Genomic DNA, 57,671 nt, shown 5'->3' on the forward strand with positions numbered 1-57,671 from the left:
TGAGAACTATAAAACTGGAGCGACACACGAGGTTCGAACTCGTGACCTCAACCTTGGCAAGGTTGCGCTCTACCAACTGAGCTAGTGTCGCATATCAACAGCAATCGCTATTGATAGAATTTGGTTGCGGGGGCCGGATTTGAACCGACGACCTTCGGGTTATGAGCCCGACGAGCTACCAAGCTGCTCCACCCCGCGTCCGTATTGTGTCACCGTTAAGTACCGTGAGAACTATAAAACTGGAGCGACACACGAGGTTCGAACTCGTGACCTCAACCTTGGCAAGGTTGCGCTCTACCAACTGAGCTAGTGTCGCATCAACAACGTTTCCGCTGTTTAGGGCTGCGAATTATAAGAGCATTTTTTTGTGATGCAAGTCCTTCCTTCAAAAAAACTTTATTTTTTTACTGAACGATGAAAAAGCAATCAAAAGCGATATAAATTACAACAATTTGGATCGCAACCTTAACAGTTAAATCTTGAAAATAGTACCACGATAGTACTTAAGTTCTGCAATCGACTCGCGAATGTCGTCCAAGGCCAAATGTGTTCCCTGTTTTGTGAACCCATTTAATACTTCAGGTTGCCAACGACGCGCCAATTCTTTAAGAGTGCTGACGTCAACATATCGGTAATGAAAGAACTCTTCTAATTCCGGCATGTGTTTGTACAAGAAGCGACGATCCTGCCCAATGCTGTTACCACATATTGGCGACGCCCCTTTCGGCACCCATTTTTCTAAGAATTCAATGGTTTGTGCGACCGCATCTTGTTCTGAGATTTTACTGTTGCGAACGCGTTCCACCAAGCCGCTTGCCGTATGCGTATTGGTGCACCAATCGTCCATTCTCGCTAGCTCTTCTTCCGGTTGATGAATCGCTAATACTGGACCTTCAGCCAAAATATTTAGCTCGCTATCCGTGACAATAGAAGCAATTTCAATGATTTTGTGCGTTTCAGGATCAAGCCCTGTCATCTCTAAATCAACCCAAATTAGGTTTTGATCGCTAAAGGACATGGTTACGCCGCCTATTTGTTTATCGATAAAAGAGGTACTATACCTCAAAATACGGGAAACACGATACTCACTCAGAGCCAAGATCACGGCTCAACCATTTGAGTAAATTCACATAAAGTACAGAATTGTGGCAAAGAAGAAAAAGTTAACCAAAGGTCAAGTGCGACGCGTACGCAGCAACCAACAAAAGCGTTTAAAAAAGCAAGAAGAGTCCATCCAGTGGGATGAAAACATGCTAGGCGCAAGCAAACAAGGTCTAGTGATCACTCGTTTTGGCCAGCACGCGGATATTGAAGACCTTGAAACAGGCGAGATTCAACGCTGTAACCTTCGCCGTGGTATCGAATCTTTAGTATCTGGCGATCGAGTTTTATGGCGCGAAGGCTTGGAGTCTATGGCTGGCATTTCTGGCGTTGTTGAAGCGGTAGAACCTCGTTCTTCAGTGCTCACTCGTCCAGATTACTACGATGGCCTAAAGCCCGTAGCTGCCAATATTGATCAAATGGTCATTGTCTCCTCGGTACTGCCCGAGCTATCACTGAATATTATTGACCGTTACCTCGTAGCATCAGAAACACTGAATATCGCACCATTGCTGGTCTTAAACAAAGTCGATCTTCTAGAAGCCGATGATCGTGCAATGTATGAAGAATGGCTCAAAGAATATGAACGCATTGGCTATAAAGTGCTTCTGGTAAGCAAGAAGTCTGGAGAAGGCATTGCTGAACTAGAAACTCTGCTGCGTGACCGAATTAATATCTTTGTTGGTCAATCAGGCGTAGGGAAATCCAGCTTAGTCAACGCGTTAATGCCGGAACTAGAGAGCGAAGTGGAAGAAGGCGAAGTTTCCGAGAACTCTGGCTTAGGCCAACACACCACGACAGCAGCGCGCTTGTATCATATTCCGACGGGTGGCGACTTGATCGACTCGCCTGGAGTGCGTGAATTTGGGCTTTGGCATTTGGAAGCAGAAGAAGTAACGAAAGCATTCGTTGAATTCCGACCATACTTAGGCGGTTGTAAGTTCCGAGATTGTAAGCACAATGACGACCCTGGCTGCCTTCTACGTGAAGCTGTTGAGAAAGGGGAAATCAACGAAACTCGCTTTGAAAACTACCATCGCATTTTGGAAAGCATGGTTGAAAACAAAGCAAACCGTCAGTATTCACGCAATAAGAAAGCCGATCTGTAATTAAGTTAAGACTGTAACTGTGTAAAAAGTCTTCACCTAATACTGACAAGCAAATTAAATTTCAGTAACATCACGCGCCCTAAAGCGCGAATCTAACAGAAGTATCGGAATTAAAGATGGACAAGTTTAAAGTTGGACTGCAGTACTGGATCCCACAACACGGCCTCACTCGCCTAATGGGTAAACTGGCTTCAGCAAAAGCTGGCGGTCTAACAACAGCAGTTATTCGTTGGTTTATCAAACAATACAATGTGAACATGGATGAGGCGAAGCACTCAGATCCTAAGCATTTTAAAACGTTCAACGAGTTTTTCGTTCGTGAGCTAAAAGAGGGCGCACGCCCAATTTCTGAAGGCGAAAACGTCATCACTCACCCAGCCGACGCTTGTGTTAGCCAATTTGGCCCTATTGAAGATGGTCAACTTATCCAAGCAAAAGGTCATCACTTCTCAGCGCAAGAACTGCTGGGCGGTGACGCGAATTTAGCAAACGAATTTAAAGATGGATCTTTTGCCACGCTGTACCTGTCTCCGCGCGATTACCATCGTGTACACATGCCGTGTGACGGCACACTGCGCCAAATGATTTACGTGCCTGGTGACCTGTTCTCGGTAAACCCACTTACGGCAGAAAACGTTCCAAATCTATTCGCACGTAACGAGCGTGTGGTGTGTATCTTTGACACTGAGTTTGGTCCTATGGCACAAGTGCTTGTTGGCGCAACCATCGTAGGTAGCATTGAGCAAGTATGGGCTGGCACGATCACTCCGCCTCGTGGCAATACTGTCTACAAATGGGATTACCCAGCTGAGGGTGACAAGGCCGTGATCTTGAAAAAAGGCGAAGAGATGGGCCGCTTCAAACTGGGCTCTACTGTTATTAACCTGTTTGCCAAAGACGCGATTGAGTTTGACGCAAGCATGGAAAACGGTAAGCCAACCGTAATGGGCACACCTTACGCCTTGAAAAAATAAACAAAACCCCGTTAAAAGAGCCCTTTCTCAAGGGCTCTTTTTATTGATAAAAAGCAAAATTCCGTTCAAAATTTAGCCTCTATTTTCTCAAACTCATACCTGCCTCTAAGACCTTCATTCCACAATCAATTATCCTGCGCTTAGGATGAATATTTAGAGGGGCAGCCAATGCCAAAGATGAGTGTAAACACGCTGGCGAAATTGCTGGTATGCTTTTTAATTCCGCTCGGTGTTTTGATGATGCCGATTGATGCTATTCCTATTGATGATCTTACTTTAATTCAGCATCGTCTGTTGGCTATTTTTCTTCTTGCTGCCCTACTTTGGGTTCTTGAGCCGGTACCCGTTTTTGCTACGTCCATTCTTATTATCGCTCTTGAACTGATCATGATATCGGATAAAGGTTTGCATCTATTTCGCAATCCACCAGCGGGGCATGATTTGGGAGAGTTAATTGCTTACACCGATATTTTCTCTGCCTTCTCTTCACCGATCATTATTCTTTTTATGGGTGGGTTTGCCCTCGCCATCGCGGCTTCCAAATACGAACTCGACAACAATCTCGCCCGAGTGCTACTAAAACCATTCGGCACACAACCTAAGTTCATCATGCTGGGTTTGATGCTCATTACCGCCGTTTTTTCAATGTTCATGTCCAACACTGCCACGACGGTCATGATGTTGGCGCTGCTCGGTCCAATCGTCGCTTCTGCACCTAAAGGGGATCTAGGGATTAAAGCGCTGGTGCTGTGCATTCCAATTGCCGCGAATACTGGCGGCATTGCAACTCCGATAGGTACGCCACCTAACGCAATAGCGCTCCAATACCTCACCGGAGAAAACGCCATAGACTTCTTATCCTGGATGACAATGGGCCTACCATTTGTGCTGATACAACTCACTGTTGCTTGGTTTTTGTTGCAGAAGCTGTTTCCGTCCAGCGAACCAGAAATGAAACTAAAGCTGGATGGTACGTTCAAAAAGAGCTGGCGCGCGATCGTCGTCTACATCACTTTTGCACTAACCATTGTGCTTTGGATGACGACAAAAGTGCACGGCATGAACACGTATGTTGTTGCGATTATCCCGCTTGCGGTGTTCACCTTAACGGGCATTATGGGAAAAGAAGAACTCAAGCTGATTAACTGGGACGTGCTATGGCTGGTTGCCGGTGGTATCGCAATTGGTATTGCCTTAGACAAAACGGGTTTAGCCGAAGCATTGGCACACGCCATTGATTACAGCTTACTATCACCATTTGCCGTTGTCTTTGCCCTATCGGTCGTATGTTGGTTAATGGCGAACTTTATGTCTAATACCGCAACGGCAAACTTATTAATGCCTATTGCTGCCGCTATTGGTACATCCATGCCAAGCCTTATTGCGGTTGGTGGCCTACAAGGTTTACTGGTTGTCGTCGCATTCTCCGCATCACTTGGCATGATCTTACCGGTTTCCACGCCACCAAACTCTTTGGCTTATTCAACAGGCCTAATCGAGAGCAAAGACATGGCGAAAGTGGGGCTGATTCTTGGTTTGATTGGTCTATTTATCGTGTATGGCGCAGTTCTGGTGCTGTTTTAATCGAAAAGCTCCGTGACAGAGCTTGTTGTCATGGAGCTGTTCGCCAACTATTGCCCTCGCAGAGCAGCTTTTACATCCATTAAATTTCGTGCATATTAAGACTCCTCTACTCTACAAGGACGTCGACACATCATGGGTTACGAATGGCTTGCTTTATGTGCCGCTTTTCTGTGGGCAGTTTCTAGCCTTATTTCTGTCATTCCTGCACAACACCTAGGCGCTTTTTCTTACAGCCGCTGGCGCATGGGCTGTACGGCCGTGATCTTATCAACAATGGCCTGGATAACTGGCGGCTGGTTAACGGTTTCTTGGGAACATGTAACGCCCATGATGGCGTCGGGTCTGATTGGAATTTTCATCGGTGATACCGCTCTGTTTGCGTGCTTGAATCGTATGGGACCAAGACAAGCCGGACTACTGTTTTCCTGCCATGCGGTATTCTCGGCCATTTTGGGCTACTTCTTATTTAGTGAAGTCATGACCACAATAGAACTACTGGGCGCATCATTGGTATTTAGCGGCGTGGTGATGGCGATATTCTTTGGTCGAAGAGGCCAAGTGAATAACGTCTTGGAAGACATTAAAGGTAACATCTGGGTGGGCATTGGACTTGGCTTAACCGCAGCAATGTGCCAAGCATTGGGCGGCATCATCGCCAAGCCAGTAATGCAAACCAGCATTGACCCCGTTGCGGCTTCTGCTATTCGAATGATCAGTGCATTTTTCGCCCACAGCATGTTGTTAGTTCTGGGGGTCAAAATCGCTCGCTCGACACAACACATTACTTGGCGAATATTTGGTATTACTGCGCTTAACGGTTTCTTGGCGATGGCCGTCGGCATGACGCTGATCTTATACGCACTGCAAGAAGGAAATGTAGGTATGGTTGCACTGCTATCTTCAACCACGCCAATTATGTTGCTACCGCTACTCTGGATTTACACTAAACGCCGACCAAACCGATTTGCATGGTTGGGCGCAGCCCTAGCTGTGATTGGTGCTGGCATTTTGGTTCAATAACCTTACAGACCAGCCCTTGTTGCCAGATACAAAAAAGCCCGAGTTTAAACTCGGGCTTTTGTCATTCTGAGCAGTTAGTTAATTATTTAACTAGCACTTCACCCGTCATTTCTGCTGGGATTTCTAGACCTGCTAGAGAAAGCATGGTTGGTGCAAGGTCAGACAGTTTGCCGCCTTCTTTGAACTCAACCGCTTTATCACCTACGTAAATAAGAGGAACCGGTAGGTTAGTGTGCGCTGTGTGAGTACCACCCGTTTCTGGGTCAACCATCATTTCTGCGTTACCGTGGTCCGCAGTGATCAGTAGCTGACCGCCAACTTCTTTGATTGCTTCAACTACTTTGCCAACACTTTCATCTAGCGCTTCGATTGCTTTCTCAGCTGCTTCGTAAACGCCAGTGTGACCAACCATATCTGCGTTCGGGTAGTTACAGATGATAGTGTCGAACTTACCAGACTTGATCGCCGCAACCAGTTTCTCTGTAAGCTCAGGGGAGCTCATTTCTGGCTGAAGGTCGTAAGTGGCTACTTTTGGAGAAGCAACAAGCTGGCGCTCTTCGCCTTCAAATTCGTTTTCAACACCGCCGTTGAAGAAAAACGTTACGTGCGCGTATTTCTCTGTTTCAGAGATACGTAGCTGAGTTTGACCTTGCTTAGACAGCCACTCACCGTACGTGTTTTCTAGAGACGCTGGTGGGAATGCGATTGCTAGAGGGATATCTGCCGCGTATTGAGTCAACATAACGAAGTTAACTGCCGGGAATACCGCACGCTCAAAACCATCAAAGTCAGGCACGAATGCGCGAGTGATTTGACGAGCTCGGTCAGCACGGTAGTTCATGAAGATAACCGCATCACCGTCTTGCATGATTGCGTCTTCTTCGCCTGCCGCTTTGATGGCTGTCGCTTTCACAAACTCATCGTTCTCTTCACGAGCGTAAGCGGCTTCTAGACCAGCAACGGCGGTTTCTGCTGTGAACTCAGCTTTCGCTTGAGTCAGAAGATCGTAAGCCACTTGAACGCGATCCCAGTTGTTGTCACGGTCCATAGCGTAGTAGCGACCTACTAGAGAAGCAACACGACCTTTACCTAGTTTCGCGAATAGATCTTGGAAACGTTGTAGCGAGTTTTCTGCACTACGTGGTGGCGTGTCACGACCGTCTAGGAAACAGTGTAGGTAGATTTTCTCAGCGCCACGAGCCGCTGCCATTTCAACCGCTGCGTAGATATGGTCTTCATGAGAGTGTACGCCACCTGGAGACATCAGACCCATGATGTGTACCGCTTTCTCTGCTTTAACAGCAGCATCAACTGCTTCAACAAGCGCTGGTGTTTCAGCGAACTCACCGTCAGCGATCGATTTAGTGATACGAGTTAGATCTTGGTATACAACGCGACCTGCGCCAATGTTAGTGTGACCAACTTCTGAGTTACCCATTTGACCATCAGGAAGGCCAACATCCATGCCTGAAGCAGAGATTAGAGTGTGTGGGTTATTCGCAATCAGAGCATCCATTACTGGTGTTTTCGCATTCGCAATTGCGTTACTTGCTGTGTCTTCACGGTAACCGTAACCGTCAAGGATAACTAGAGCCAGTGGCTTCTTAGCTGACATAGTGATGACCTCATCAAATTTAAGTAACTTTTGGCGTAGGGCCTCGCTGCCCTATCTAACCTTGAAACAAAACTAGCGTAATTTTACTACACTTTTTAACCAAAACTGTAGGTTAAGATCAAATAATGTTTGCGATTTATTGTTGCTATCTTACAAGTTAAGCGAACAACGAGTCAGTGCCGACAAACGTGTTCCACAAGCATAGTCATTCCTAATACGCTTTGTACACCCCAGTCTAGGTTCGGTTTTCTTACGCTTCTGATTCTTGTTTTTGCACCCGAAACAGCGCTTATTTAAAGCATTATCGAACAAGATTGGTTAGTACCTATTGTTCGCTTTTTTCGGTAAAACAAAAGTCACTTAAGTCGATAAATCCAATAGGCAAAAACAATCAAGCTACCATAGTCCAATGCACGGATGGCAATAACATAAAGGGTTTATAGAGATCTCAATTATTCGTTAGAAAATTTTAACCCTCTCGCCTAAGAGGCTTAACCCCGCTATACTCCTGCTTTATTTTTCCGCCAACAGCGTAAGAGCTCAAGACATGCAAGAGTACATTGAATTTTTCCAACAGAACATGATTCTATCTTTGGTTTGGGTAGGTCTTCTTGTCGCCTTTATCATGAACATCGTGAAGTCAGCGACGGCCGCATACAAAGAAATCAACGTAAACCAACTGACTCATCTTATGAACCGTGAAAACGGCGTTGTAGTGGATATCCGCACAAAGGACGAGTTCAAAAAAGGTCATATCACCGACTCACTTCACATTTTACCGTCAGATATCAAAGCGGGTAACTTTGGTAGCCTTGAAAACCACAAATCAGACCCAATCATTGTGGTATGCAAGACAGGGCAAAACGCTCAAGAAAGCGCGAACCTATTAGTAAAAGCAGGCTTTGAAAAAGTAAGCCTACTGAAGAACGGCTTGATTGCATGGAACGAAGCGAACCTGCCTTTAGTTCGTGGTAAAAAGTAATACCCGGCAGCTTCGATAACGGGGCAGAGGCAAAAGATAAGGTACGCATTCCAGCGTGTTTTTGCCAAGCTTCGTGGATAATAAACTGAGCAAATTGAAAGCAGTTGAAGCATTAAGTTGTGACGCTTTGCACGTAATACACGCTTCATCTAGTCAAGGTAGATTGGCTCAGTTAGTCTCGGGACATACCAGTTTTCTGAGTTTAGACGTTTCTAGGCTCTACAAATATTTATTTAAGGATTAAAAAATGGCTGAAGCAGCACCTCAAGAAGCACAACAAAACTTCGCAATTCAACGCATCTTCCTAAAAGACGTTTCTTTCGAAGCGCCAAACTCTCCAGTAATCTTCCAAAAAGAATGGAACCCAGACGTTAAACTAGACCTAGACACTCAAAGCCGTGAGCTTGGTGAAGGCGTTTACGAAGTGGTTCTACGTCTAACTGTAACTGTGAAGAACGAAGAAGAAACAGCGTTCCTATGTGAAGTTCAACAAGGTGGTATCTTCACTGCTGAGCAAATGGAAGCAGGCCAACTTGCACATTGCCTAGGCGCATTCTGCCCGAACATCCTATTCCCATACGCTCGTGAAACTATCTCAAGCCTAGTGGTTAAAGGTACGTTCCCTCAACTGAACCTAGCGCCAGTTAACTTCGACGCGCTATTCATGAACTACCTACAACAGCAAGCTCAACAAGGCGAAGCTGAAGCGTAATTCACGTTTTGTAAGTGACGAATAGCCTGAGTGCTGACGTCACCGACTCTAATAAAATGCACAGAGCGTCTACCATCCGATGCAATGTGCATTTTTTATTTCTGACAAAAGTTCCTAGTTCCTAATCGCCAGAAGGCGTAAAATTTGACGATTAGGAACTAGATTCTACTAGTAGAAAGACAATTAGGCGGTAGCATGACACAAGCAAATACAAACAATGCTTACGGTAAAGACATCGCAATGACGGTGATTGGCGCAGGTTCATACGGTACCTCTCTGGCGATCTCACTCGCTCGTAACGGCGCGAACGTAGTCCTTTGGGGACACGAGCCTGAGCACATGGCACGTTTAGAAGCGGATCGCGCGAACCACGCTTTCTTACCTGGTGTTGATTTCCCTGAAAGCTTGATCGTTGAATCGGATTTAGAAAAAGCCGTACAAGCAAGCCGAGATTTATTGGTTGTGGTTCCAAGCCATGTTTTTGGCATCGTGCTGAACAGCTGTAAGCCTTTCTTACGTGAAGACTCTCGTATCTGCTGGGCAACCAAAGGTCTTGAGCCAGAAACGGGGCGTCTGCTGAAAGACGTCGCTTATGACATTATCGGTGAAAACTACTCACTGGCTGTATTGTCTGGCCCAACATTCGCCAAAGAGCTCGCGATGGGCATGCCTACTGCAATTTCAGTTGCGTCTCCAGATGCTGAATTTGTCGCTGACCTACAAGAAAAAATCCACTGCAGCAAAACCTTCCGCGTGTACGCCAATAGTGACTTTATCGGCATGCAATTGGGCGGTGCGGTGAAAAACGTTATCGCAATTGGTGCGGGTATGTCTGACGGTATCGGTTTTGGAGCCAACGCGCGTACTGCATTGATTACTCGTGGCTTGGCCGAAATGAGCCGTCTTGGTGCCGCGCTGGGTGCAAAACCAGAAACCTTCATGGGTATGGCTGGTTTAGGCGACCTTGTCCTAACGTGTACCGACAACCAATCACGTAACCGCCGCTTTGGTTTAGCGCTAGGTCAAGGTAAAGACGTCGACACGGCACAAGAAGAAATTGGCCAAGTCGTAGAAGGCTACCGCAACACGAAAGAAGTATGGATGCTCTCTCAACGCATGGGTGTTGAGATGCCAATTGTTGATCAAATTTATCAAGTATTGTATCAAGGGAAGGATGCACGCCTGGCAGCGCAAGATTTACTTGCTCGTGACAAAAAAGCCGAAGGAAAGTAGCACTCTACGCCCCTTCGCACCTCATCTGAGAAGAATAGAAGTTGTCGGGTCACGGAAGAACCACTCAGGATATTGAGAATGAAACACTGCGAAAAACAAAAAGTCTGGAACAGAATTGTCTCAGAAGCCCGCGAAATGTCAGAGCAAGAGCCAATGCTGGCCAGCTTTTACCATGCCACCATCATCAAGCATGAAAGTTTCTGTGCCGCGCTCAGCTACATTTTGGCAAACAAGTTAAACACAGCATCGATGCCAGCAATGGCAGTACGTGAAGTGGTAGAAGAAGCGTTCTCTGCCGACCCAACCATTACCGATTGTGCCGCTTGTGACATTTGTGCCACGGTTAATCGCGACCCTGCAGTTTCGATGTACTCTATGCCGCTGCTGTACTTAAAGGGCTACCACGCTCTGCAAGGCTACCGCGTGGCAAACTGGCTATGGAAACAAGGGCGCCATGCACTGGCCACCTACCTGCAAAACCAAATTTCGGTTGCGTGTCAGGTAGACATTCACCCGGCAGCACGCATTGGTAGCGGCATCATGCTCGACCACGCAACGGGAATCGTCATCGGTGAAACTGCAGTTATCGATAATGACGTCTCAATTCTACAAGACGTTACCTTAGGCGGTACGGGTAAAGAGTGCGGCGATCGTCACCCGAAAATCCGTGAAGGTGTGATGATTGGTGCAGGTGCAAAAATTCTTGGCAATATCGAAGTGGGCGAAGGCGCGAAAATCGGCTCTTGCTCTGTGGTATTGCAAGCAGTGCCACCACACACAACTGTGGCGGGGGTTCCTGCGAAAATCGTCGGTCGTCCAAAAACGGACAAACCTTCTCTCGATATGGATCAAGGCTTTAATGGTAAATCACAAAGCTTTATCCATGGAGATGGTATTTAATCGTCAACAAACCTTTTGACAACAACGTGGTAGGTAAATCTCAAGTGCGAAAACAAAATCACCCTGTTCTACGCTCGGCTATTTTATTAACTTGTGCTTTATCTGCCACATATCCCCTTGCATCTTCTGCCGCTAGTCAACAAGAGCTCAAAGGCGTATCAAGTGAGATAAGCCGTCAACGCAAATCTCTCTCTTCCCAAGAAAAGCAACTCAATGAGCTACAAAAATCGCTCAAAGAGCAAGAACTTGGCATTTCTAAACTTGAGCGCGAAATAAGACAAACCAAATCTGAGCTGGCACAAGCAGACAAAAACATAGACAAGCTAGAAGAGAAAATTGCCTTGCAAGAAGCACAGCGCCAAGAGCAAGAGGAAGAGCTCAAACAGTTGCTGCAAACGTATTACGTGACCGAACGAGCGAAAGCCAATGGGCACTTGTTGAACCAAGGTGTGGAAGAAGACCGCATGAGTCAATACTTCCAGCACTTAGCCAAAGCGCGTGCGGAAGTGATTGATGCAATCACCAAAACCACTCAAGAATTGGCACACAACAAAAACCAGCTTGAGCTAGAAAAAGAGCAAATCGAGACGTTACTCAAACAACAATCTGAGAAACGTACGGCGCTGGCAAGTACACAATCCAAACGTAAGCAAACCCTGACTAAAATTCAGAGCAGTATCAAGAACGATAAACGCTACCTTGCTGAACTGCAGCGCAACGAAACACGCCTAAAAGCCGAGATCGCCAAAGCGGCTAAGCGTAATGCCGTGCCAATGGACGGACTGGGCAAACAGCGCGGTAAACTGCCATGGCCACTCAAAGGTCGTGTATTACACAACTTCGGTACTCGCCAAACCGGGCAAGTAAACTGGAAGGGCATGGTGCTTGCGGCCAATTATGGTCAACAAGTGAAAGCCGTTTACCCGGGCACTGTCGTATTTGCGGAGTATTTACGCGGTTATGGCTTAGTGGTATTGCTTGACCACGGCAAAGGTGACATGACGCTCTACGGCTACAACCAAGCGTTGACGAAAAAAGAAGGCGATCGCGTGACCGCTGGCGAAGTGATCGCTCTTGCGGGTGATACTGGCGGGCAAGATCGCGCATCACTCTACTTCGAAATTCGCCGCAACAGTGAAGCGCAAAACCCGAAATCTTGGTTGAAGCGCTGATTATCTGACTCATCGACTTATAATAAAAAAGGAGCCACTCGGCTCCTTTTTTGTATTCATATTTTGGCAAATGCTATGCGTAGTACGTTTCTACCGCATCAATAAAAGCACTTACATCATCTTTGCTTAATGTGTTGATGCCTGCCGCCGCTTCTCGGCCGCCACCAGTTGGAAACTGCCCACACACGGCAACGGCGCCTTGTTTGTTGTTCAACGGGGCACGTAGAGAGACCGTGTAAGTGCCATCTGCATTTTCGGTGAGTACTGCATGAGCAGAATCTGGGGTTTGATTAGCCAGCCAATTACCATACACACCGCTGATTCGACGTGATGCGGCCGTGTTTGGTAGTTCGAACAGCTTCAGCTTACCGCTCTCATGCGTGGCAGGCACTGCCAGAGCGGCATCCATATCTTGTTGGTAAGCAGACTGCAGTTGGTAGTAAGGCGAAGTTTTATCTTCAATTACATCAAATGGCGACGTGTACTTCAGCAAGGCTTGGTACAAATCCGCAGGATGGAAATGTAAGTCATCCACTTTCGAACCGTAACCGTTGTAATTAATCAAAGTGCCAAGCTCTTTAAGCTGCGCTTTCTGATCGTGTGACAAGCCGACCTTGTCAGCCAATTCATCTGCTTTCGCGATCATGTTATCGCCATAAGCCGCCGTAATCGCCCATGTGTGAAAACGTCCATTTAGCAATTGATCGACAATCAACGCCGTACACATATTGGCATCGAGATCGATGTGCGCATCCAAGTTGCCATGCTGAGGAATATCACCCGCCTTATGGTGATCGGCGTAAAATACGTGCGCGCCTTGAGCCAATGCTTGCTCTAGGCCTACCATGTTCTTTTCCATCGAAATGTCTAACACCGTTAGCTCATCACCCGCTTGCACGTCTACTTTTTCCACCAGCTTGATGTCGCGCTTTACACCAGTAATTAACTGAGCCTCGATAGGATCAGCCAAGCGTAATTGTAGAAGCGCAATGATGCCATCAGCATCGCCATTAAAAATGTCGTAATTCATGGAGCGATAGTTCCTTTATCGAGAGTCATATCCCAGAGAGGGCTGAACGGTATGAGGACTATTGTGCGTGGCATATTTGACAAGTCAACTCGAGCCACGACTCGAAAATGAGAGTGACTCTCGAAATATTAAGCAGTTTGGCGTTTAACTGTGTAGATTGCTGACCGCATCTTCCAATAACAGTAGCTGCTCTAACCCCTGCTCAGTTGCTAATGGCTTAACGACATTAAGCATCTGCAACATCCCTTGCTTCACCATTTGCTCAGTGATGCTGGTTTTCGAAGCCATTGCAGATTGATACGCCAACCAGCTACACGCAATCAAATGCAACGTACACACCAGTGACTTCAACTGCTGTTGATCAACATTAAGCAGCTTCAGCGATACAAACTCTTGCATGATCGCAATGAGGTTCGCTTGCAGCTTTTCTTGCACATCGATGTACTGCTCATGTAACTGCTCATCTCGTGACAAGATCTCAGGTAGATTCGCGTAGAAAAAGCGGTATTTCCACATTAGCGTAAAGATGGAGTCTAGGTAGCTCTTCAGCATAGTCAGGCTTTCCTGTGAGCCTTGAATAGGGGTAAATCTTTCTAAAAGTTCTGCTGAATAAAGCGCAAAGATCTCACGAACGATTTCTTGCTTATTACGGAAGTGGTAATACAGATTACCTGGGCTAATTTCGATGTGATCGGCAATGTGATTGGTGGTGATGTTGCGTTCACCATGTTGGTTGAACAACTCCAGTGCCGCGTAGACGATTTTGTCGCGCGTTTTCATTGTTATCGTGTTCCCTCTTCATTAACGAATCGAGTATAGCGACTTCACCAACCTAGGTCGATAGAGGCTCCAAATACGGTAACATAACAGACCAGTTAGAATACCCGTTGAGTTGGCGACAAGGTCTAACCAAGAGGTTTGTCTTCCGACATACCCTTGTAGCCATTCGATGGCAGCACTAAATAATAAGATACCAATCGCCACCGCCCAACGTTGACGCCAACGCCACACGCAAAAGCAACCTAAAAACGCAAATCCGCTGTACGCCATGGCGTGCTGCATTTTATCAAGATACGCAATGTTGCCCCAATCTTGCAACTCTCCCGAGCTCAACGATAAGTAAGCGATCAGTATTGCGTAGCTGAGAATGACCAAACGTGCAGCAGCCAAGTTCATTGAATATCCTTATGCGATTGGGAATGGAAAAGCCGTCACTTGATCAATGTGGTCACAGCCGAGCGCTAGCATGATCAAACGATCGATGCCTAACGCAACACCCGCACAATCTGGCAACCCTGCCTCCAATGCGGAGATCAAATGATAGTCGATTGGCTGCGGTTTTAAACCCATGTCGAGACGCTTCGTGTTATCTTGCTCAAAACGCGCCAGTTGCTCTTTCGGGTTATCGAGCTCATGGAACCCATTTGCCAGCTCAATTCCCTTAAAATACACCTCAAAGCGATCCGCAACACGATGGTCTTGAGGATTGATTTTCGCAAGCGCCGCCTGTGATGCCGGGAAGTCGTACACAAAAGCAGGCACATCCTGACCAATTTTGTGTTCGACTCCCACGCTAAATAGCAATTGCAGTAACGTATCGCGATCTTCTTCAGGCTCTGCAATGTCACTCAAACCCAGCTTGCTTGCCGCCGTTTTCAGCTCCGTCATCGAGCCTTCTAGTGGACACACACCCAACACATCAATGAAGGCTTGTTGATACGTCATGCGCTGCGCTGCGCCACACTTCAATACCAACTGCAATAGGTCATCCATTTCATCCATCAGCTTGTGATGGTCAAAGCCAACGCGATACCACTCCAACATCGTGAATTCTGGATTGTGGTAACGACCATTTTCTTCGTTACGAAATGCTTTGTTGATTTGATAAATACAACCGCTGCCAGCCGCCAGCAGGCGCTTCATGTGGAATTCAGGGCTGGTCATAAAGAACAGCTTGCTACCATCGGCGTAACCCGGGCCAACAAACTCGGTTTGGAAAGTATGCAAATGAATGTCGGTCACGGTTGCGTGACTCATGGCTGGCGTGTCGACTTCCATCACCTGTCGATCAGCGAAGAATTGGCGAATCGACGCGATTAACGTCGCACGTTGACGAAGTTGGTCAATGGAAGCAGTAGGTTGCCAGTTGGTTTGCATAACAAGTCTCTCAAACTTTAATTCAGCGAGGAAAGTCTCATTCTACATGCTTTTTACTCTTCAAGAAGAGAGGAATATCCCTTCTTCTTTTTACTAACGTGCTCGCCTATTTGAGGCAAGTATTACTCGTGCCGCAGCACAAAAAACACTCAGTTAAAATCCTATTATCCATGCGGTTAATGTCACGCAACACAGGTTTAACATCCCTAATGTTAATGCTTGAGGGCCAAAACCTCGATGCCGTGATAGCAGTCACATAACCTATAAATTCTATGCCCTTAAGTGCATTACCGAAGCAAAAACCCAATTACATCAATTTTTCTGCCATGTGGCTCATCTACACTAACCCTACTACTTTTGGGGAGTTCTTTTTAAAGAGTGCCTCGTAATGACAATAACAAGCGGATTTCCGCAATCACACACTGGAGGATAACTGTGCAAATTATCACCACAGATATCGCAGTCATCGGCGCAGGCGGCGCTGGTCTTCGTACTGCTATTGCAGCGGCTGAAGCAAACCCAGACTTAGAAGTCGCTCTGATTTCTAAAGTTTATCCAATGCGCTCCCACACGGTCGCTGCAGAGGGTGGCTCAGCAGCAGTTATCAAGGATGAAGATAGCTTAGACAACCACTTCAACGACACTGTTGGCGGTGGTGACTGGCTATGTGAACAGGACGTTGTTGAATACTTTGTAGAGAACGCGACTCGCGAAATGATCCAAATGGAGCAATGGGGTTGCCCATGGAGTCGTAAAGAGAACGGTGAAGTCAACGTACGCCGCTTTGGTGGTATGAAGGTTGAACGTACTTGGTTCGCTGCAGATAAAACTGGCTTCCACATGCTTCATACGCTATTCCAGACATCCATGAAGTACAGCAACATCAAACGCTTTGATGAGTACTTTGTGGTGGATCTGCTTGTTGATGAAGGCGAAGTTCAAGGTCTGATTGCTATTCACATGTCTGAAGGCGAGCTTGTTACTATCAAAGCAAAATCTGTTGTTCTAGCAACAGGTGGCGCGGGCCGTGTTTACCACTGTAACACCAACGGCGGTATCGTAACGGGCGATGGCATGGCAATGGCTTACCGTCACGGCGTTCCTCTACGTGATATGGAATTCGTTCAATACCACCCAACCGGTCTTCCTGGCACAGGTATCCTGATGACGGAAGGTTGTCGTGGTGAAGGCGGTATCATCGTTAACAAGAACGGCTACCGTTACTTACAAGATTACGGCATGGGCCCTGAAACTCCAGTTGGCCAACCGAAGAACAAATACATGGAACTGGGTCCTCGTGACAAAGTTTCTCAAGCTTTCTGGCACGAACAACAGAAAGGCAACACCATCAAACACCCACTGGGTGACGTGGTGCACCTAGACCTTCGCCATCTTGGTGAAGAGTACCTACAAGAGCGTCTACCGTTCATCTGTGAGCTAGCAAAAGCTTACGTGAACGTAGACCCTGCAAAAGAGCCAATTCCAATTCGTCCAACGGTACACTACACCATGGGTGGTATCGAGACAAACGGCGGCTGTGAAACTCGCATTAAAGGTCTATTCGCAGTTGGTGAATGTGCGTCTGTTGGTCTTCACGGTGCAAACCGTCTAGGTTCTAACTCATTGGCTGAGTTTGTGGTATTTGGTCGCGTAGCGGGTGAAAACGCAGTGAAACGCGCTGAAGAATTCAAAGGTTGGAACGAGTCTGCAATCGATGCTCAAGTGAAAGCAGTTGAAGAGCGCATCGCCAAACTGATGAACCAAGAAGGTGATGAGAACTGGGCAAACATCCGTACTGAAATGGGTCATACCATGGAAGCGGGTTGTGGTATCTACCGTCAAGAAGATTTGATGCAAGAAACCATTAACAAGATCACCGAACTAAAAGAACGCTACAAACGCATCAGCATTAAAGACAAAGGCAAAGTGTTTAACACTGATCTTCTGTACGCAATTGAAGTGGGTTACGGCCTAGAAGTCGCAGAAGCGATGGTTCACTCTGCGATTCTACGTAAAGAGTCTCGCGGCGCGCACCAACGTCTGGACGACGGTTGTACAGAACGTGATGACGTGAACTTCCTAAAACACTCACTTGCTTTCTACAAACCAGATTCAGCGCCAAGTATCGATTACAGCAATGTGACTATCACTAAGTCACAACCAAAAGCTCGTCTATACGGTGAAGCAGCAGAAAAAGCCGCAGCTGAAGAGAAGAACGCAGAGGAGCAAGCATAATGTCAGCAAATCGCATTCAAAAAGTAGACATTCTGCGTTATGACCCAGAAAAAGATGCAGAACCATACAAGCAAACATTCGAAGTGCCATTCGATGAAACCATGTCTGTGCTTGACGCACTGGGCTACATTAAAGATCACCTAGACAAAGATCTATCTTACCGTTGGTCTTGCCGTATGGCGATCTGTGGTTCTTGCGGCATCATGGTGAACAACGTACCGAAGCTTGCTTGTAAGAGCTTCCTACGTGATTACCCAGACGGTGTGACTATCGAACCTCTAGCGAACTTCCCAATCGAGAAAGACTTGATTGTTGATATGACACCGTTCATCGAACGTCTTGAAGCAATCAAACCGTACATCATTGGTAACGACCGTAAACCAGAAGACGGTACGAACTTGCAAACGCCAGAGCAAATGGCGAAATACAAGCAGTTCGCTGGTTGTATCAACTGCGGTCTTTGCTACGCGGCGTGTCCTCAGTTTGGTCTAAACCCTGAGTTCATCGGCCCTGCGGCACTAACGCTAGCGCACCGCTACAACCTAGACAGTCGTGACAACGGTAAAGATGAGCGCATGAAGCTTATCAACGGTGAAAACGGTGCTTGGGGTTGTACGTTTGTTGGTTACTGTTCTGAAGTTTGTCCGAAGAACGTTGACCCAGCAGCGGCAGTAAACCAAGGCAAAGTGGAGTCTTCTATGGACTTCGTGATTGCTATGTTGAAACCTGATGGTTCACCAAAGAAAGTGGAGGCATAAGGATGAGCAATCGTAAACCTTACGTTCGTGAAGTAAAACGCACTTGGTGGAAGAACCATCCTTTCTACCGCTTCTACATGCTACGTGAAGCGACTGTGCTGCCTTTGATCCTATTCACTCTGTTCCTAACTTTCGGTTTAGGTTGCTTGGTGAAAGGCCCTGAAGCATGGCAAGGTTGGTTGGATTTTATGGCAAACCCAATCGTAGTCGCAATCAACATCGTTGCGCTGCTAGGTAGCCTATTCCACGCTCAAACTTTCTTCAGCATGATGCCGCAAGTAATGCCAATTCGTTTGAAAGGCAAACTGGTGGACAAGAAAATCATTGTATTGACTCAGTGGGCCGCGGTTGCGTTCATCTCACTGATCGTTCTCATCGTGGTGTAAGGAGCTGAGCATGAAACCGAATTATAGTGTAAACACATCACCAAAACGTTCTGATGAGCCAATCTGGTGGGGTCTATTTGGTGCTGGCGGTACTTGGTTCGCGATGATCACGCCAATCACGGTATTGGTGCTAGGTATCTTGGTCCCACTAGGCGTGATTGATGCAGAAGCGATGAGCTACGAGCGTGTCTCCGAATTCGCAACCAGTATCATCGGTGCGCTATTCATCATTGGCACCCTAGCTCTACCAATGTGGCATGCGATGCACCGTGTACACCACGGCATGCACGACCTTAAATTCCACACTGGTGTGATAGGTAAAATTGCATGCTATGCATTTGCAGGCCTCATTACTGCACTAGCCGTTATCTTTATCTTCATGATTTAAGATACTGACTAAAAAGAAAAAGCTGGCTCTATGCCAGCTTTTTTATTGCTTTGGGTTACCCATGATCTTTTTGCTTTTTAAGCTTTTGACCACCCATGATCTTATTGCTGTATGACTTTCTTCGTTTGGTCCATAAGACCCAGGGCGCCAAAGCCAGTAATCACATCTAGGTTTGTTTTCAAGCCCGTTTCTTCGCTACCACCAATGTAGTTTTGTGGCATCTGAACTTGGAAGTTTTGCAAGTTGTTGTACAACGAGTTCGCTACGTCTCGATTCAACTCTGCCAAATAAACTTCACGGTTTGCCCCTAACGCCGAGTACTTCGCTTTTAGGACCTCAGATTCTGCACGACCTTTCGCTAATATCGCTTTCGCTTCAAACTCAGCAGAAAGTGCGTTCGCCTTTTGAATGGCTAAGTTAGCCTCTGCGATAGCTAGCTCTTTCTCCTTCTCGACTTCAGCAAGTCGTTTGGTTTTTTCCACTTCAACGATTTCACGCTCTGCAATCTGACGTGCAACTTCCACTTCTTTTTGCTGAGCAATAATAGCGAGTTCTTTACCACGCTGAGCGTCTTGCACTTCACGTGTTCGCTGAATCTCTTTGCGTAACTGCTCGGTCTCTGCTTGTGCTTTTGACGTTTCTTGCTCCTGAATCGCGCGAATACGATCCGCCACTAAACGCTTTTTATCCGCCAATAGCTGATCCAATTGCTTTTCTGGCTGTGGATCACCAATGGTCACCTGCGTCACTTGAATGCCGTATTGTTGTAACGGGTTGTCTTGACGAATTGGTTGCCCGGTTTTATCTACAACTGGCACCGTTTTCCAAACCAGTTGATTGGTGCGCTGTAGTTGGTTCGCATTGGCCTGATTCGCCCCAACAGGCGCAAGATCCAACTCTTCCACTTCAACCTGACGTCGCTCTGTTAGATAAATCCCCTCTCGCAACTGATCGCCAAGTTTCGATTTGAACTGGTTCAAACCACCTTGGAAAAACTCTTCACCCGTGTATTGGGTAGCAGTAATCACCGTCACGTTACGTGCGTTCTTTACAAGCAGCGCATCAATCAAGTTACTGTTGTTACGGAACTCTTTGTGCATCTTCTTAACCGCTTCAGGGTCATTACTGAGCTTAAAGCGGAATGTTACGGGGATCTGACCAATGTAGGTGTCGGCAAACCGAACCTGAATCGCATCAAGACGTTGATAAAAATCTTCGCCCTTGCTGTTACCGAATGACACAGTGATCACTTGGTCATACTTGGTGATTTTGGACAGAAATGGCATGCGAAAATGAATGCCAGGTTCAGTAAACACATCCAACTCACCAGTGATATTGTTCTGATGCACGTAGCTGTAACCTGCATCGGTCATCAGCACAGAGCTATTAATCGTTAAGCCTATTGCCAACAGCGGTACGCCAAACACCGCAGCTTTCAATCCTTTGTGTAGTAACTGACGTCTTTCTTCCACCTTTAAACCCCTTCCTAAGCCTCTGCTTTCCATTTTGTTCTCCTTTTTGGATTGTTACTGAGTTAAATCGATAAAAATCAGATTGCTATGCAACTCAACAACAAGAACTAATGTATCAAAATGTTACATTAAGGAATAATCGACAGATTCATGAAATAAATAAGATTTTTACGAATAATACAAAATCATCGAAAATTTGCGGAGGATATCGATTTTCTATGCAGGGACATTCAAGAGAGAATTACAGGCAATAAAAAAGGCCGCCGAAGCGACCTTTCAAACAATCAATCTAAAGTGCTTACTTGACACGGCCTACGTATTCAGCCGTACGAGTATCAACGCGAATCACTTCACCAATTGAGATGAACAGAGGAACACGAACAACAGCGCCAGTTGATAGCGTAGCTGGTTTACCGCCAGTACCTTGAGTATCACCTTTCAGGCCTGGATCTGTGTCTACCACTTCTAGCTCAACGAAGTTTGGTGGAGTAACAGTAATTGGGTTACCGTTCCAAAGTGTGATCATACAAGTGTTGTTTTCTACCAACCACTTAGCGTTGTCACCTACCGCTTTTGCGTCTGCTGCGATCTGTTCAAACGTTTCACTGTTCATAAAGTGGTAGAATTCGCCGTCTGAATATAGATAATCTAGGTCGATATCCATTACGTCTGCCACTTCACAAGTGTCACCAGACTTGAATGTTTTCTCTAGCACTTTACCAGAAAGAAGTTTACGAATTTTAACGCGGTTGAACGCTTGGCCTTTACCTGGTTTAACGTATTCGTTTTCCAGAATTACACAAGGCTCGTTATCAAGCATTAACTTAAGACCGCCTTTAAATTCATTGGTGCTAACTGTAGCCATTTTTTCCTCTTACATTCTTAGAGCTAAATTCAATGCCGCACATAATAACCCGAAAAGTCGAATCTGTTGAGCAAAACTGGCTCAAACAGTTGGCGAATGGGATCTCTGATCCTGCAAAATTGCTCGAAATACTGGAAATAGATCCTTCACCGTGGCAAGACGGGTTTGCCGCGCGCAAGCTGTTTGCACAGCGTGTACCGCAAAGTTTTGTCGATAGGATGGAGAAAGGCAACCCTAAAGACCCTCTTTTACGTCAGGTTTTACCATTAAGTGACGAATTTGAAGTACATCCGGGCTATTCCAACGATCCGTTAGAAGAGCAGGATAATGAAGTCCCTGGTCTGCTACACAAGTATCGCAACCGCGCCTTAATGATCGTCAAAGGTGGCTGCGCGGTAAATTGCCGTTACTGTTTTCGTCGTCACTTCCCTTATCAAGAAAATAAAAGCGGCAAGCAGGCATGGACAAAGTGCTTAGAGTACATGGCCCAGCAACCAGAGTTGAACGAAGTCATCTTCTCAGGTGGTGACCCATTAATGGCAAAAGACGATGAAATTCATTGGCTTTTAGAGCACATTGCTCATATACCTCACATCAAACGTCTTCGTATTCATAGCCGTTTACCTGTGGTGATTCCAGCTCGCGTCACTGATGAACTATGCCAACTGCTGCAAGCATCAAGGTTACAAATCATCCTCGTGACTCACATCAACCATGCCAACGAAATCAATGACGAATTTGCTGAACAGATGTTCAGACTCAAAAGAGCAGGCGTTACGCTTCTAAACCAAGGCGTTCTGCTGAAAGGCGTGAATGATTCGGTAGAAGCTCAAGTGGCGTTAAGTGAAGCCTTATTTGACGCGGGTATCTTGCCTTATTACCTCCACGTTCTTGATAAGGTGCAAGGCGCGGCGCACTACTTTATTTCGGACGAAGAAGCAAAAGCCATTATGCGCGGACTCATCACGCGTGTATCGGGTTACCTGGTACCAAAACTGACACGAGAAATTGGTGGCAGGCCAAGTAAAACGCCATTGGATTTGCATTTAGAATAGGTCCTGACGCTCAATTAAATTTGTCGTCACGACCGTTCCTTTTTGTTCGCTTTGCACGGTAAGTCTATGCATACTCCGCTCTTTTGGAGGTCAAGATGCATACAGCACTCGAACAAATTTTCGATCTTGGCCCATTCAGCTGGCCTGCCCTACTATGCTGTGCCATTAATGGGCTAATGATCGGTATCGAACGCCAAACTCGTGGTAAACCTGTTGGCATTCGCACGGCAATTCTTATTATTTCAGGCACTTACCTGTTTATGTCGATGGCAGTATCGTTATCGCCAAATACACTCGATCAAGCACGCGTGCTTGGTCAGATTATTACTGGCGTCGGCTTCTTAGGTGCAGGGGTGATGATGACACTCGATGGAAAAATCCACGGCGTAACATCCGCAGCGGTTATTTGGGTACTGGCAGGATTAGGGTTGATGATCGGTTTGGGTTATTTAACGCAGTCGGTGGTCATTACCCTACTGGCTTTAACGGTGTTACTGGGCGTGGATAAAGCAGAAAACCACATCAAAGCATTGCGCCGAGGGGTTCACCAAAGAATTCAACAACGCAAAACCTCATCCCGCTTAATTAAATAGTTAACGCGCCGATAACTCGCTTCACCCCATCAGTAATTAAAAAGCCCTCGACGAATATCGAGGGCTTTCGGTATCTAAAGATTCTGACTTGCTCAGGGATTATTTAGCGAAGTTGATGAGTGGGAAACACTTGAAGAAACCGTTATCCGCACAGTTCAAAAGACCAATTTGTACGCCATCAATTTGATCGGTCATGTTGAAGAAGCCAAACTGAAAGTTAGACTTTTTAGAGATACTCGCTAAGCCCACATCCGCCATGGTGTAGCCTTCAGAATAGTTCACCGCGCTCCAGTTCAAGCCTTTTACATTGTTCGTAATGTTGACAGCACCCAAGTTAACACCCGTCGTCTGACCTTGGTTCCAGTTAACTAAGCCTAAAGACGCACCTTTCATTTCTTGGTTTACCTTTGCTGCACCAAAAAACAAACCGAAGTTCACACCTGTCGTACGATCCGTTTCTGACATACCAAGCAGTGAAAAGTCGACACCTTTAACCTCATTCACCTGTCCATGCAACACGGCTAAACGAACACCACCAACTGACGAGTTAGAAGGTGCGTTTGTGTTGTCGATAGTAGAGAACATCACAGGTGTACTGTCAGCAAGAGCAACTGGTGATGCGATAGCGGCTGCAACCGCCAATGACGTCATAAGCTTTTTCATTTTCATCTCCATGATGGGAAGCAACAATTTACAACATAGTGTAATGTTCAGATTTTGCGCTATCCACGTTCAAAAAGTGTTAGCGGTAGGTCAGATTTAACCATCTGACTCAAAAGAAAAAATTTTATCGCTTCTATTTTCATGTTTTTCCACTGACATTTCTTGAACTCGCCTCTCACAATCGAAGCCACATCAGAATGCTATATTTCTCGGATAACGCGCATAAAAAAGTCGAGGCAAATGCCTCGACTTTTAAAGGTTTGGTCGGTTATCTTTCCGCTATAAGGATTCCCTTAGAGCAAAGAGATAAGCTGGCTTACATCATGCCACCCATACCGCCCATGCCACCCATGCCGCCCATGTCAGGCATCGCTGGTGCGTCTTTTTGCGGTAGGTCAGTAACCATTGCTTCAGTCGTGATCATCAGACCCGCAACCGATGCTGCGAACTGTAGCGCAGAACGAGTTACTTTCGTTGGGTCTAGGATACCCATTTCTAGCATGTCGCCGTATTCGCCTGTTGCCGCGTTGTAACCGTAAGAGCCTTCACCCGCTTTCACGTTGTTCGCAACCACTGAGTCTTCCTCACCTGCGTTCTTCGTGATTTGACGGATTGGCGCTTCCATTGCACGTAGTGCAACGCGGATACCAACGTTTTGCTCTTCGTTGTCACCCGTTAGGTGAGCAATCTTAGATGCCGCGCGGATAAGTGCAACACCACCACCAGCAACAACACCTTCTTCAACCGCTGCACGAGTCGCGGCTAGCGCATCTTCCACACGGTCTTTCTTCTCTTTCATTTCAACTTCAGTTGCTGCACCAACTTTGATTACTGCAACACCGCCAGCCAGTTTCGCTACGCGCTCTTGTAGTTTCTCTTTGTCGTAGTCTGAAGTTGCGTCTTCGATTTGTTGACGAATTTGAGCTACGCGACCAGAGATCATCTCTTCTTCACCGATACCATCGATGATAGTCGTGTTTTCTTTCGTGATAGAAACACGCTTCGCTTGACCTAGATCTTCTAGTGCTACTTTTTCAAGCTCTAGACCGATTTCTTCAGAAATCACAGTGCCGCCTGTTAGGATAGCGATGTCTTGTAGCATTGCTTTACGACGGTCACCGAAGCCAGGTGCTTTCACCGCTGCAACTTTCACGATGCCACGCATGTTGTTGACAACCAATGTTGCTAGCGCTTCGCCTTCTACATCTTCTGCGATGATAAGCAGTGGACGAGACGCTTTCGCTACAGCTTCTAGCGTTGGAAGAAGTTCACGAATGTTTGAGATCTTCTTATCAACTAGCAAGATGAATGGGTTTTCTAGATCAACACTGCCTGACTCTTGGTTGTTGATGAAGTAAGGAGATAGGTAACCGCGGTCGAACTGCATACCTTCAACTACGTCTAGCTCATCTTGTAGCGCCTGACCTTCTTCAACAGTGATAACGCCATCACGGCCCACACGCTCCATTGCTTCAGCAATGATGTTACCTACGCTTGCGTCTGAGTTTGCAGAGATAGTACCAACCTGTGCGATCGCTTTCGTGTCGTTACATTCAACAGAAAGCTCTTTTAGTTGCTCTACTGCTGCTGCTACTGCTTTGTCGATACCACGCTTAAGGTCCATTGGGTTCATACCCGCTGCGACTGCTTTTAGACCTTCGTTTACGATAGATTGTGCTAGTACTGTTGCTGTTGTTGTACCGTCACCTGCCGCGTCGTTTGCTTTAGACGCAACTTCTTTAACCATTTGTGCGCCCATGTTCTGGAATTTATCTTCCAGTTCAATTTCACGAGCTACTGATACACCATCTTTCGTGATAGTCGGTGCACCAAAAGATTTGTCTAGAACGACATTACGTCCTTTTGGACCCAGTGTTACTTTTACTGCGTCAGCCAGAACGTTTACACCCTCTAGCATTTTAACTCGTGCGTCATTACCAAATTTAACGTCTTTAGCAGCCATCTTTGATTTCCTTTCTAAAATTCTTTGTGTGTAATTTCGTAATTGAATCTGAGCAAAAAATTACTCAATGATTGCTATTATTCAACGATCGCCATGATGTCGTTTTCAGACATGACAAGCACTTCTTTACCGTCGATTTTTTCAGTTTTTGTACCGTAACCTTCAGCGAAGATAACAGTATCACCAACTTTAACGTCCAGCGGCAGTACTGTGCCGTTTTCTAGGATGCGGCCTTTACCCACAGCTAGAACAACACCGCGAGTTGATTTTTCTGCAGCAGAACCAGTCAGAACGATGCCACCAGCAGACTTAGATTCAACTTCTTTACGTTCAACGATAACTCGGTCATGTAATGGACGAATGTTCATCGGTCGTCTCTCCTGAAAATTTCCATGTTTATTTGATAATTGTCCTTAGGGACTGTAGCCCCAGACACGTGATCCCTATATAAGGGGTCGAAGCAGCGATCCCAAGGGGGTGGCACAAAATTTTTGTGACTTAGTTAAAATAACGAACAACTAAGCAACGGTTTGCGTTCGAAATGCTCACTCGCCCAGCATCTCGCTTTCTTGTATCCTTGCAGTTTGCTCACCACATAGTTGTCATACATGCAGGAAAATAACAAGCTGGAACCCCAAGCGACCGATAAGCATGGTTTGTTGACCGCACCCATTCCTGAAACGCTGCGGAAAATGACCGTCCCCATGACCATGGGCATGATCGCGATTTTGATGTTTAACTTGGTGGACACGTTTTTTATCTCGTTGCTTGGTACTCAAGCGCTAGCGGCGATCAGCTATACTTTCCCTGTAACCTTTGCGGTTAACTGCATCACGATGGGGATAGGGATGGGCCTATCGACCAATATTGGTCGCTTACTTGGACAAGGTCACGCCCCACAAGCCGCTCGGTTTACCACTCACGGTTTGTTATTAGCGGTGTTACTCGTGGCTATCGCCTCTTCGATTGGCTTTGCCACCATTGCACCACTGTTCCGCTTTCTTGGCGCAGCCGACGACCTAATTCCACTCATCGAAGAGTACATGCAGGTGTGGTATCTCACCATTCCATTGTTGGTGATCCCAATGGCGGGCAATAGCGCGATACGAGCATCTGGGGATACAAAAACACCCGCCAAAATCATGATGTTGGCGGGCTTGATTAACGGCATGCTCGATCCGCTACTGATCTTCGGACTTGGCCCATTCCCCGAGCTTGGCATCCAAGGGGCGGCAATAGCCAGTGCTTTTAGCTGGTTAGGTGCACTATGTGGCTCATTCTATGTGCTAGTTAAAAGGGAAAAATTGCTTGCTCAACCCCAATGGGCTTTGCTGAAACAAGACTGGCAACAGACACTAAAAATTGGTACCCCTGCTGCACTGTCGAACGCGATGAATCCATTGTCCGGTGCCATTCTGATGATGCTGTTATCCAACCACGGTACGGCAGCAGTTGCGGCTTACGGTGCGGCGCAGCGTATTGAGTCTATTTTGATCCTAGTCTTGATGTCTCTGACCTCAGCACTCACGCCATTCATGGCACAAAACTTAGGGGCGAAAAACCCTCAACGCGCCTTTTCCGGCTTATTTATCAGCATGCGTTTTGCGGTGGTGTTCCAAGGGTTTATCTTCTTGATGATGGTGCCATTGAGTATTCCTCTAGCGGCGTTATTCTCGCAGGAAGAAGCAGTAAAAAATCTGCTGTGGCATTACCTGCTTGTGGTGCCGTTTAGTTATGGTTTTCAAGGCATTGTGATGATGTTAATCAGTGGTTTGAATGCGATGCACAAACCATTACGAGCATTTCAATGGAGCTTTATGCGTCTGTTCGTGTTTACCCTGCCATCAGCATGGATCGGAAGCCAGATTTACAGTATTGAAGGCTTGTTTATAGGTATCGCTGTGGGGAATACGTTAGGTGGCCTACTGGGCTATATGTTTGCACTGCGCGAACGTAAATTGACGCTCATTGAACAGAGCAGCGCTTCGTAAGATTTTGTCCGATGCGTCAGCTTCCTTTTGCTGATACTCAAATACAAAAAAACCGCGGAAAGCCGCGGTTTTTCTTTATCTATTTCAAACTTGCTTAGAACAGTTCTTCAGCAACTTTGTATAGATCGTTGCGTACTGGACGCTTCATGTTTTCGATCGCGTCGATGATGTCGTGGTGAACAAGTTGCTCTTTCACGATACCTACACAGCGACCGCCATGACCTTCAAGCAGTAGGTGAACAGCGTAGTTACCCATGCGAGATGCTAGAACGCGGTCAAATGCCGTTGGACGACCACCACGTTGGATGTGACCAAGTACTGTTGCACGAGTTTCACGACCTGTCGCCGCTTCGATGTCACGAGCCAGTTCATTGGCATCCATCATTAGCTCAGTCAACGCGATGATTGCGTGTTTCTTACCTTTTGCAATGCCGTCTTGGATGTTGCTGATCAGCTTGTCTTTGTCTAGGCCAGTTTCTGGAGTGATGATGTACTCACAACCACCCGCGATTGCAGACATCAGAGTTAGGTCACCACAGTGACGACCCATGATTTCTACAATTGAAATACGTTGGTGAGATGAAGAAGTATCACGTAGACGGTCGATCGCATCGATAACTGTGTTTAGTGCACTTAGGTAGCCCACTGTGTAGTCAGTACCAGCGATATCGTTGTCGATTGTGCCTGGTAGACCGATACATGGGTAACCCATTTCAGTCAGTTTCTTCGCACCCATGTACGAACCGTCACCACCGATCACGACTAGTGCATCGATACCATGCTTTTTCAGGTTCTCAATCGCTTTTTCACGCACTTCCACTTCTTTAAATTCAGGGAAACGTGCAGAACCTAGGAACGTACCACCTTTGTTGATCACATCTGAAACGCTAGAACGATCTAGCTTCTCGATGCGGCCTTCGTACAGGCCTAGGTAGCCGTCGTACACACCGAATACTTCCAATCCCTCGGATAGTGCTGTACGTACTACGCCGCGTATCGCCGCGTTCATACCAGGTGCGTCACCGCCACTTGTTAAAACACCGATCTTCTTAATCATGCTCACCCTCGATCTTTGGCAATCAATTATTTAATTTTCTTTTAGGCCCCTTGTTACCAAGCAACCTGCATAATCCAGAACTGTGCGTTATGTTACATTTCCTCTACAGGATTACCAATGAAAACGCACTTTTTTATGTAACTTTTCTACTTATGTAAGAGTATTACAGTTTCTCTATGAAACTTTGTTGATTCACATCAGGATCACGAATCTTAATAAGTATTGATGGAAAGATAGTCAATAAGTGCCTGTTTGTCGTCAGGCACTTATGGATTTTTCGAGCCCTACCAATCTTGCGCTTTTTGCTCTTTCTCTGGCCCAAAAACGACAGACAATGGATCTTGATGGATCAAAACATCCGCATCAGGAAACAAAGCTAAAAGGTTTTCCTCAACTTTATCGGCAATATAGTGCGCTTCGATTAAACGTAAGTTATCGTCTAGCTCCAAGTGCAACTGAATAAAGCGTGTCGGTCCTGACATACGGGTGCGCAGTTGATGAACCCCAAGAACCCCTTTCACATTCAAACATTCATTGCGGATTTGCTCTAATTCGGAATCCGGCAGCTTTCGGTCTAATAACGTCTGAATCGCTTCGCTGACCATTTTGAAGGCGCTGTAAAGAATGAAGACACCAATGCCAATCGCAAACACCGCATCCGCTTGCGTCACGCCAAAGTAGCTGAGTCCCAGAGCCACCATGATCGCAGCGTTCATATACAAATCAGTCTGATAATGCAGAGAATCTGCCGCGATTGCTTGGCTCCCTGTCACGCGTACCACATGTTTTTGGAACATCACCAAGCCAAGTGTGACCACTATCGCAAACAGCGATACATAAACACCGAGCTCCGGCGCATGTAGTGCGTGTGGACGGAAAAATCGGTCAATCCCGTTCAGGATCAAAAATACCGCCGACCCCGAAATAAACATAGCCTGAGCCAAGGCCGCTAAAGACTCAGCTTTACCATGCCCAAACGTATGTTCGCGGTCTGCTGGTTGTAAGGCATAACGGACAACAACGAGATTTACCACCGACGCGGCGATATCCAACATTGAGTCGATCAGTGATGCCAATAGGCTAACTGAGCCGGTTACCCACCATGTGATGACTTTTACAATCAAGAGAAGAGTCGCCACAATAGTTGCAGTCCAAGCTGCGGTCGTCACTAAACGTGCATATTGCTGTTTCATAATCAAAGAGTTAACTCAAACCATACGTTGAGTATATTGAATGCCCATGAAATAACCAGATCAAAAAGAGGCAACCAATGGCTGCCTCTTTATATAACATCAATTCATGACTTAATTATTGCGGTATTTTTCCATGCGCTTATGCATTCTGTCGCCACACTCTTGCATGCGTTCATTTTGCAACTTCACAAACTCTGCTTTTTGTTCTGGCGTTAATACGCTCAGCATTTGGTGCTTTCTTTCTAGCATTTGCACACGGTGCTCAGTTTGGCGTTCAACCATTTCTTTTGCTAATGCGGTCGCTTGCGCTTCATCAAAACTATCCGCTAGTAAGAGTGACTGCATTTTTGCGTGGTGTGCTTGTCGCTCAGCCATACGGGCTTCGCGATTTTCAGAATATTTGCCTTTCATCTGTGCGCGGTTTGCTTCACGGAAAGACTTAAGCTGATCTTTTTGAGCATCCGTCAAATTCAAATCACGCATAATGCCACGGTCCATTCCCATGCCACATTCATCACGCGGGCCTTGATGATGGTTTTTACCACCGTAAGCGAATGCGCTTGCTGCGCCGAGAGTAAGAGGTAGAACAACAGCAGCTAACACAAGTTTTTTTGCAGATTTCATAATTTGATTCCTTACACAGGTGAGTGATTCTTCTGAGCTGTTCTCACAGCGCTTGAGTATAGAATACGACCCACTAGGTAAAGCGACGTATAGGGAGCGTAAAGAATCGTAAAGAGTGATTTTTACCCTCTTCGCAGCACATCATTCCAATGTAATATTAAGCTATCGGTAACTTACTATAGGTGCCCCCATGGCAAACATTCTTTTAATTGATGACGATATCGAGCTAACCAGCTTATTAAAAGAAGTACTCAGTTTCGAAGGATTTGACGTCAGCGAAGCAAATGATGGCGAAGCAGGCTTAGCTGCGGTCAATGATAAGATTGATTTGATTTTGTTGGATGTCATGATGCCGAAGCTAAATGGCATGGAAACCCTTAAACGCTTGCGTGAAAACTGGGAAACTCCTGTCTTGATGCTGACCGCTAAAGGGGAAGAAATTGACCGCGTGATCGGTTTAGAGCTAGGCGCGGATGATTATTTACCGAAACCTTTTAGTGACCGTGAACTGTTAGCACGTATCCGTGCGATCTTACGCCGTACCAGCAGCACACAGAAAAACACCAAAAACAGCGATTGCATTGAGTATCAAGAGCTCCGTCTTTACCCAGGTAAACAAGAAGCATACTGCGATCAACAGTTGCTCGATCTCACAGCAACCGAGTTTGCTCTGTTGACCCACTTTGTGCAAAACCCAGGACAAGTGCTAACTAAAGAAACATTGAGCCTAGATGTGCTTGGTAAACGACTCGCCGCTTTTGATCGCGCGATCGATATGCATGTTTCGAACTTACGTAAAAAATTACCAGATCAGAGCAATGGCAAGCCGCGAATCAAAACCCTGCGTGGTCGTGGCTATATGCTGCTTGAGGAGGATTAATGCGCCTATCACGCATCAAACTGCCAAACATCAATAGCTTGTATGGGCGCATCTTTGCCATTTTTTGGTTCACTATGTTATTGGTGTTGATAGCTGTGCTATCACTGCCACATTTGGACCCTCGCAAAGCTCGCGACATTCCAGAAGAGCACTATAAACGTATGGTAGAAACGCGTGACGCAATCCAACAAAAATACAGTCAGCAAACTGATTTAGGTCGAATACTATTTCGTATCGAGGGTAACCGTCACGGTAAGCATGACCCTCGTCCGCGCGTATTTTTTTCTGACTACAGCGGTAATGTTCTTACGACAGAAAAACGCAGTAACTTCCAATTGCGTGCCATGCAAAACTTTGTCACCAGTATCGAAGATTACAACCAGCCAAAGCAGAAACTGTATGGTCGATACATGATTGCAGGTCCAATCCCAATTACTTTGGCTGGCTCCGATATCTTGATGTATGTGGGCTTCAAGTGGAATGAGCCACCACCACTACTCTTGCGTCTGTTTGATCACCCATTCCAGCTATTGCTCGCGGTCATGCTGGTTAGTACACCACTGCTGTTATGGCTTGCTTGGGCATTGAGTCAGCCAGCGCGTCGTCTTGAAGCCGCCGCTCAACGTGTCGCGAAAGGCGAATTTGTCACAGACCCAAATTTAGAAAAAGGCACAGCAGAGTTTCGTCAGGCTGGCAGCAGCTTCAACCAGATGGTCGAGGCGGTCAATCAGATGATTTCAGGACAGCAACGCCTGCTATCCGACATCTCTCACGAGTTACGCTCACCTTTAACTCGCCTACGTATGGCGAGCGCATTAGCGACGCGTAAGCAGGGTGAAAGCCCAGAACTGACTCGTATCGATACCGAAGCACAGCGCTTGGAACAGATGATCAGCGAATTGCTTGAACTGTCTCGCATGCAGGCGAACAGCCATATGACTCGCGAAACGCAGCCACTAGAAAGTTTGTGGGAAGAGATTATAAAAGATGCGCAGTTTGAAGCTGAGCAAATGGGCAAGCACCTACACTATTCTGAACTGCCAAAACGAAGTATCTCCGGCAATCCTAAATTGCTGATGAGTGCGGTGGAAAACATCGTTCGTAACGCCATTTATTACGGGAAAGATGAGGTGCAAATCGACATCAAGGCCGATGATGATACGCTGCATATCACGGTTGATGACAATGGCGAGGGCGTTCCAGAAGAAGAATTAGCCGCGATTTTTCGCCCGTTTTATCGCGTTTCGACTGCCCGCGATCGCCACTCCGGCGGCACGGGTCTCGGCCTAACCATTACCGAAAGTGCCATCCGCCAGCACAGTGGCACGATCGCAGCAAGTCGAAGTCCGTTAGGCGGATTGCGCGTGAGTATCACCTTACCTATCAATCGTTAACTTCAAGCCGATGGGCTAACAGTAAGCCACACCCTATTTCTAGAGTGAGAGATTCACGGCTTCATCTTCACTTTAGAAATTGGGTGGGAACGCCTTCGAATACCCTTACAAAGATCAAAGTTGATAATAATTATCGTTAGCATTAAAGTGAATTTTCCAATTAAGGAGGATTTACTATGTCACATACATTTCCCGCTCTGCCTTACCCGTACGATTCACTAGAGCCGTACATCGACGCGAAAACCATGGAAGTGCATTACAGCAAACATCACAAGACTTATTTCGATAAGTTCGTAAGTGCCGTTGAAGGGAGCGAGCTCGAAACTCAGTCATTAGACGAGATCTTTGACAATATCTCTAAGCTCAGCCCTGCAGTGCGTAATAATGGCGGCGGCTACTACAACCACATCATTTATTGGAATTGCATGTCTCCAAACGGTGGCGGTGAGCCTCAAGGCGCACTTGCTCAGGCAATTAACGATAAATTTGGTAGCTTTGCGCAATTTAAAGAAGCGTTTGCCCAAGCCGCGATTAATACCTTTGGTTCTGGCTTTGCATGGTTGATCGTAAAAGATGGTGAGATTCACATTACGTCCACCAGCAATCAAGACAACCCTCTGATGGACGTAGTGGATGTACGCGGCGAGCCAATTCTCGCTCTTGACGTGTGGGAGCATGCGTATTACATCAGCTACCAAAACCGTCGCCCAGAATACATTGATGCATGGTGGAACGTCGTTAATTGGCGAGCGGTTGAAGAAAATTACGCTCACGCTCTATTATAAAGAGCATCGATAGTTACGGTATTAGCGTCCGCGCTAATGACTGCTTTCATACCCAGGTCAATCTTGCTGAATCTCGCATATCTTGCTGACTTGGGTATATACTGCCCCTCTATTTGACCAACTCTATTTCAATACCATGTTTGATATCGCTTTATACGAACCAGAAATCGCGCCGAACACCGGCAACATCATTCGACTTTGTGCCAACTGCGGTGCAAACCTTCACTTAATTGAACCTCTGGGTTTCGATCTTGAAGAGAAGAAAGTCCGCCGCGCTGGTTTGGATTACCATGATTTAGCTCGCGTAACGCGTCATAAGAACTATCAAGCATTCTTAGAATATTTAGAGAAAGAGAAACAAGGTAACTACCGATTGTTTGCCTGCACCACCAAAACCACAGGTCACCACGTTGATGCACAATACCAAGCAGGTGACGTATTGATGTTTGGTCCAGAAACTCGTGGCTTGCCTGCTGAAATCATCGATAGCTTGCCAATGGAGCAGCGTATCCGCATTCCAATGATGCCAGATGCGCGCAGCCTAAACCTTTCGAACGCCGTTGCGATCATTGCTTTTGAAGCATGGCGTCAAATGGGGTTTGAAGGCGCGTTGTAAGCCCCACGAATTCCAAACACAAAAAAGGGCGCTCGTGCGCCCTTTTGTTTTCTTTACTCTCTGACTCAATCAGTTGAGCTTGTTGCGATCATCATCGTCTTTACGCTCGTATTCCCCTTCAAAGGTATTACCATCGTCTGACTGGGAATTAAATGGGTCACGGCGGAACGGGTCTTGCTCAAATGGCCCTTGGTTAGAGAAACCACCTTGGAAGCCACCACCATGCATGGTTTTCACCACCATTTTACTCATCAAGTATTTGGCAATCGCGGCGCGTGGCGCAGGAAGCAACACCAGCATACCAAGAGCATCGGTCATAAAGCCCGGTGTTAACAGCAGCACGCCAGCCACCGCTAGCATTACGCCTTCAAAAATTTGCTGGGCTGGAATTTCACCTTGTTCCAGACGCCCCTGCACCGACATCAAAGTTTGGATGCCTTGGCTGCGCACCAACGATGCACCGACAAATGCCGTGATTAATACTAATGCAATAGTCGGCCACAAACCTAAAAAGCCGCCCACCTGAATAAATAAGCCGATTTCAATGATCGGGACAAAAATAAACGCCAATAATAAGATAGGAAACACACGCCCTCCTTTGTTTAATTCAGTGTAATGGTAAAAGCGGACTAAGCTCAAACGAATCGTTGTAAAAAAGCGTGTTCATACTGGTCTCTTCCTACGCAGAAAAAGTGGTAGTGGAGTGTTTCATTCAATTGCATACCGATTTTTTCGTGCTTTTAAAGTGCTAATTTCGAACTCTAAAAACCCATGTTTGTCGAGGAAAATCGAGTACCCATAAAGGGTTATTAATAACCCGTTCATACTTTGCAAATTATTGACTCATGAAAAACGAAAAAGGTGATCTAGTTACTATTTTTATGCGCTAGGTGCAGTATCATGTGCCACATAAGTCAGGACGGATTTTCCAGCCAAAAATTCTGATGAATGGATTCTAGATTGCAGAAATGGCTAATAAATAACTTTATTATCAGAATTATCATCTAAGGATCCTGCTATGGCTACCCTATCTGATGCTCCAAAAACAGCAAACCCAGCCACTCGTATTGAAGAAGATCTATTAGGTCAACGTCATGTCCCTGCAGATGCGTACTACGGTATTCATACGCTACGTGCGATCGAGAACTTCAACATCTCTAATATGACCATCTCTGACGTACCAGAATTTGTACGCGGTATGGTAATGACCAAAAAAGCAGCGGCGTTGGCAAACAAAGAACTTGGTGCGATTCCAAAAGACGTTGCAAACTACATCATCGAAGCGTGTGATTTGATCCTAGAAACTGGCAAGTGCATGGATCAGTTCCCATCAGACGTATTCCAAGGTGGTGCGGGCACTTCAGTGAACATGAACACGAACGAAGTGATCGCAAACGTTGCGCTTGAGCTAATGGGTAAAGAGAAAGGTCAATACGAATTTGTTAACCCAAATGACCACGTAAACAAGAGCCAATCAACCAACTGTGCGTACCCAACGGGTTTCCGTATCGCGGTTTACAACAGCGTACACAAACTAATGGAAGCAATTGAGTACCTAAAAGGCGCATTCGAACTTAAAGCAATTGAGTTTAAAGATGTACTGAAAATGGGTCGTACTCAGCTACAAGACGCGGTACCAATGACTGTAGGTCAAGAGTTCCACGCTTGGGCAGTAACACTAAACGAAGAGATTCGTGCTCTAGATTACACCTCTAAACTACTCCTAGAAATCAACCTAGGCGCAACCGCAATCGGTACAGGTCTAAATACACCGACTGGCTACCAAGCTCTTGCAGTAAAACACCTAGCGGAAGTAACAGGTCTTGACGTTGTTGCGGCAGAAGACCTTATCGAAGCGACTTCTGACTGTGGCGCATACGTAATGACGCACAGTGCACTAAAACGTCTAGCGGTGAAACTATCGAAGATCTGTAACGACCTTCGTCTACTTTCTTCTGGCCCACGCGCTGGTCTAAATGAATTGAACCTACCTGAAATGCAAGCAGGTTCTTCAATCATGCCAGCAAAAGTAAACCCAGTTATCCCAGAAGTAGTAAACCAAGTTTGCTTCAAAGTTCTAGGTAACGACAACACGGTTTCTTTCGCAGCAGAAGGCGGTCAGCTACAGCTAAACGTAATGGAACCAGTTATCGCACAAAGCATGTTTGAGTCTATCTCTCTACTACACAATGCGTGTGTGAACCTACGTGATAAATGTATCGACGGCATCACAGTCAATAAAGAGACTTGTGAAAACTACGTTTACAACTCAATCGGTATCGTCACTTACCTAAACCCATACATCGGCCACCACGAAGGTGACATCGTAGGTAAGATTTGTGCGGAAACCGGTAAGAGTGTTCGCGAAGTTGTGCTAGAGCGCGGTCTGCTAACCGCAGAAGAGCTTGATGAAATCTTGTCAGTAGAAAACTTCATGCATCCAACTTACAAAGCGAAACGCTACGAGTAATAACTAATTCGAAGGGGGCCACTCAGGCCCCTTTTTTAGGCTCTCATACGGTTAACCACATTTTTTATATGCTTTTATTGCCATTAGGCCACTGGGTTCTAATTCTCTGAGCATTTACTCCTGTTCCTGAGTGTTCAAAAAATCAGAATCAAATAAAAACTAAAGAGGTATCAATATGGTCATGGTCGAACTCTTCGTGGTTCTGCTCTTCATCTATTTGGGGGCTAGAATCGGCGGTATCGGCATTGGTTTTGCCGGTGGTGCTGGGGTCATTGCGTTGTCTTTGATCTTGGGCGTACCAACAAGCCAAGCTTACATTCCCGTTGACGTAATTTTGATCATCATGTCTGTCATCACGGCCATCGCAGCAATGCAAGTGGCTGGTGGTTTAGACTGGATGGTGCAAGTTGCTGAAAACTTTTTGCGCAAGCATCCTGAGCGCATCACCTTTTATGCGCCTATCGTAACTTACCTAATGACATTAATGGCGGGTACTGGCCACACGGCATTCTCTACTTTGCCAGTAATTGCAGAAGTCGCGAAAGGTCAAGGTGTGCGCCCTTCTCGTCCTCTGTCTATTGCGGTTGTCGCATCGCAAATCGCGATCACTGCCTCGCCAATCTCAGCGGCTGTTGTAGCGTTTGCGGCAATGCTGCACCCATTTGGCGTTGACTACCTAACACTACTAGCAATCTGTATCCCAACCACGTTCATAGCGTGCATGATCGGTGCGTTCGTGGCGAACTTCATGGGCTGTGAGCTAAAAGACGATGCTGAATACCAAGAGCGTCTAGAAAAAGGCTTAATCAAGCTAAATACAGAAGCAAAACGCGAAATCCTACCAACAGCGAAGAAAGCGACGTTCATCTTCCTAGGCGCAATCGCATTCGTAGTGTGTTACGCAGCAGCAATTTCTGGCTCTGTTGGCCTTATCGAGAACCCTGCTCTAGGTCGTAACGAAGCTATCATGACGGTAATGCTAGCAGCCGCGGCAGCTATCGTAATGAGCTGTAAAATCGACGCTGGCAAAATTCCAGCCGCAGCAACATTCCGCTCTGGTATGACAGCGTGTGTGTGTGTTCTTGGTGTGGCATGGTTAGGTTCTACGTTCGTTAACGCGCACGTTGACGGCATCAAAGAAGTCGCTGGAGCACTACTAGCAGACTACCCATGGATGCTAGCACTTGTTCTATTCTTCGCTTCAATGCTGCTTTACTCGCAAGGTGCAACCACGGTTGCGCTGATGCCAGCAGCACTAGCAATCGGTGTGGCACCACTTACCGCAGTTGCATCTTTCGCAGCAGTAAGTGCGCTATTCGTACTGCCAACTTACCCAACGCTTCTAGCAGCGGTTGAGATGGACGACACGGGTTCAACTCGTATCGGTAAGTACGTATTCAACCACCCATTCTTTGTACCTGGTGTGGTAACCATCGCTTCTGCGGTAGCCCTTGGCTTCGCATTCGGTGGTCTACTGATCTAGTGGAAACAGAGTCTTACTCGGGGAGCTTCGGCTCCCTTTTTTATTGCCTGTCGTCTTGAATTATGCTCAATAAATCTTCATTTTCATGAAACTTATTGACTCGCCTCCGGGTCTGATTGAGTTACACTAACGGCAATTATCTAAGATGAATTGACTCTTTTATGCGCGCATTACTTTCCGTTTTACTCTTAGGGTTCATTACCTTTTCCACTCCGTCTTTAGCTTTATTTGGCAAAGACCAGTTTACCAATAGCCAGAACAACAGTTTTGGTAGCAGCAGCGACAGCTTTGTTCCGGTCGATCAGGCATTTCCGTTTAATTTCTACCAGCAAGACGACAAATTGATGCTCGATTGGCAGGTACGCGATGGTTATTACCTGTATCAAGAGCGTTTATCTGTGTCTGGTGAGAACATCTCACTGGGCGAACTGCAAATGGAAAACGGCACGCCACATAAAGATGAATTCTTTGGTGATGTGCATATCTATACCACACCACTATTTGTCAATATCCCACTGAGTAATTGGCAAGAGGGCGCGCGCGTCCTTGTGCAATATCAAGGCTGTGCGAAAGCGGGCTTCTGCTACCCACCAGAAACACGTGAGATTCCAATCAGCGCGTTTTCTTCATCCAATTCCGACACCGTAGCACCGACTGCCAAGGCACCGGCGACAGAACAAGCACAGCCAGCAACAAAACCAACCACCACTTCAGTACCAGTCAGTGAGCAAGATAGCTTAGCCGCGAATCTAGCCGGCAAGTGGTGGACGCCGCTGTTGTTTTTGGCACTTGGTGTGGGTCTAGCATTTACCCCTTGTGTGCTGCCGATGTACCCAATTTTGACCAGCATCGTGCTTGGTAGCGGCAAACTGAGCCAACGTCGTGCGCTTGGTTTGTCATTTGTTTACGTACAAGGCATGGCGCTGACTTACACACTGCTCGGCCTTGTAGTGGCGTCTGCGGGCATGCAGTTCCAAGCGGCGATGCAACACCCTTATGTGCTGATTGGTTTGAGTGTACTGTTCATTGCATTAGCTATGTCGATGTTTGGTCTGTACTCATTGCAGTTACCAAGCAGCGTGCAAACGTGGCTGAATAACTTAAGTAACAAGCAGCAAGGTGGTAGCAGTGCAGGTGTATTTGCAATGGGGGCAATATCTGGCTTGGTTTGTTCTCCGTGTACTACCGCCCCACTCTCTGGTGCGCTGCTTTACGTCGCACAAAGTGGCGACTTACTCACCGGTGGGGTCGCCCTTTACGCGCTGGCGATGGGCATGGGTATTCCGTTGATCCTTGTAGCGGTATTTGGCAACAAGTTGCTACCAAAAGCCGGCGGTTGGATGGACCGCGTGAAAACGCTGTTCGGCTTTATTCTGCTTGCTGCGCCTATCTTCTTGTTGGAACGCATCATGCCAGAAATGTGGTCAACAATTCTGTGGTCAACACTGGGCATCGCTGCCTTTGGTTGGCTGTATCATGTGAAAAACAGCTTGGAGTTTGGTGGCTGGAAACAAAGCGCCGTTGGCATCATCGCCGTATTGGGTTTGCTCGCGTCAGCACAGCCAGTATTAAATTACTGGTTTGGTAATAACGCAACGCAAGCTCAACAAACTTCCGTAAGCTTTACACGCATTGCCAATGTTGCAGAGTTGGAAGAACAACTAGCGCTAGCCAAAACAGCGGGCAAACCTGTGATGCTCGACTTCTACGCTGACTGGTGTGTGGCGTGTAAAGAGTTTGAGAAGTACACCTTCCATGATCCAAGCGTCGAAGCCAAGCTAAAAGACTTTGTTCTTCTGCAAGCTGATGTAACCAAGAACCAAGTGCAAGATATTGAATTACTCAAACACATGAACGTGCTTGGCTTGCCAACCATCGAGTTCTGGGATGCGAATGGCAAACACGTTTCAAACGCGCGTTTAACCGGTTTTATGCAAGCCGAGCCTTTCTTAGAGCACATCCAACAATTCTGATCACCAGATATTCAAACGCCAGTGATGACCACTGGCGTTTTTTATTACCCAGATTTGAATGAGAAAATTGCGCTTATATGCAATTTTCCTAATAAAAGTCGATTTGGTTCAGACTTTTAGCGAATAAATATTGTCCACTCTCTCAAAGCTGGACAATAATAAATTTAACGAAATAGTCAAAAGTGTTTAACGTCATGGATTCGACCTACACCATCATCATTGCAGATGATCACCCACTCTTCCGTAATGCCTTGTTTCAATCTATCCACATGGCAATCAGTGGGGCAAATTTGCTGGAAGCGGACTCACTCGACGCACTACTGGCTTTGTTAGAGCGAGAAGAAGAGCCAGATTTGGTGCTATTGGATCTCAAAATGCCAGGAGCAAATGGTATGTCTGGCTTGATTCACTTGCGAGCAGAACACCCAGACTTACCAATCGTCGTCGTCTCGGCTAGTGAAGAGCCAGCGATCGTGACACAAGTGAAAAGCCATGGTGCGTTTGGTTTTATTCCGAAATCGAGCGATATGCGCGAATTGGTGAATGCGCTCAATCAAGTGCTCAATGGCGACCCGTATTTTCCTGAAGGGCTGATCACCAATAACGCGGCATGTAATGACTTAGCGGAGAAGATTGCCGCGCTAACGCCACAGCAATATAAGGTGTTGGGGATGTTGTCAGATGGCTTACTGAACAAGCAAATCGCCTACGAATTGAATGTTTCAGAAGCCACCATCAAAGCGCACATGACGGCGATTTTCCGCAAGCTCGGCGTAAAAAACCGCACACAAGCCGTCATCATGCTAACGGAGATGAACGACTAGGTTCACTCCTCGTCAGCGAGCAGGCTTTGCTCGCTTGGCAACCGGATACCTACTTTGGTGACTTGTTGGTCAACGACATCGGCAATGATCCATTGCAAGCCTTGCCACTCGAATTGGTCCCCTAACACTGGTGTACTCCCCAATTGTTCTTCTACAAGGTTTCTCAAGCTTTTATCGAGTGACTCATCGCCCAAGTTCAGGCCATACATCATCGCAATATCGGCAAGGTTCACTTCAATATCTAGGAAGAAATCACCAAAGAATCGTGCCAATGACGCTTTCTCAGGCGCTTCACTGAATAGCAAGCTCAGAGCATCCAAATCCTTTTCTTGCGCCAACACACACAAGGTATCGTCTTCTTCGAGGCGCGTGCTGCCTGACGGATGCAATAACGCCTTATTGCGAAATACTGCGGCGATGCGCGTTCCATCCGGCATCGAAAGACTACGCAATGGTTCACCAATACACCATTTATCCGCTTTAAGTTTATAGATAAACAGCTCCCACTCACTGGTAGGGTAAATCTCCACACCAGTTCGTGAAATTGGCTCAGGTTTAGAAGGCAGCTCTACCTTCGCCAGAGACATCGCTTTAGTCAATGTACCACCTTGCACAATCAAAGAGACCATTACCACGAAAAACGCCAAATTGAAGTACAACTGCGCATCTGGCAATCCTGCCATCATTGGAAATACCGCGAGAATGATTGGGACAGCACCGCGCAAGCCCACCCAAGAAACAAACCACTTTTCACGTGGTGTGAAACTCTTGAATGGCAGTAAACCGATCCAAACCGAGATTGGACGGGCAAATAAAATCATCCCAAAGGCCAACGCCAAACCAGGCAACGCAATAGAAAGCAAGTTGGAAGGCGTAACCAATAAACCAAGCACGAGGAACATACCGATTTGAGCTAGCCACGTCATGCCATCTAGAACATGAAGAATGGAATGGCGGCTACGTGTTGGACGATTACCTAACAGTAAACCAACCAGATAAATTGACAGAATACCGCTGCCACCTAATGCATTAGATAAAGCGAAAATCAGCAAGCCACCACTGACGGTTAAAATCGAATATAAGCCATCCGGCAGTTGATTACGATTGATGACCTTCCACAAAATCCAGCCACCAGCAAAACCGAGTAAAGCACCAATACCAAACTGCTTAAGAAAACTGAGCGCCAAAAAGCCCACACTCAAATCTGCATCTGGGTTCGCTAAAATAGCAATCAGAGTAACAGTCAGAAACACCGCCATAGGGTCATTGGTGCCAGATTCAATTTCTAGCGTTGAGCCAACACGTTCGTTAAGACTACGACCTTTGAGTAGAGAAAAAACCGCGGCGGCATCAGTGGAGCCGACAATCGCACCAACTAATATACCTTGCAGCAAGTCTAAGTCGAATAACCACGTTGCCATCAGCCCGGTCAAAATAGTGGTGATCGCAACCCCAAACGTTGCCAAGGACACCGAAGGCCATAACGCCACCCTAAAGCTGGCAACCCGTGTTCTCATACCACCATCGAGCAAAATGATGGCTAATGCGAGGTTACTGACCAAGTAAGCGATCGAAAAATTATCAAATAAAATACCGCCTAAACCGTCTTCCCCCGCCAGCATTCCAACGGCTAAAAATACCAAAAGAATTGGGATTCCCAACTTAGAGGAAACTGGGCTTAAAAGAACGCTAAGTGCGATTAACAACGCACCTATAAGAAAAAAACTGTTAATGGTGTCTGCGTCCATTCTCACCCTCCCTTAATGAAAAACGATATGCTTGTGATGAGCTAAGGCGACTTCGTTAATAAGTTAATGCCTTAATCTGCCTCCTCCTTAAACCGTCCCAAAGCGCGAGGTTGTACGAGAATGACTCAGTTATATTACTTTATTGTGCGCTAAAACGGTGATTTGGTACGAAAACTTTATGTAAATAAATTACTTGTGAATTTTTCACGCCAATTTTTTCACTGATTGATAAAAAGAAGAACGCAGAATGTTTCTGTTAAGGAGCGCTAAAATCAATGAAGAAAAAATTAATCACGTCTCTTATTCGTGCTTTTTATCATTTCTCTCCTTAGACCTTTGGCTAATTTAACAGCTTTTTAACATTAATAAATAACCCTAACTTCTCTCTAAGCGACCATATCACGGGAGTTTTTTATTTTTTATACCCCGACTAAAGTTGAAAAGAGTTCTTGCCAACACCTTGCTAATGTACATGTTGAAACATTTTTTTAACAACAATACCAATCGTAAGGAGACGGCAATGGCATTTGAAAGCGAAGAAAGAGCCAAAGCCTATTGGGACAAAAACGTGAAGCTCATGATTGGCCTTATGGTCATCTGGTTCGTAGTGTCTTTCGGCTGCGGCATTTTATTTGTCGACGTACTTAATCAATTTCAATTAGGTGGATACAAACTTGGTTTCTGGTTTGCTCAGCAAGGCTCCATCTACACCTTCCTAGGTATTATTTTCTATTACGCATGGAAGATGCGCCAAATCGACCGTGAATTCGGCGTAGATGAGTAAGGAGTAACTCAGATGGATTTGAAAACTATTACCTACTTAGTTGTTGGTGCAACCTTCGTCCTCTACATCGGTATTGCGATCTGGGCGCGTGCGGGGTCAACCAAAGAGTTCTATGTCGCAGGTGGCGGGGTAAACCCAATCGCTAACGGTATGGCAACCGCTGCTGACTGGATGTCGGCGGCATCGTTCATCTCAATGGCGGGCCTAATTGCCTTTATGGGTTACGGCGGCTCCGTATTCCTAATGGGTTGGACTGGCGGTTACGTACTGCTTGCGCTACTACTCGCCCCTTATCTACGTAAGTTTGGTAAGTTTACGGTGCCAGAGTTTGTTGGTGAACGCTTCTACTCGAACACGGCACGTATCGTGGCGGTTATCTGTCTTATCATCGCATCGGTCACTTATGTTATCGGCCAGATGAAAGGCGTTGGCGTTGCCTTCGGTCGCTTCCTAGAAGTTGATTACTCAACAGGCCTACTGATTGGTATGTGTATCGTATTCATGTACGCCGTACTTGGCGGCATGAAAGGCATCACATACACGCAGATTGCTCAATATTGCGTACTCATTCTTGCTTACACTATCCCTGCAATCTTTATCTCTCTGCAACTTACAGGTAACCCGCTACCTCAGATTGGCCTCGGTAGTACCATTCAAGGCACCGATGTTTATCTGCTCGATAGGCTCGACCAAGTGGTGACCGAACTCGGCTTTAGTGAATACACCACACAGGTTCGCGGTAGCACACTAAACATGTTCGTTTACACCATGTCATTGATGATCGGTACTGCAGGTCTACCACACGTTATCATCCGTTTCTTTACAGTACCTAAGGTGCGTGATGCGCGTACTTCTGCAGGCTGGGCACTTGTGTTCATCGCTATTCTATACACAACGGCGCCAGCAGTATCAGCAATGGCACGTCTAAACCTAATGGATACCGTTAACCCAGCTCCGGGCCAACACCTTGCGTATGATGAGCGCCCTGATTGGTTCAAAAACTGGGAAACAACAGGTCTATTAGGCTTTGATGATAAGAATGGCGATGGCCTGATCGAGTACACCTCAAACCCTGACACCAATGAATTGCGAGTTGACCGTGACATCATGGTACTAGCAAACCCAGAAATCGCTAAGCTACCAAACTGGGTCATTGCCCTCGTTGCCGCTGGTGGTCTCGCTGCAGCACTATCCACAGCTGCGGGTCTGTTGCTCGCTATTTCGTCGGCGATTTCCCATGACTTAATTAAAGGGGTTATAAATCCGAACATATCCGAGAAGAAGGAGCTGCTTGCCAGCCGAATCTCGATGGCGGTAGCAATCGCAGCCGCAGGCTATCTCGGATTGAATCCTCCAGGCTTTGCAGCTGGTACGGTGGCGCTCGCCTTTGGTCTTGCTGCATCATCCATCTTCCCTGCGTTGATGATGGGTATCTTCAGCAAAGGCATCAATAAAGAAGGCGCAATCGCCGGTATGATTGCCGGTATCAGTATCACACTGTTCTACGTATTCCAGCACAAAGGCATCCTATTCGTTGCTGACTGGAAATATCTAGAAAGCTGGGGAACCAACTGGTTCCTAGGTATTGAGCCAAACGCGTTTGGTGCTATCGGCGCCCTATTTAACTTCATCGTGGCATTCGCGGTATCGAAAGTTACGGCGGAAACACCTCAAGAAGTTAAAGATCTTGTTGAACACGTTCGTGTCCCTGTTGGTGCAGGCGATGCCGTGGACCACTAAAATCTAACGCAAGCCACAAAAGCCCCACTTGGGGCTTTTTTATTCACCTAACTTATTCTAATAATTAGATTCCCTGAGCCGTAGCAAGGAAGCACACGAATGGCATTGGTTATACGTTCGGGGAACGCAGAAACAATCGTTTAGAACAAGGCAAAGATTGCAGCAAGCTAGTTGCTCTACCTTCAAAATCATTAACGAAGTTATTAGTGATTTTAGCCAGTTAAAATGAACAGATAATTGATGGAATTAGTATTTTATGTTCAAAAACAAGCACTTCATTATCGCTCTGCTGATTGCGCCGATTCTTTCTTTGATCGCCTACTTCGGCACCGATATGGCACTCAGCGAGAAACCCCACGCGGCACAAGAAGGGGAAACTTACAAACTCGCGAGTAAGTCTAACTGTCGTTACACCAGTGGACTGTGTGACATGGAAAATGGCGACTTTAAAGTGAAGTTTCGCTCAGAACAGCTCACGAAAAATGGCTTAGAATTGTCACTCAATGCCGCCTATCCACTCGAAGGAGTCAAAGTTTCGATCGTTAATGACGAAGAGAAAAATGCTCAGCCGATTGATATGAAGCCCGCCGATCAGGCTGGAAAAAGTTGGTACATTACCTTACCAAGACCAGCATCCGCAGAAAGTTGGTTAAGAGTCGTCATTCAATCTGGAGGCACACTTTATTACGGCGAAACACAAACCGCGTTTGTGAAGTACGAAACCTTATTTACAGAGTAATGGCCACAGATAAAGACACCGATATCCAAAACGTCGATACCTCATTGTCACCTCAGGACTAAATAATTCCCTCTCTGCCGACGATTTTACGTCGGCTTTTGTTTCCGTAAGTCTTTCTTCAACAACCTCTTACTCTAAAAAGGGTTGCCAACCCATCACTTAATTGATAATAATTATCATTACATTAAGCGAGAGGTGGTTATGGACAACAAACGGGACATCTTCAACGCATTTTTTAAAGCACAAGATAGATTCCTTCTCGCCGCACCACACGGCTTTGAGCCAGACGTAATTCATGACTATATTCATTGGGGAATGGTGTTGTCTTCCTGCTATGAACACGGTGCCGATGAAGAAAATCTATTGTTGTGTGAGCTGTTTTTGCGTCAGGTTTATTTCCATCTACTAGACGCAATTCAAGACTCCACTCGCAGTCGCATCTTCCGTCGTGTCTGTCTCAATTCTATCCATACGCCATTATTCTGTCTCAAACGCTATTACTATCAGTTTGAACAAGGCGACGTGAAATTTCTCGCATTACAACAACAATTACGCCTGATTCAAATCTCACTCGATTAACCAAAAGGATCCCTACCATGAGCACCGAATTCCGCATAGAAACTGACAGTATGGGCGAAGTGAAAGTCCCAGCAGATGCACTCTACCAAGCCCAAACTCAGCGCGCCGTCGATAACTTCTCATTCAGTCAACATAAGATGCCATCTGGCTTCATCCAAGCGTTGGCACACATCAAGCAGACTGCGGCACTCACCAACGCACAATTGGGGCTGCTTGAAGGTGATATCGCTAATGCGATTGCTGACGCAGCTCAGGCGATTATCGAGGGCAATCATATTGAGCAGTTCCCAATTGACGTATTTCAAACCGGATCAGGCACCAGCTCAAATATGAATGCGAATGAAGTGATTGCAACACTGGCCTCCCAGCATCTAGGCGGTACCGTCAGTCCTAATGATCACGTCAACATGGGACAAAGCAGCAACGATGTGGTGCCAACCGCAATTCAAGTTAGCGCAGCATTAGCCATTGAAAAACAGCTCTTTCCGGCCCTGTCACACCTCAGCCAAGCACTACAGTCTAAGCAGCAAGCACTGAAAGATGTTGTAAAAACCGGGCGCACTCACTTAATGGACGCGATGCCCATTACCTTTGCTCAAGAGCTTGGCGGTTGGCAGTTCCAAATCGACCGTGCTAAGCAAGCGATTGAGCAAGCACTGCCAGCGGTAAAAGCCTTAGCCCAAGGTGGTACGGCGGTTGGAACGGGGATCAATGCCGATCCACGCTTTGCGGACTTATTCGCTAGCAACCTGACACAATCGACTCGTATTCAGTTCACAGCCAGTGATAATTTCTTTTTCAATTTAAGCAGCCAAGATGCGATCGTCGCCCTATCGGGACAGCTCAAAACAGCAGCAGTTGCGATCATGAAGATCGCAAACGATCTTCGCTGGATGAACTCAGGCCCATTGGCTGGTTTAGGTGAGATTGAATTACAAGGCTTGCAACCGGGTTCTTCCATCATGCCTGGCAAAGTAAATCCTGTGATCCCAGAAGCCGCAGCTATGGCATCAGCGCAAGTCATTGGTAATGACACCACTATTACCGTCGCGGGCCAAGCAGGTAACTTCCAACTAAACGTCATGCTACCTGTCATTGCTCATAATATATTGGAGAGCATCGAGTTGCTCGCTAACAGCGCAACCGCTTTAGCCGATAAAGCCATTGCAACATTCGAAGTTCGTCAAGATAACTTGGATGTAGCGCTCGCCAAAAACCCAATTTTGGTCACGGCCCTCAACCCGGTCATTGGCTACCTGAAAGCGGCAGAAATCGCGAAGAAAGCCTATAAGCAGGGTCGTGCGATTATTGATGTCGCGGAAGAAGAAACCGATTTAGATAGAGCCACGTTAGAACGATTGCTTAATCCCGCAAAACTCACCCAAGGTGGTGTTGCGGAATAAGCGGCAAACTCAGCCTACAAACTAAAATAAGATTACAAACAAAGAGACCTCCATTCGGAGGTCTCTTTTATAGCAACGCTAAAACACTCTAAATCTATGCGACGCGGTTGAGCACCGAACGCAATTTAAGCGGCTTAACTGGCTTCGCAATAAAGCTGAACCCATTTGCCTTGATGCCATCAAGCATATCATCGGTGCGATCCGCGCTGATGATGACACCTTCAAAGCAGCTGCCTAGTCTCAAGCGACATTGTTGTAGCACTTCCAAGCCAGTACGACCATCATCAAGTCGGTAATCGGAAAAAATCACGTCCGGCATCCAACCATCCTCAAGCGCTTGTAGACTTTCGACCAAATCTGTCGCCACTCGCGTATCGCAGCCCCATCGAGACAGTAAGTTTTCCATACCGACTAAAATATCGGGCTCATTATCCACACATAGAATTCTTAGATGACCAAGTTCAGATTGCTTACTCATTGCCACGTGAACTGGATGAGGCTGAACATGATCAGCTTTATCTAGGGTGATGGAAAAAACACTGCCTTTTCCAACCCAAGAGCGCATCGAAATTTCATGCCCAAGTACCTGAGCAATTCCCTTGGAAATCGCCAAACCAAGCCCGAGACCTTGGTCGGAACGAACTTGAGTTCCGCGATTAAACTCTTCAAAGATCTCTTGCTGCTTCTCTTCTTCAATACCTACACCGTTGTCCCACACATCAATACGCACTCGCCCTTTTACCCGGCGAACACCGAGCGCCACTTTGCCATTCGGGTTATAACGAAACGCATTGGTCAGGAAGTTTTGCACCACACGGCGCAGCAGTTTGGGATCCGATTTCACCATGAGTGAGGATGGAATCATGGTGAATGCTATGCCTTGTTGCTTGGCTAATGCGCTGAACTCCGCATTCAAATTCGACAACACATCGTTTAACGCAAAACCGTGCACATTGACTTCCAGCTTGCCCGACTCCAAGCGCGAAATATCCAGCAAATCTCCTATCAGGTCTTCGGCCGCCTCTAAAGCACTCTCAATGTGTGCCGACAGCTTTTTAGCTTCGCTGTCTTTGGCTACTTCCGACAATGAAGAAGCGAACAGGCGCGCAGCGTTGAGTGGCTGCATCAAGTCATGGCTTACTGCCGCCAAGAACCGTGATTTGGACTTCGATTCCAAATCGGAGCGTTGCGTCGCTGCCACCAGCTGCTTGTTAAGTTGTTCTAATTCCCGAGTCCGCAGACGCACCCTTTCTTCCAATGTCTCGTTGGCGTCTTTCAGCGCTTGCTCTGCATCACGGAATACGGTGATGTCGGTAAAGCTCATCACAAAGCCACCACCTGGCATTGGGTTACCTTGTACCTCAATCACGCGACCATCAGGACGAACCCGAGAAGAGGTGTGCCGAGTCCCTTGCTCAAGGTGATAAACGCGACGACGGACGTGGTCATCAGGATCGCCTGGTCCACATAAACCTTGCTCTGCATTGTGCCGAATCACATCCGCAATCGGTCGCCCAACTTGGATCAAGCCTGGCGGAAATTCAAAGAGTTCTAAGTAGCGTTGGTTCCAAGCCACCAAGCGTAATTGCTTATCGACCACCGCAATGCCTTGGCCGATATGTTCAATCGCCCCCTGAAGTAGGCCTCGGCTAAAATCGTACAGTTCAGAGGCTTCATCGACGATAGTCGCCACCTCTTCAAGCTGCATGTTTCTTCCTTGCAGGGCAGAAGTAAGTACTAACTTAGCAGAAGAAGCACCGAATACCCCGGCTAATACACGTTCGGTATGTCGAATCAGAGAAGATGGCGCTTGCTGATTCGGCATTAGCTCTTCTCGTTGCTGGCTCCAATACGCTTGAAAAGCCGCTTTTACTCGCGTTCGCCCAACAAACCTAGACGCTAGCATTTCTAGTTCAGCAACCGTAACACGACTCTGGTATAGGCTCATGTTTTCGCTTTCAGGCAGTGGCGTACCAACGAATGACGCCGATTGTAAGCGCTCACTTAGGCTTGGTCGTGTAGTCATAGAAACCACGACAAAACACACTGCATTGGCGACCACGCTGAGGATCATCCCCCAATCTGAAATCGCAATGTCAAAGCCAGCCAATACCTCTGGTGGGGTGATCAACCAAATCAAAAAGTTGTTACTGGCATTCCCGGCAAGCATGTCCGTTTGGCTCATTAACGTAATCAGCCAAATGGTAAAGCCTACGGCCAAGCCAACATACACACCTTTCTTATTCCCTTGACGCCAGTACATACCGCCCACCAGCGCAGGCGCGAATTGCGTGATCGCCGCAAATGAGAGAAAGCCGATCGCTGAAAGTGAGTGAATGGTATCTAACGCTTGATAAAAACCCCAAGCGCCAATTAGTAGGACTAAAATCAGACCACGGCGGATCCGCAGTAATAATTCAGAGAAGTGATGATGGTTACGCTGCGTCAATCGCATGCGACGCAACAGTAGTGGCATAACCAAGTCGTTCGATACCATGATCGCTAAGGCAATCGTCGACACGATAACCATGCCACTGGCCGCCGAAGTGCCGCCTAAAAATGCAAGCAAAGCGATTTCACTCGCCCCTACCGACATCGGCACACTGATCACATAAGTATCAGGCGAAGCACCACTCAACAAACCTTGCCCTACCCACGCAATAGGTAAAACAAAAATCCCCATCAAGATCAGATAAATGGGAAACAACCAACGAGCAACATGCAAATCTTGCGCGCGTTCGTTCTCCACCACCATCGTATGGAATTGTCGTGGAAGACACACAATCGCCAGCATCGTGAGTACGGTATGAATCAATATGGTCGGGATGTTTGGTGACTGATACGTCTGTGCGGCAACATCAACTAAGCTCAAATTCTCGGTGTTCATCGCCAACCAAACAATGAATACACCGACTACTAAAAACGCCAACAGTTTGATAATCGATTCGAAGGCAATCGCCATCATCATCCCACGATGGTGTTCCGTGTTATCAATGTGCCGGGTACCAAATAGCATGGTAAAAATTGCCAGTGCGACCACGACAAACCACGACACGCTATCGTTTTGATAACCAAAATCGGTAGCCAGTTCTGGGGCAATGATTTCTAGCCCCATGGTGATACCACGCAACTGTAAAGCGATGTACGGCAAAATTCCCGCAACCGCAATGAGTGTAACGACTACGGCCAAACCTTGAGATTTGCCGTAACGAGCTCCGATAAAATCAGCAATCGACGTGATGTGCTCCCGTTTAGCAATCAAAATAAGCCGAGCTAAAACGCGCCATCCGATGGTAAACACTAAAATGGGGGCAATATAGATGGGCAAGAAAGACCAAGGGTTACTGCTGGCCTGCCCGACCGTGCCGTAGAAGGTCCACGATGTACAGTACACCGCAATGGAAAGGCTATAAATCCACGGCCGCCAGCGTGCTAACCACCTTTTCTGAATGTCGCCGTACCACGCGATGATAAATAAGGCTCCCAAATACGCCAAAGAAACGGGAACCACCAGCCATCCTTGCATCCGATATCCTTTCTTGCCTTTCTTGCCGTTTTAAAGCAAGAGAATAAAAAAACCTCTCCATTAGGGAGAGGTTTCATTTAACACTGCTTTCACAACGGAGACAAAGCTTAGTTTTTAACCTTTGTCACAGAAGTCTAATTCTGTGTTTCCAGTGACTTGTCTGATACATCGACCACATGATGTGGCTCTTGTGGTTCGAGCTTGATGAACAATGCCAATAAACCCATTGCGGCCATGCCCCAGAACACAAGTGGTCCCCAGTGCTCATAACCCCAACCGCTCAACACGGTCATCAGTGCGATGAATGCGCCTAGAGGAATCGCGTTATACAATGCTTGCAGCGCCACTATCTTATTCTCTTCCGAGTTTTGGATATATTGAATCGCAGCAATGTGTGCCGTTGCGAATGTCACGCCATGCAATAATTGAACAATCACCAAAGCAACAATCGACGTTGTCGATGCCGTAATGCCCCAACGCATCATCACACCAACGGCAGCAACAACAAATAACGCGCGCATTGACCAACCGACAAATAAACGCTTGCTCAGCGCAAACACTGCCACTTCGGCTGCAACACCCAAGCTCCACAGATAGCCAATCACATCTTCCGAATGACCTGCGGCTTTCCAGTGAATAGCGCTAAAACCGTAGTAAGCCGCATGACTGCCCTGAATTAATGACACCAACACTAAGAATTTAAGTATCGGCTTGTCAGTCAAAAGAGCACTCAGTTTTGGACGCTCCGCGCTTTGCCCACCAAGCGTAACGGGCATCGGGTTAGTCATACGCATTGAAAATAGCAACGAAACTAATACCCCGGCCATCGCCGTGTACAAGATCATATCAGAGCCAAATTCAGCCACCAGATAACCCACGGCCGTCGAACCCGCGATAAAGGCGATCGAGCCCCATAAGCGCGTACGGCCATAATCGAGCATTTTCAGACGAGCGTAGTAGTTTGCCATCGCATCCGATAATGGAACAATCGGTCCACAACAGAGGTTAAATAGCACCGTCGCTAACGCCATTAACCAAAAACTGCCACCTGTAAAAAAGTGAAATCCAACAAAAAGGAGGGCAGCGAAACTCAACCAACGTAAAGCAGGCATAAGGTGTTCAACTTTGTGCACTCGTGGGGTGATCACGATATTGGCGACACAACGTGTCGCAAGACCTAACCCAACTAGCAAACCGATGTCGGTCGAAGAGACACCTTGCTCCTTAAACCAAAGTGACCAAAATGGCAGATATACGCCATACGCAAAGAAGAATCCGAGAAAGTACTGGGAAATCCAGCCATACGGAGAAGGTTTCAACATTACTAATATCCTAAAACGGGAACATCAACGTTCGAACCGGGAATTATGGATCGCTATGCGTATTATAAAAAGGGAAGAATAGGCAACTTATCGTTTCCTCGATGGAATACTAACTTTGCGACATTGGCCATCCTAAAGCGAAATCATCGTGATTTAGACCAAAGTCGTCTGGCTTCCGGTAGGAAATTTGTCAGACTTAGAGAGTGTTCCTTCCATCATTGGGTGTTCTCATGCCTGACAAATTTAACATGCAATCTCCACCGTTCGACCGCTTAACCGAAGCACAACAGACACGACTGCGCTCGTCTCTGGACGTTGCCTACTATCGAGCTCGAGATGTAATTTTATCTTGCGGACAGAAGAACCCTCACTTGCATATTCTGATCAAAGGCGCGGTAGAAGAGCGCTCCCAAGATCAGCAGGAAGTGTTCGCGCATTATGCCAACGACGATATGTTTGATGTGCGCTCGTTACTTGAAGACAACGTACGTCATCAATACATCGCACTTGAAGACACGCTCTCCTATCTGCTACCGAAAGACGTCTTTCTGGCGCTTTACAACGAGAATGGTCAGTTTGCGGCCTATTTCGATAACAATTTATCAAAGCGACAAGAACTCATCGAAGCCGCTCACCAACAACAAAACTTGGCAGAGTTTATCCTCACCAAAGTTGACCGCAGCATTTATCACCCACCGATGATCCTTGAGCCAAATACGCCGATTAACGAGGTGACGCACACCCTAAAAGCAAATGGGATCGATGCAGCACTTGTCAAACTCAATGATGACGATCCGCGATTAGAAAAATGGCCCTCGTCTCATCCATACGCCATCGTGACGCGAACCAACATGCTGCACTCCGTGATGTTAGATGGCAGCGCACTCAATACCCCTGTTGGTGATATCGCCACCTTTCCTGTCTATCACGTTGATGATGGTGATTTTTTATTCAACGCCATGATCACCATGACCCGAAATCGAATGAAACGTCTCATGGTATGTGATGGCAACCAAGCCGTCGGCATGCTGGATATGACCCAAATTCTCAGCGCGTTCTCCACCCACTCTCACGTGTTAACGCTCAGTATTGCCAGAGCAAGCAGTGTGGAAGAGCTCGCATTAGCCTCAAACCGCCAACGTCAATTGGTCGAGAGCTTATTGAGAAACGGCATCCGCACTCGCTTTATCATGGAGCTGATTTCCGCCGTGAACGAGCAAATTATCGAAAAAGCGTTCGAGTTAGTGGTTCCACCAGCCTTGCACGATCATTGCTGCTTAATCGTGCTCGGCTCAGAAGGTCGAGGAGAACAAATTCTCAAGACAGACCAAGACAATGCTCTAATTATTCAAGATGGTTTGGAATGGCCTCATTGCGAACAAGTGATGCAATCCTTCACGCACACTCTACAACAGCTCGGTTATCCACTTTGCCCGGGTAAAGTCATGGTCAACAACCCGAAATGGGTCAAAACGCAGCAAGAGTGGATAAACACCTTAGACCGCTGGATAGCCAAAGCCGAACCACAACAAATCATGGACTTAGCCATTTTCAGTGACGCCCATGCTGTTGCGGGAAATCGCGAACTGCTGGCTCCAATCGCGACCCACCTTCGCGACACAATGAAAGATCGCATGTTGATACTGTCTGATTTTACTCGCCCTGCCTTGCAGTTTTCTGTGCCCCTAACTCTCTTTGGCAACGTAAAAAGTGCTAAGGACGGGTTAGATATTAAACGCGGCGGCATTTTCCCAATTGTGCACGGCATTCGCACCTTGTCTTTGGAATATGCCATTGAGGAGAAGAACACGTTTGAGCGCATTGAAGCACTTCGGAAAAAACGCATCTTAGAGCCTGAAACGGCAGATAACCTCAACGAAGCACTGAAATTGTTCTTTAAGGTTCGCCTTAATCAACAACTCAAAAAGCAAGAAGCATTGAATAACATTGATATTAAACAACTGGATAGAACCGAGCGTGATTTACTTCGCCACAGCTTACATGTAGTGAAAAAATTTAAGCAATTTTTAGGCTTCCACTATCAAATTCGTGATTAACCATGATTTTCATAAATCATACAGAGGCGTAGGCAATGAACTGGTTACAACGCAAATACTGGCACTACAAACTGAAAGGCTCTCCTTATCAGTCGCTTTTTTGCACGCCCGATAAAACAGAATACGTTTCGCTCGACTGCGAAACCACCAGCCTTGATCCAAATCGCGCCGAGTTGGTGACCATTGCGGCCACGAAGATCATCGACAACCGCATCATCACTAGCCAGCCATTTGAAGTCCGCTTACGCGCGCCGCAATCGCTCGATTCTGGCTCAGTCAAAATTCATCGAATTCGCCACCAAGACTTAGTCGACGGGATTAGCGAAAAAGAGGCGCTGCTCGAGTTGCTCGACTTCATCGGCAACCGACCACTTGTCGGTTATCACATTCGTTACGATAAAAAGATTTTAGACCTTGCTTGTCTGAGGCAACTTGGCTTCCCACTTCCTAACCCGCTCATCGAGGTCAGTCAGATTTATCACGACAAGCTGGAAAGACATTTGCCGAATGCCTATTTCGACTTAAGTCTGGATGCCATTTGTAAACACCTCGAACTTCCTACCCAAGATAAACACGACGCTTTACAAGATGCGATTTCTGCCGCTTTAGTCTTTGTTCGCTTAACGAAAGGCGATTTGCCCAACCTAACCGCGCCGTATACATAAAAATCAGTTGACCTAGCTCCCAGAAATACTTTTGTTTCAGCGATTTCACGGCGCTTCCTTCACTCTCATCCTAAAGTCTAATTGTGGAAATACGCGCAGTGACTGACAGTTATAAGCACAACGTCGTCATTACCACGACCAAGTTATTTAGAACCAAAAAACAGCCCTACAAAAACATATTCAAAATCTTATCTAGATTGGTGTAAGGCCGAGAAATAAGGCACAAGGAGAGAAGCCATGAGCGAAGCCCACGTTTATCCGGTAAAAGAAAATATTAAAACTCATACACACGCGGATAATGATACTTACTTAGCCATGTATCAGCAGTCGGTAACCGATCCAGAGGGCTTCTGGAACGAGCACGGCAAAATCGTTGATTGGATCAAACCTTTCACCAAAGTAAAAAGCACCTCTTTCGATACTGGTCATGTCGACATTCGTTGGTTTGAAGATGGCACGCTGAACGTCTCGGCTAACTGTATTGACCGTCATCTCGCAGAACACGGGGATGACGTCGCAATCATCTGGGAAGGCGATGATCCAGCCGACGACAAAACACTCACTTTCAACGAACTGCACAAAGAAGTATGTAAGTTCTCCAACGCATTGAAAGAGCAAGGCGTACGTAAAGGCGACGTGGTGTGTTTATACATGCCAATGGTGCCAGAAGCCGCAGTGGCTATGCTCGCTTGTACCCGTATTGGTGCGGTTCACACCGTAGTATTTGGCGGTTTCTCACCAGAAGCACTCTCTGGCCGTATCATCGACTCTGACGCGAAAGTCGTGATCACCGCTGATGAAGGCGTACGCGGCGGGCGTGCCGTTCCTCTGAAAAAGAACGTGGACGAAGCACTAACTAACCCAGACGTAAAAACCATCAATAAAGTGTTGGTGCTTAAACGCACAGGTGGTGATGTCGAATGGCATGAACACCGTGATGTTTGGTGGCACGAAGCAACAGCTAACGTTTCTGACGTTTGCCCACCAGAAGAGATGAAAGCCGAAGATCCGCTCTTCATCCTTTACACTTCAGGTTCAACAGGCAAACCTAAAGGTGTACTACACACTACTGGTGGTTACCTCGTCTACGCGGCGATGACCTTCAAATATGTGTTCGATTACCAACCAGGCGAAACCTTCTGGTGTACCGCGGACGTGGGTTGGATTACCGGTCACACTTACCTAATCTACGGTCCACTTGCAAATGGGGCGAAGACCATCTTATTCGAAGGTGTACCAAACTACCCAAGCACAAGCCGAATGAGTGAAGTGGTTGATAAACACCAAGTCAACATTCTATACACCGCCCCAACCGCGATTCGTGCGCTAATGGCAAAAGGTGATGAAGCGGTTGCAGGCACATCTCGTTCAAGCCTGCGCATCATGGGCTCAGTGGGCGAACCAATCAACCCAGAGGCGTGGGAGTGGTACTACAAAACGATTGGTAACGAGAACTCACCTATCGTCGATACTTGGTGGCAAACGGAAACTGGCGGCATCTTGATTGCGCCACTACCAGGGGCAACCGATCTAAAACCAGGCTCTGCGACTCGCCCATTCTTCGGCGTCCAGCCTGCTCTTGTCGATAACATGGGCAACATTCTTGAAGATACCGTTGCTGAAGGTAACTTGGTTATCCTTGATTCTTGGCCAGGCCAGATGCGCACGGTTTACGGCGACCATGAGCGCTTTGAACAGACCTACTTCTCAACCTTTAAGGGGATGTACTTCACCAGTGATGGTGCGCGTCGTGACGAAGACGGCTACTACTGGATCACAGGCCGTGTTGATGACGTACTAAACGTGTCGGGTCACCGTATGGGTACCGCTGAAATTGAATCAGCGCTAGTG

At 46.7% G+C, this 57,671-nt stretch carries 50 protein-coding genes and 3 tRNA genes (1 of these 53 running past the window's edge); 32 read left to right on the forward strand and 21 right to left on the reverse strand.

Annotated elements, in window-relative coordinates; all coding sequences use genetic code 11:
• Positions 1 to 15 precede the first annotated feature (15 nt).
• The 4 genes from B7360_RS19170 to orn all read right to left on the reverse strand — a co-directional run bounded on the left by B7360_RS19170 (position 16) and on the right by orn (position 1,018).
• Positions 16 to 91 (reverse strand) — tRNA-Gly (locus B7360_RS19170).
• 30 nt (positions 92 to 121) lie between these two features.
• A tRNA-Met gene (locus B7360_RS19175) sits at positions 122 to 198 on the reverse strand.
• A gap of 42 nt (positions 199 to 240) precedes the next feature.
• Positions 241 to 316, reverse strand: a tRNA-Gly gene (locus tag B7360_RS19180).
• Positions 317 to 472: 156 nt separating this feature from the next.
• Positions 473 to 1,018, reverse strand: a complete 546-nt coding sequence (gene orn, locus B7360_RS19185) for an oligoribonuclease (RefSeq protein ID WP_085344376.1) — start codon at positions 1,016 to 1,018, stop codon at positions 473 to 475.
• Positions 1,019 to 1,145: 127 nt separating this feature from the next.
• Between orn and rsgA the strand changes: the two genes are divergently transcribed.
• The 4 genes from rsgA (at position 1,146) to B7360_RS19205 (ending at position 5,788) form a co-directional block, all read left to right on the forward strand.
• The gene (gene rsgA, locus B7360_RS19190) at positions 1,146 to 2,210 is read left to right on the forward strand and encodes a small ribosomal subunit biogenesis GTPase RsgA (protein ID WP_005395388.1); all 1,065 of its coding nucleotides are present in this window, start codon (positions 1,146 to 1,148) and stop codon (positions 2,208 to 2,210) included.
• Positions 2,211 to 2,326: 116 nt separating this feature from the next.
• The gene (gene asd, locus B7360_RS19195) at positions 2,327 to 3,184 is read left to right on the forward strand and encodes an archaetidylserine decarboxylase (protein WP_005395389.1); all 858 of its coding nucleotides are present in this window, start codon (positions 2,327 to 2,329) and stop codon (positions 3,182 to 3,184) included.
• 168 nt (positions 3,185 to 3,352) lie between these two features.
• Positions 3,353 to 4,768 (forward strand): DASS family sodium-coupled anion symporter, encoded by a 1,416-nt coding sequence (locus B7360_RS19200; protein ID WP_012841332.1) that lies wholly within the window; start codon positions 3,353 to 3,355, stop codon positions 4,766 to 4,768.
• Positions 4,769 to 4,900: 132 nt separating this feature from the next.
• On the forward strand, positions 4,901 to 5,788 hold the full coding sequence (locus tag B7360_RS19205) for a DMT family transporter (protein WP_085344377.1): 888 nt from the start codon (positions 4,901 to 4,903) through the stop codon (positions 5,786 to 5,788).
• A gap of 82 nt (positions 5,789 to 5,870) precedes the next feature.
• On the opposite strand, the gene gpmM is transcribed toward B7360_RS19205, so the two are convergent.
• Positions 5,871 to 7,403: a 2,3-bisphosphoglycerate-independent phosphoglycerate mutase gene (gpmM, locus tag B7360_RS19210; RefSeq protein ID WP_085344378.1), complete on the reverse strand. Its 1,533-nt coding sequence runs from the start codon at positions 7,401 to 7,403 to the stop codon at positions 5,871 to 5,873.
• A 547-nt stretch (positions 7,404 to 7,950) separates the two neighbouring features.
• Here gpmM and B7360_RS19215 point away from each other — a divergent pair.
• The 5 genes from B7360_RS19215 (at position 7,951) to B7360_RS19235 (ending at position 12,402) form a co-directional block, all read left to right on the forward strand.
• Positions 7,951 to 8,385 (forward strand): rhodanese-like domain-containing protein, encoded by a 435-nt coding sequence (locus B7360_RS19215; protein WP_005395399.1) that lies wholly within the window; start codon positions 7,951 to 7,953, stop codon positions 8,383 to 8,385.
• A gap of 247 nt (positions 8,386 to 8,632) precedes the next feature.
• Positions 8,633 to 9,097, forward strand: a complete 465-nt coding sequence (secB, locus tag B7360_RS19220; RefSeq protein ID WP_005395400.1) for a protein-export chaperone SecB — start codon at positions 8,633 to 8,635, stop codon at positions 9,095 to 9,097.
• Between the two features lie 195 nt (positions 9,098 to 9,292).
• Positions 9,293 to 10,330: an NAD(P)H-dependent glycerol-3-phosphate dehydrogenase gene (gpsA, locus tag B7360_RS19225; protein WP_085344379.1), complete on the forward strand. Its 1,038-nt coding sequence runs from the start codon at positions 9,293 to 9,295 to the stop codon at positions 10,328 to 10,330.
• Between the two features lie 78 nt (positions 10,331 to 10,408).
• Entirely contained in the window at positions 10,409 to 11,230 is an 822-nt protein-coding gene (gene cysE / locus B7360_RS19230) for a serine O-acetyltransferase (RefSeq protein ID WP_005395410.1), read from the forward strand.
• A gap of 26 nt (positions 11,231 to 11,256) precedes the next feature.
• A complete protein-coding gene (locus tag B7360_RS19235) occupies positions 11,257 to 12,402 on the forward strand; it encodes a murein hydrolase activator EnvC (protein WP_085344380.1) in 1,146 nt (381 codons plus the stop codon).
• Positions 12,403 to 12,475: 73 nt separating this feature from the next.
• Here B7360_RS19235 and B7360_RS19240 read toward each other — a convergent pair whose 3' ends face one another.
• From B7360_RS19240 to epmA, 4 genes are all read right to left on the reverse strand, one after another.
• On the reverse strand, positions 12,476 to 13,432 hold the full coding sequence (locus B7360_RS19240; RefSeq protein WP_085344381.1) for an acetyltransferase: 957 nt from the start codon (positions 13,430 to 13,432) through the stop codon (positions 12,476 to 12,478).
• A gap of 144 nt (positions 13,433 to 13,576) precedes the next feature.
• Positions 13,577 to 14,212 carry a TetR/AcrR family transcriptional regulator gene (locus B7360_RS19245; protein ID WP_005395413.1) on the reverse strand — a complete coding sequence of 212 codons (636 nt, stop codon included), beginning with the start codon at positions 14,210 to 14,212 and terminating at the stop codon, positions 13,577 to 13,579.
• A 21-nt stretch (positions 14,213 to 14,233) separates the two neighbouring features.
• Positions 14,234 to 14,608 (reverse strand): VanZ family protein, encoded by a 375-nt coding sequence (locus tag B7360_RS19250; RefSeq protein WP_005395414.1) that lies wholly within the window; start codon positions 14,606 to 14,608, stop codon positions 14,234 to 14,236.
• A 9-nt stretch (positions 14,609 to 14,617) separates the two neighbouring features.
• Positions 14,618 to 15,589 (reverse strand): elongation factor P--(R)-beta-lysine ligase, encoded by a 972-nt coding sequence (epmA, locus tag B7360_RS19255; protein ID WP_085344382.1) that lies wholly within the window; start codon positions 15,587 to 15,589, stop codon positions 14,618 to 14,620.
• Positions 15,590 to 16,024: 435 nt separating this feature from the next.
• On the opposite strand from epmA, the gene frdA reads away from it, so the two are divergent.
• From frdA to frdD, 4 genes are read left to right on the forward strand one after another with little or no spacing between them, the layout of a single operon-like run.
• Positions 16,025 to 17,824: a fumarate reductase (quinol) flavoprotein subunit gene (gene frdA / locus B7360_RS19260; protein WP_047010259.1), complete on the forward strand. Its 1,800-nt coding sequence runs from the start codon at positions 16,025 to 16,027 to the stop codon at positions 17,822 to 17,824.
• Positions 17,824 to 18,582, forward strand: coding sequence for a succinate dehydrogenase/fumarate reductase iron-sulfur subunit (locus tag B7360_RS19265; RefSeq protein WP_005381489.1), 759 nt, complete (start codon positions 17,824 to 17,826; stop codon positions 18,580 to 18,582). The genes frdA and B7360_RS19265 overlap by 1 nt, the downstream gene beginning before the upstream one ends.
• 2 nt (positions 18,583 to 18,584) lie before the next feature.
• Positions 18,585 to 18,968, forward strand: a complete 384-nt coding sequence (gene frdC / locus B7360_RS19270; RefSeq protein WP_005395419.1) for a fumarate reductase subunit FrdC — start codon at positions 18,585 to 18,587, stop codon at positions 18,966 to 18,968.
• Between the two features lie 10 nt (positions 18,969 to 18,978).
• Positions 18,979 to 19,356, forward strand: a complete 378-nt coding sequence (gene frdD, locus B7360_RS19275) for a fumarate reductase subunit FrdD (RefSeq protein ID WP_005395421.1) — start codon at positions 18,979 to 18,981, stop codon at positions 19,354 to 19,356.
• Positions 19,357 to 19,457: 101 nt separating this feature from the next.
• On the opposite strand, the gene B7360_RS19280 is transcribed toward frdD, so the two are convergent.
• Both B7360_RS19280 and efp read right to left on the reverse strand, forming a co-directional pair.
• On the reverse strand, positions 19,458 to 20,861 hold the full coding sequence (locus tag B7360_RS19280) for an SPFH domain-containing protein (RefSeq protein ID WP_005395423.1): 1,404 nt from the start codon (positions 20,859 to 20,861) through the stop codon (positions 19,458 to 19,460).
• A 265-nt stretch (positions 20,862 to 21,126) separates the two neighbouring features.
• Positions 21,127 to 21,693 carry an elongation factor P gene (gene efp, locus B7360_RS19285; protein ID WP_005395425.1) on the reverse strand — a complete coding sequence of 189 codons (567 nt, stop codon included), beginning with the start codon at positions 21,691 to 21,693 and terminating at the stop codon, positions 21,127 to 21,129.
• Between the two features lie 32 nt (positions 21,694 to 21,725).
• On the opposite strand from efp, the gene epmB reads away from it, so the two are divergent.
• On the forward strand, positions 21,726 to 22,748 hold the full coding sequence (gene epmB, locus B7360_RS19290) for an EF-P beta-lysylation protein EpmB (protein ID WP_085344383.1): 1,023 nt from the start codon (positions 21,726 to 21,728) through the stop codon (positions 22,746 to 22,748).
• 95 nt (positions 22,749 to 22,843) lie between these two features.
• Complete coding sequence (locus B7360_RS19295) at positions 22,844 to 23,341, forward strand: MgtC/SapB family protein (protein WP_005395427.1); 498 nt, start codon at positions 22,844 to 22,846, stop codon at positions 23,339 to 23,341.
• A 99-nt stretch (positions 23,342 to 23,440) separates the two neighbouring features.
• On the opposite strand, the gene B7360_RS19300 is transcribed toward B7360_RS19295, so the two are convergent.
• From B7360_RS19300 to B7360_RS19310, 3 genes are all read right to left on the reverse strand, one after another.
• On the reverse strand, positions 23,441 to 24,004 hold the full coding sequence (locus B7360_RS19300) for a VC2662 family protein (protein ID WP_005395435.1): 564 nt from the start codon (positions 24,002 to 24,004) through the stop codon (positions 23,441 to 23,443).
• A gap of 316 nt (positions 24,005 to 24,320) precedes the next feature.
• A complete protein-coding gene (gene groL, locus B7360_RS19305) occupies positions 24,321 to 25,967 on the reverse strand; it encodes a chaperonin GroEL (RefSeq protein WP_005381509.1) in 1,647 nt (548 codons plus the stop codon).
• A gap of 77 nt (positions 25,968 to 26,044) precedes the next feature.
• Entirely contained in the window at positions 26,045 to 26,335 is a 291-nt protein-coding gene (locus tag B7360_RS19310) for a co-chaperone GroES (RefSeq protein WP_005381516.1), read from the reverse strand.
• A 240-nt stretch (positions 26,336 to 26,575) separates the two neighbouring features.
• Between B7360_RS19310 and B7360_RS19315 the strand changes: the two genes are divergently transcribed.
• A complete protein-coding gene (locus B7360_RS19315; RefSeq protein WP_085344384.1) occupies positions 26,576 to 27,958 on the forward strand; it encodes an MATE family efflux transporter in 1,383 nt (460 codons plus the stop codon).
• Positions 27,959 to 28,052: 94 nt separating this feature from the next.
• On the opposite strand, the gene pfkA is transcribed toward B7360_RS19315, so the two are convergent.
• The 3 genes from pfkA to B7360_RS19330 form a co-directional block, all read right to left on the reverse strand.
• Positions 28,053 to 29,015, reverse strand: a complete 963-nt coding sequence (gene pfkA / locus B7360_RS19320; RefSeq protein ID WP_048626679.1) for a 6-phosphofructokinase — start codon at positions 29,013 to 29,015, stop codon at positions 28,053 to 28,055.
• Between the two features lie 284 nt (positions 29,016 to 29,299).
• Positions 29,300 to 30,208: a CDF family cation-efflux transporter FieF gene (gene fieF / locus B7360_RS19325; RefSeq protein ID WP_005397530.1), complete on the reverse strand. Its 909-nt coding sequence runs from the start codon at positions 30,206 to 30,208 to the stop codon at positions 29,300 to 29,302.
• A gap of 111 nt (positions 30,209 to 30,319) precedes the next feature.
• The gene (locus B7360_RS19330) at positions 30,320 to 30,832 is read right to left on the reverse strand and encodes a CpxP family protein (protein WP_005397532.1); all 513 of its coding nucleotides are present in this window, start codon (positions 30,830 to 30,832) and stop codon (positions 30,320 to 30,322) included.
• Positions 30,833 to 31,022: 190 nt separating this feature from the next.
• Here B7360_RS19330 and B7360_RS19335 point away from each other — a divergent pair, with 190 nt between their 5' ends.
• The 4 genes from B7360_RS19335 to trmL all read left to right on the forward strand — a co-directional run bounded on the left by B7360_RS19335 (position 31,023) and on the right by trmL (position 34,507).
• Positions 31,023 to 31,712: a response regulator gene (locus tag B7360_RS19335; RefSeq protein WP_005397534.1), complete on the forward strand. Its 690-nt coding sequence runs from the start codon at positions 31,023 to 31,025 to the stop codon at positions 31,710 to 31,712.
• Positions 31,712 to 33,106 (forward strand): envelope stress sensor histidine kinase CpxA, encoded by a 1,395-nt coding sequence (gene cpxA / locus B7360_RS19340; protein WP_085344385.1) that lies wholly within the window; start codon positions 31,712 to 31,714, stop codon positions 33,104 to 33,106. Before B7360_RS19335 ends, cpxA begins: the two co-directional genes overlap by 1 nt.
• Before the next feature lie 176 nt (positions 33,107 to 33,282).
• Positions 33,283 to 33,891: a superoxide dismutase gene (locus B7360_RS19345; protein ID WP_005397537.1), complete on the forward strand. Its 609-nt coding sequence runs from the start codon at positions 33,283 to 33,285 to the stop codon at positions 33,889 to 33,891.
• A 136-nt stretch (positions 33,892 to 34,027) separates the two neighbouring features.
• Positions 34,028 to 34,507, forward strand: coding sequence for a tRNA (uridine(34)/cytosine(34)/5-carboxymethylaminomethyluridine(34)-2'-O)-methyltransferase TrmL (gene trmL / locus B7360_RS19350; protein ID WP_005382381.1), 480 nt, complete (start codon positions 34,028 to 34,030; stop codon positions 34,505 to 34,507).
• A gap of 69 nt (positions 34,508 to 34,576) precedes the next feature.
• On the opposite strand, the gene B7360_RS19355 is transcribed toward trmL, so the two are convergent.
• Positions 34,577 to 35,095: an FxsA family protein gene (locus B7360_RS19355; RefSeq protein ID WP_053807754.1), complete on the reverse strand. Its 519-nt coding sequence runs from the start codon at positions 35,093 to 35,095 to the stop codon at positions 34,577 to 34,579.
• A 430-nt stretch (positions 35,096 to 35,525) separates the two neighbouring features.
• Between B7360_RS19355 and aspA the strand changes: the two genes are divergently transcribed.
• The 4 genes from aspA to B7360_RS19375 all read left to right on the forward strand — a co-directional run bounded on the left by aspA (position 35,526) and on the right by B7360_RS19375 (position 41,257).
• A complete protein-coding gene (aspA, locus tag B7360_RS19360) occupies positions 35,526 to 36,977 on the forward strand; it encodes an aspartate ammonia-lyase (RefSeq protein ID WP_005397540.1) in 1,452 nt (483 codons plus the stop codon).
• 175 nt (positions 36,978 to 37,152) lie between these two features.
• Positions 37,153 to 38,460 carry an anaerobic C4-dicarboxylate transporter gene (locus B7360_RS19365; RefSeq protein WP_005382378.1) on the forward strand — a complete coding sequence of 436 codons (1,308 nt, stop codon included), beginning with the start codon at positions 37,153 to 37,155 and terminating at the stop codon, positions 38,458 to 38,460.
• 161 nt (positions 38,461 to 38,621) lie between these two features.
• Complete coding sequence (locus B7360_RS19370; protein WP_085344386.1) at positions 38,622 to 40,433, forward strand: protein-disulfide reductase DsbD; 1,812 nt, start codon at positions 38,622 to 38,624, stop codon at positions 40,431 to 40,433.
• 194 nt (positions 40,434 to 40,627) lie between these two features.
• Entirely contained in the window at positions 40,628 to 41,257 is a 630-nt protein-coding gene (locus B7360_RS19375) for a response regulator transcription factor (RefSeq protein ID WP_005397542.1), read from the forward strand.
• A 2-nt stretch (positions 41,258 to 41,259) separates the two neighbouring features.
• Here B7360_RS19375 and B7360_RS19380 read toward each other — a convergent pair whose 3' ends face one another.
• On the reverse strand, positions 41,260 to 43,005 hold the full coding sequence (locus B7360_RS19380) for a potassium/proton antiporter (protein ID WP_047010251.1): 1,746 nt from the start codon (positions 43,003 to 43,005) through the stop codon (positions 41,260 to 41,262).
• Between the two features lie 520 nt (positions 43,006 to 43,525).
• Between B7360_RS19380 and B7360_RS19385 the strand changes: the two genes are divergently transcribed.
• The 5 genes from B7360_RS19385 to B7360_RS19405 all read left to right on the forward strand — a co-directional run bounded on the left by B7360_RS19385 (position 43,526) and on the right by B7360_RS19405 (position 48,250).
• Positions 43,526 to 43,789 (forward strand): DUF4212 domain-containing protein, encoded by a 264-nt coding sequence (locus B7360_RS19385; protein ID WP_005397548.1) that lies wholly within the window; start codon positions 43,526 to 43,528, stop codon positions 43,787 to 43,789.
• A 12-nt stretch (positions 43,790 to 43,801) separates the two neighbouring features.
• Positions 43,802 to 45,529: a sodium:solute symporter family protein gene (locus B7360_RS19390; protein ID WP_005397550.1), complete on the forward strand. Its 1,728-nt coding sequence runs from the start codon at positions 43,802 to 43,804 to the stop codon at positions 45,527 to 45,529.
• 256 nt (positions 45,530 to 45,785) lie between these two features.
• The gene (locus tag B7360_RS19395; protein ID WP_085344387.1) at positions 45,786 to 46,268 is read left to right on the forward strand and encodes a hypothetical protein; all 483 of its coding nucleotides are present in this window, start codon (positions 45,786 to 45,788) and stop codon (positions 46,266 to 46,268) included.
• 201 nt (positions 46,269 to 46,469) lie between these two features.
• On the forward strand, positions 46,470 to 46,847 hold the full coding sequence (locus tag B7360_RS19400) for a hypothetical protein (protein WP_085344388.1): 378 nt from the start codon (positions 46,470 to 46,472) through the stop codon (positions 46,845 to 46,847).
• 17 nt (positions 46,848 to 46,864) lie between these two features.
• Positions 46,865 to 48,250 carry a lyase family protein gene (locus B7360_RS19405; protein WP_085344389.1) on the forward strand — a complete coding sequence of 462 codons (1,386 nt, stop codon included), beginning with the start codon at positions 46,865 to 46,867 and terminating at the stop codon, positions 48,248 to 48,250.
• A gap of 94 nt (positions 48,251 to 48,344) precedes the next feature.
• Here the strand turns inward: B7360_RS19405 and B7360_RS19410 are convergent, their stop codons facing one another.
• Both B7360_RS19410 and B7360_RS19415 read right to left on the reverse strand, forming a co-directional pair.
• A complete protein-coding gene (locus B7360_RS19410; protein ID WP_085344390.1) occupies positions 48,345 to 51,776 on the reverse strand; it encodes a PAS-domain containing protein in 3,432 nt (1,143 codons plus the stop codon).
• A gap of 134 nt (positions 51,777 to 51,910) precedes the next feature.
• The gene (locus B7360_RS19415) at positions 51,911 to 53,098 is read right to left on the reverse strand and encodes a 3-phenylpropionate MFS transporter (protein WP_005397849.1); all 1,188 of its coding nucleotides are present in this window, start codon (positions 53,096 to 53,098) and stop codon (positions 51,911 to 51,913) included.
• A 230-nt stretch (positions 53,099 to 53,328) separates the two neighbouring features.
• Here B7360_RS19415 and B7360_RS19420 point away from each other — a divergent pair, with 230 nt between their 5' ends.
• From B7360_RS19420 to acs, 3 genes are all read left to right on the forward strand, one after another.
• Entirely contained in the window at positions 53,329 to 55,155 is a 1,827-nt protein-coding gene (locus B7360_RS19420) for a DUF294 nucleotidyltransferase-like domain-containing protein (RefSeq protein WP_085344391.1), read from the forward strand.
• Between the two features lie 35 nt (positions 55,156 to 55,190).
• Positions 55,191 to 55,820, forward strand: coding sequence for a 3'-5' exonuclease (locus B7360_RS19425; protein WP_054730320.1), 630 nt, complete (start codon positions 55,191 to 55,193; stop codon positions 55,818 to 55,820).
• Between the two features lie 237 nt (positions 55,821 to 56,057).
• Positions 56,058 to 57,671 carry the 5' portion of an acetate--CoA ligase gene (gene acs / locus B7360_RS19430; RefSeq protein ID WP_006742998.1) on the forward strand. 339 nt of this gene lie beyond the right edge of the window, so only the first 1,614 of its 1,953 coding nucleotides appear in the window; it begins with the start codon at positions 56,058 to 56,060; its stop codon lies off the right edge, out of view.

It is taken from the genome of Vibrio sp. ArtGut-C1 (genome assembly GCF_002105475.1).
Lineage (GTDB): Bacteria > Pseudomonadota > Gammaproteobacteria > Enterobacterales > Vibrionaceae > Vibrio > Vibrio diabolicus.

Bases quoted from the DNA above. Each gene is read 5' to 3' on its own strand.
- orn (WP_085344376.1), bottom strand. From the start codon at position 1,018: ATGTCCTTTAGCGATCAAAACCTAATTTGGGTTGATTTAGAGATGACA.
- asd (WP_005395389.1), top strand. From the start codon at position 2,327: ATGGACAAGTTTAAAGTTGGACTGCAGTACTGGATCCCACAACACGGC.
- B7360_RS19200 (WP_012841332.1), top strand. From the start codon at position 3,353: ATGCCAAAGATGAGTGTAAACACGCTGGCGAAATTGCTGGTATGCTTT.
- B7360_RS19205 (WP_085344377.1), top strand. From the start codon at position 4,901: ATGGGTTACGAATGGCTTGCTTTATGTGCCGCTTTTCTGTGGGCAGTT.
- gpmM (WP_085344378.1), bottom strand. From the start codon at position 7,403: ATGTCAGCTAAGAAGCCACTGGCTCTAGTTATCCTTGACGGTTACGGT.
- B7360_RS19215 (WP_005395399.1), top strand. From the start codon at position 7,951: ATGCAAGAGTACATTGAATTTTTCCAACAGAACATGATTCTATCTTTG.
- secB (WP_005395400.1), top strand. From the start codon at position 8,633: ATGGCTGAAGCAGCACCTCAAGAAGCACAACAAAACTTCGCAATTCAA.
- gpsA (WP_085344379.1), top strand. From the start codon at position 9,293: ATGACACAAGCAAATACAAACAATGCTTACGGTAAAGACATCGCAATG.
- cysE (WP_005395410.1), top strand. From the start codon at position 10,409: ATGAAACACTGCGAAAAACAAAAAGTCTGGAACAGAATTGTCTCAGAA.
- B7360_RS19240 (WP_085344381.1), bottom strand. From the start codon at position 13,432: ATGAATTACGACATTTTTAATGGCGATGCTGATGGCATCATTGCGCTT.
- B7360_RS19245 (WP_005395413.1), bottom strand. From the start codon at position 14,212: ATGAAAACGCGCGACAAAATCGTCTACGCGGCACTGGAGTTGTTCAAC.
- B7360_RS19250 (WP_005395414.1), bottom strand. From the start codon at position 14,608: ATGAACTTGGCTGCTGCACGTTTGGTCATTCTCAGCTACGCAATACTG.
- epmA (WP_085344382.1), bottom strand. From the start codon at position 15,589: ATGCAAACCAACTGGCAACCTACTGCTTCCATTGACCAACTTCGTCAA.
- B7360_RS19265 (WP_005381489.1), top strand. From the start codon at position 17,824: ATGTCAGCAAATCGCATTCAAAAAGTAGACATTCTGCGTTATGACCCA.
- frdC (WP_005395419.1), top strand. From the start codon at position 18,585: ATGAGCAATCGTAAACCTTACGTTCGTGAAGTAAAACGCACTTGGTGG.
- frdD (WP_005395421.1), top strand. From the start codon at position 18,979: ATGAAACCGAATTATAGTGTAAACACATCACCAAAACGTTCTGATGAG.
- B7360_RS19280 (WP_005395423.1), bottom strand. From the start codon at position 20,861: ATGGAAAGCAGAGGCTTAGGAAGGGGTTTAAAGGTGGAAGAAAGACGT.
- efp (WP_005395425.1), bottom strand. From the start codon at position 21,693: ATGGCTACAGTTAGCACCAATGAATTTAAAGGCGGTCTTAAGTTAATG.
- epmB (WP_085344383.1), top strand. From the start codon at position 21,726: ATGCCGCACATAATAACCCGAAAAGTCGAATCTGTTGAGCAAAACTGG.
- B7360_RS19295 (WP_005395427.1), top strand. From the start codon at position 22,844: ATGCATACAGCACTCGAACAAATTTTCGATCTTGGCCCATTCAGCTGG.
- B7360_RS19300 (WP_005395435.1), bottom strand. From the start codon at position 24,004: ATGAAAAAGCTTATGACGTCATTGGCGGTTGCAGCCGCTATCGCATCA.
- groL (WP_005381509.1), bottom strand. From the start codon at position 25,967: ATGGCTGCTAAAGACGTTAAATTTGGTAATGACGCACGAGTTAAAATG.
- B7360_RS19310 (WP_005381516.1), bottom strand. From the start codon at position 26,335: ATGAACATTCGTCCATTACATGACCGAGTTATCGTTGAACGTAAAGAA.
- B7360_RS19315 (WP_085344384.1), top strand. From the start codon at position 26,576: ATGCAGGAAAATAACAAGCTGGAACCCCAAGCGACCGATAAGCATGGT.
- pfkA (WP_048626679.1), bottom strand. From the start codon at position 29,015: ATGATTAAGAAGATCGGTGTTTTAACAAGTGGCGGTGACGCACCTGGT.
- fieF (WP_005397530.1), bottom strand. From the start codon at position 30,208: ATGAAACAGCAATATGCACGTTTAGTGACGACCGCAGCTTGGACTGCA.
- B7360_RS19330 (WP_005397532.1), bottom strand. From the start codon at position 30,832: ATGAAATCTGCAAAAAAACTTGTGTTAGCTGCTGTTGTTCTACCTCTT.
- B7360_RS19335 (WP_005397534.1), top strand. From the start codon at position 31,023: ATGGCAAACATTCTTTTAATTGATGACGATATCGAGCTAACCAGCTTA.
- cpxA (WP_085344385.1), top strand. From the start codon at position 31,712: ATGCGCCTATCACGCATCAAACTGCCAAACATCAATAGCTTGTATGGG.
- B7360_RS19345 (WP_005397537.1), top strand. From the start codon at position 33,283: ATGTCACATACATTTCCCGCTCTGCCTTACCCGTACGATTCACTAGAG.
- trmL (WP_005382381.1), top strand. From the start codon at position 34,028: ATGTTTGATATCGCTTTATACGAACCAGAAATCGCGCCGAACACCGGC.
- aspA (WP_005397540.1), top strand. From the start codon at position 35,526: ATGGCTACCCTATCTGATGCTCCAAAAACAGCAAACCCAGCCACTCGT.
- B7360_RS19365 (WP_005382378.1), top strand. From the start codon at position 37,153: ATGGTCATGGTCGAACTCTTCGTGGTTCTGCTCTTCATCTATTTGGGG.
- B7360_RS19370 (WP_085344386.1), top strand. From the start codon at position 38,622: ATGCGCGCATTACTTTCCGTTTTACTCTTAGGGTTCATTACCTTTTCC.
- B7360_RS19375 (WP_005397542.1), top strand. From the start codon at position 40,628: ATGGATTCGACCTACACCATCATCATTGCAGATGATCACCCACTCTTC.
- B7360_RS19380 (WP_047010251.1), bottom strand. From the start codon at position 43,005: ATGGACGCAGACACCATTAACAGTTTTTTTCTTATAGGTGCGTTGTTA.
- B7360_RS19385 (WP_005397548.1), top strand. From the start codon at position 43,526: ATGGCATTTGAAAGCGAAGAAAGAGCCAAAGCCTATTGGGACAAAAAC.
- B7360_RS19390 (WP_005397550.1), top strand. From the start codon at position 43,802: ATGGATTTGAAAACTATTACCTACTTAGTTGTTGGTGCAACCTTCGTC.
- B7360_RS19395 (WP_085344387.1), top strand. From the start codon at position 45,786: ATGTTCAAAAACAAGCACTTCATTATCGCTCTGCTGATTGCGCCGATT.
- B7360_RS19400 (WP_085344388.1), top strand. From the start codon at position 46,470: ATGGACAACAAACGGGACATCTTCAACGCATTTTTTAAAGCACAAGAT.
- B7360_RS19405 (WP_085344389.1), top strand. From the start codon at position 46,865: ATGAGCACCGAATTCCGCATAGAAACTGACAGTATGGGCGAAGTGAAA.
- B7360_RS19410 (WP_085344390.1), bottom strand. From the start codon at position 51,776: ATGCAAGGATGGCTGGTGGTTCCCGTTTCTTTGGCGTATTTGGGAGCC.
- B7360_RS19415 (WP_005397849.1), bottom strand. From the start codon at position 53,098: ATGTTGAAACCTTCTCCGTATGGCTGGATTTCCCAGTACTTTCTCGGA.
- B7360_RS19420 (WP_085344391.1), top strand. From the start codon at position 53,329: ATGCCTGACAAATTTAACATGCAATCTCCACCGTTCGACCGCTTAACC.
- B7360_RS19425 (WP_054730320.1), top strand. From the start codon at position 55,191: ATGAACTGGTTACAACGCAAATACTGGCACTACAAACTGAAAGGCTCT.